At 41.5% G+C, this 46,329-nt stretch carries 45 protein-coding genes, 1 tRNA gene and 1 pseudogene; 7 read left to right on the top strand and 40 right to left on the bottom strand.

Annotation, left to right across the window (positions count from 1 at the left end):
- The first annotated feature begins 28 nt into the window (after window positions 1–28).
- The 4 genes from QVP90_RS13655 to QVP90_RS13640 all read left to right on the top strand — a co-directional run bounded on the left by QVP90_RS13655 (window position 29) and on the right by QVP90_RS13640 (window position 6,756).
- Window positions 29–4,351, top strand: a complete 4,323-nt coding sequence (locus QVP90_RS13655; protein ID WP_021936749.1) for a DUF5113 domain-containing protein — start codon at window positions 29–31, stop codon at window positions 4,349–4,351.
- Window positions 4,352–4,417: 66 nt separating this feature from the next.
- The gene (locus tag QVP90_RS13650) at window positions 4,418–5,146 is read left to right on the top strand and encodes a DUF5932 domain-containing protein (protein ID WP_025819045.1); all 729 of its coding nucleotides are present in this window, start codon (window positions 4,418–4,420) and stop codon (window positions 5,144–5,146) included.
- Window positions 5,136–6,593 carry an AbgT family transporter gene (locus QVP90_RS13645; protein ID WP_044094005.1) on the top strand — a complete coding sequence of 486 codons (1,458 nt, stop codon included), beginning with the start codon at window positions 5,136–5,138 and terminating at the stop codon, window positions 6,591–6,593. Before QVP90_RS13650 ends, QVP90_RS13645 begins: the two co-directional genes overlap by 11 nt.
- Before the next feature lie 89 nt (window positions 6,594–6,682).
- A tRNA-Arg gene (locus QVP90_RS13640) sits at window positions 6,683–6,756 on the top strand.
- Window positions 6,757–7,341: 585 nt separating this feature from the next.
- Here QVP90_RS13640 and QVP90_RS13635 read toward each other — a convergent pair.
- The 8 genes from QVP90_RS13635 to QVP90_RS13600 all read right to left on the bottom strand — a co-directional run bounded on the left by QVP90_RS13635 (window position 7,342) and on the right by QVP90_RS13600 (window position 9,380).
- Window positions 7,342–7,497 (bottom strand): hypothetical protein, encoded by a 156-nt coding sequence (locus QVP90_RS13635; protein WP_021936748.1) that lies wholly within the window; start codon window positions 7,495–7,497, stop codon window positions 7,342–7,344.
- A 46-nt stretch (window positions 7,498–7,543) separates the two neighbouring features.
- Window positions 7,544–7,744: a hypothetical protein gene (locus QVP90_RS13630; protein ID WP_021936747.1), complete on the bottom strand. Its 201-nt coding sequence runs from the start codon at window positions 7,742–7,744 to the stop codon at window positions 7,544–7,546.
- A 43-nt stretch (window positions 7,745–7,787) separates the two neighbouring features.
- The gene (locus QVP90_RS13625; RefSeq protein WP_021936746.1) at window positions 7,788–8,060 is read right to left on the bottom strand and encodes a hypothetical protein; all 273 of its coding nucleotides are present in this window, start codon (window positions 8,058–8,060) and stop codon (window positions 7,788–7,790) included.
- Window positions 8,061–8,183: 123 nt separating this feature from the next.
- Complete coding sequence (locus tag QVP90_RS13620) at window positions 8,184–8,339, bottom strand: hypothetical protein (RefSeq protein WP_021936745.1); 156 nt, start codon at window positions 8,337–8,339, stop codon at window positions 8,184–8,186.
- The gene (locus QVP90_RS13615; RefSeq protein WP_021936744.1) at window positions 8,336–8,551 is read right to left on the bottom strand and encodes a hypothetical protein; all 216 of its coding nucleotides are present in this window, start codon (window positions 8,549–8,551) and stop codon (window positions 8,336–8,338) included. The genes QVP90_RS13620 and QVP90_RS13615 overlap by 4 nt, the downstream gene beginning before the upstream one ends.
- The gene (locus tag QVP90_RS13610) at window positions 8,538–8,822 is read right to left on the bottom strand and encodes a hypothetical protein (RefSeq protein ID WP_021936743.1); all 285 of its coding nucleotides are present in this window, start codon (window positions 8,820–8,822) and stop codon (window positions 8,538–8,540) included. Before QVP90_RS13610 ends, QVP90_RS13615 begins: the two co-directional genes overlap by 14 nt.
- A gap of 49 nt (window positions 8,823–8,871) precedes the next feature.
- Window positions 8,872–9,201, bottom strand: a complete 330-nt coding sequence (locus QVP90_RS13605; protein ID WP_021936742.1) for an SH3 beta-barrel fold-containing protein — start codon at window positions 9,199–9,201, stop codon at window positions 8,872–8,874.
- 14 nt (window positions 9,202–9,215) lie between these two features.
- Window positions 9,216–9,380 (bottom strand): hypothetical protein, encoded by a 165-nt coding sequence (locus QVP90_RS13600; RefSeq protein ID WP_021936741.1) that lies wholly within the window; start codon window positions 9,378–9,380, stop codon window positions 9,216–9,218.
- A 173-nt stretch (window positions 9,381–9,553) separates the two neighbouring features.
- Between QVP90_RS13600 and QVP90_RS13595 the strand changes: the two genes are divergently transcribed.
- Both QVP90_RS13595 and QVP90_RS13590 read left to right on the top strand, forming a co-directional pair.
- Window positions 9,554–9,811 (top strand): helix-turn-helix domain-containing protein, encoded by a 258-nt coding sequence (locus QVP90_RS13595; protein WP_021936740.1) that lies wholly within the window; start codon window positions 9,554–9,556, stop codon window positions 9,809–9,811.
- Window positions 9,812–9,895: 84 nt separating this feature from the next.
- Window positions 9,896–10,528 (top strand): DUF4468 domain-containing protein, encoded by a 633-nt coding sequence (locus QVP90_RS13590; RefSeq protein WP_021936739.1) that lies wholly within the window; start codon window positions 9,896–9,898, stop codon window positions 10,526–10,528.
- A gap of 111 nt (window positions 10,529–10,639) precedes the next feature.
- Here the strand turns inward: QVP90_RS13590 and QVP90_RS13585 are convergent, their stop codons facing one another.
- The 24 genes from QVP90_RS13585 to QVP90_RS13475 form a co-directional block, all read right to left on the bottom strand.
- The gene (locus QVP90_RS13585; protein ID WP_021936738.1) at window positions 10,640–11,035 is read right to left on the bottom strand and encodes a type II toxin-antitoxin system HicB family antitoxin; all 396 of its coding nucleotides are present in this window, start codon (window positions 11,033–11,035) and stop codon (window positions 10,640–10,642) included.
- 97 nt (window positions 11,036–11,132) lie between these two features.
- The gene (locus tag QVP90_RS19890) at window positions 11,133–11,318 is read right to left on the bottom strand and encodes a type II toxin-antitoxin system HicA family toxin (RefSeq protein ID WP_005652458.1); all 186 of its coding nucleotides are present in this window, start codon (window positions 11,316–11,318) and stop codon (window positions 11,133–11,135) included.
- Window positions 11,319–11,781: 463 nt separating this feature from the next.
- Complete coding sequence (locus QVP90_RS13580) at window positions 11,782–15,999, bottom strand: hypothetical protein (protein WP_021936737.1); 4,218 nt, start codon at window positions 15,997–15,999, stop codon at window positions 11,782–11,784.
- 5 nt (window positions 16,000–16,004) lie between these two features.
- A complete protein-coding gene (locus QVP90_RS13575; RefSeq protein WP_021936736.1) occupies window positions 16,005–16,400 on the bottom strand; it encodes a hypothetical protein in 396 nt (131 codons plus the stop codon).
- Window positions 16,397–16,711 (bottom strand): hypothetical protein, encoded by a 315-nt coding sequence (locus tag QVP90_RS13570; RefSeq protein WP_021936735.1) that lies wholly within the window; start codon window positions 16,709–16,711, stop codon window positions 16,397–16,399. Before QVP90_RS13570 ends, QVP90_RS13575 begins: the two co-directional genes overlap by 4 nt.
- 11 nt (window positions 16,712–16,722) lie before the next feature.
- Complete coding sequence (locus QVP90_RS13565) at window positions 16,723–17,013, bottom strand: hypothetical protein (RefSeq protein WP_021936734.1); 291 nt, start codon at window positions 17,011–17,013, stop codon at window positions 16,723–16,725.
- Window positions 16,997–17,254 carry a hypothetical protein gene (locus tag QVP90_RS13560; RefSeq protein WP_021936733.1) on the bottom strand — a complete coding sequence of 86 codons (258 nt, stop codon included), beginning with the start codon at window positions 17,252–17,254 and terminating at the stop codon, window positions 16,997–16,999. The genes QVP90_RS13565 and QVP90_RS13560 overlap by 17 nt, the downstream gene beginning before the upstream one ends.
- A complete protein-coding gene (locus QVP90_RS13555) occupies window positions 17,223–17,579 on the bottom strand; it encodes a hypothetical protein (RefSeq protein WP_021936732.1) in 357 nt (118 codons plus the stop codon). Before QVP90_RS13555 ends, QVP90_RS13560 begins: the two co-directional genes overlap by 32 nt.
- A 68-nt stretch (window positions 17,580–17,647) precedes the next feature.
- A complete protein-coding gene (locus tag QVP90_RS13550) occupies window positions 17,648–18,091 on the bottom strand; it encodes a hypothetical protein (RefSeq protein WP_021936731.1) in 444 nt (147 codons plus the stop codon).
- 132 nt (window positions 18,092–18,223) lie between these two features.
- Complete coding sequence (locus QVP90_RS13545; protein WP_021936730.1) at window positions 18,224–18,466, bottom strand: VRR-NUC domain-containing protein; 243 nt, start codon at window positions 18,464–18,466, stop codon at window positions 18,224–18,226.
- A 2-nt stretch (window positions 18,467–18,468) separates the two neighbouring features.
- Window positions 18,469–19,689, bottom strand: a complete 1,221-nt coding sequence (locus QVP90_RS13540; protein WP_021936729.1) for a DEAD/DEAH box helicase family protein — start codon at window positions 19,687–19,689, stop codon at window positions 18,469–18,471.
- Window positions 19,686–20,735, bottom strand: a complete 1,050-nt coding sequence (locus QVP90_RS13535; RefSeq protein WP_021936728.1) for a DUF6371 domain-containing protein — start codon at window positions 20,733–20,735, stop codon at window positions 19,686–19,688. The genes QVP90_RS13540 and QVP90_RS13535 overlap by 4 nt, the downstream gene beginning before the upstream one ends.
- Window positions 20,736–20,900: 165 nt before the next feature.
- Window positions 20,901–21,977 (bottom strand): AAA family ATPase, encoded by a 1,077-nt coding sequence (locus tag QVP90_RS13530; protein WP_021936727.1) that lies wholly within the window; start codon window positions 21,975–21,977, stop codon window positions 20,901–20,903.
- On the bottom strand, window positions 21,928–22,200 hold the full coding sequence (locus QVP90_RS13525; protein ID WP_021936726.1) for a hypothetical protein: 273 nt from the start codon (window positions 22,198–22,200) through the stop codon (window positions 21,928–21,930). The genes QVP90_RS13530 and QVP90_RS13525 overlap by 50 nt, the downstream gene beginning before the upstream one ends.
- 15 nt (window positions 22,201–22,215) lie before the next feature.
- Window positions 22,216–22,509, bottom strand: a complete 294-nt coding sequence (locus QVP90_RS13520; RefSeq protein WP_264380856.1) for a helix-turn-helix domain-containing protein — start codon at window positions 22,507–22,509, stop codon at window positions 22,216–22,218.
- A gap of 190 nt (window positions 22,510–22,699) precedes the next feature.
- The gene (locus QVP90_RS13515) at window positions 22,700–23,182 is read right to left on the bottom strand and encodes a hypothetical protein (protein ID WP_021936724.1); all 483 of its coding nucleotides are present in this window, start codon (window positions 23,180–23,182) and stop codon (window positions 22,700–22,702) included.
- A gap of 66 nt (window positions 23,183–23,248) precedes the next feature.
- On the bottom strand, window positions 23,249–24,529 hold the full coding sequence (locus QVP90_RS13510) for a phage integrase SAM-like domain-containing protein (protein ID WP_288204518.1): 1,281 nt from the start codon (window positions 24,527–24,529) through the stop codon (window positions 23,249–23,251).
- A gap of 423 nt (window positions 24,530–24,952) precedes the next feature.
- On the bottom strand, window positions 24,953–28,180 hold the full coding sequence (locus QVP90_RS13505) for a hypothetical protein (RefSeq protein WP_021936722.1): 3,228 nt from the start codon (window positions 28,178–28,180) through the stop codon (window positions 24,953–24,955).
- A gap of 35 nt (window positions 28,181–28,215) precedes the next feature.
- Window positions 28,216–29,856: a fimbrillin family protein gene (locus QVP90_RS13500; protein ID WP_021936721.1), complete on the bottom strand. Its 1,641-nt coding sequence runs from the start codon at window positions 29,854–29,856 to the stop codon at window positions 28,216–28,218.
- Window positions 29,857–29,904: 48 nt separating this feature from the next.
- Window positions 29,905–30,948, bottom strand: a complete 1,044-nt coding sequence (locus QVP90_RS13495; protein WP_021936720.1) for a hypothetical protein — start codon at window positions 30,946–30,948, stop codon at window positions 29,905–29,907.
- A 12-nt stretch (window positions 30,949–30,960) separates the two neighbouring features.
- Complete coding sequence (locus tag QVP90_RS13490; RefSeq protein ID WP_021936719.1) at window positions 30,961–31,944, bottom strand: FimB/Mfa2 family fimbrial subunit; 984 nt, start codon at window positions 31,942–31,944, stop codon at window positions 30,961–30,963.
- 317 nt (window positions 31,945–32,261) lie between these two features.
- Window positions 32,262–33,953: an Mfa1 family fimbria major subunit gene (locus QVP90_RS13485; protein WP_021936718.1), complete on the bottom strand. Its 1,692-nt coding sequence runs from the start codon at window positions 33,951–33,953 to the stop codon at window positions 32,262–32,264.
- Between the two features lie 91 nt (window positions 33,954–34,044).
- Window positions 34,045–35,571 carry a DUF3868 domain-containing protein gene (locus tag QVP90_RS13480; protein WP_264380854.1) on the bottom strand — a complete coding sequence of 509 codons (1,527 nt, stop codon included), beginning with the start codon at window positions 35,569–35,571 and terminating at the stop codon, window positions 34,045–34,047.
- Between the two features lie 6 nt (window positions 35,572–35,577).
- Entirely contained in the window at window positions 35,578–36,150 is a 573-nt protein-coding gene (locus tag QVP90_RS13475; protein ID WP_005932020.1) for a DUF3575 domain-containing protein, read from the bottom strand.
- A gap of 1,156 nt (window positions 36,151–37,306) precedes the next feature.
- On the opposite strand from QVP90_RS13475, the gene QVP90_RS13470 reads away from it, so the two are divergent.
- Window positions 37,307–38,041, top strand: coding sequence for a hypothetical protein (locus QVP90_RS13470; RefSeq protein ID WP_005932016.1), 735 nt, complete (start codon window positions 37,307–37,309; stop codon window positions 38,039–38,041).
- A 146-nt stretch (window positions 38,042–38,187) separates the two neighbouring features.
- On the opposite strand, the gene QVP90_RS13465 is transcribed toward QVP90_RS13470, so the two are convergent.
- The 8 genes and pseudogenes from QVP90_RS13465 to QVP90_RS13430 form a co-directional block, all read right to left on the bottom strand.
- Window positions 38,188–40,200 carry an alpha amylase C-terminal domain-containing protein gene (locus QVP90_RS13465; RefSeq protein WP_007480928.1) on the bottom strand — a complete coding sequence of 671 codons (2,013 nt, stop codon included), beginning with the start codon at window positions 40,198–40,200 and terminating at the stop codon, window positions 38,188–38,190.
- A gap of 15 nt (window positions 40,201–40,215) precedes the next feature.
- The gene (locus QVP90_RS13460) at window positions 40,216–40,662 is read right to left on the bottom strand and encodes a YhcH/YjgK/YiaL family protein (RefSeq protein WP_005932010.1); all 447 of its coding nucleotides are present in this window, start codon (window positions 40,660–40,662) and stop codon (window positions 40,216–40,218) included.
- Between the two features lie 37 nt (window positions 40,663–40,699).
- Window positions 40,700–41,365 carry a DUF2461 domain-containing protein gene (locus QVP90_RS13455; RefSeq protein WP_172680686.1) on the bottom strand — a complete coding sequence of 222 codons (666 nt, stop codon included), beginning with the start codon at window positions 41,363–41,365 and terminating at the stop codon, window positions 40,700–40,702.
- 285 nt (window positions 41,366–41,650) lie between these two features.
- Entirely contained in the window at window positions 41,651–42,244 is a 594-nt protein-coding gene (locus QVP90_RS13450) for an aminotransferase class IV family protein (protein WP_021936716.1), read from the bottom strand.
- Window positions 42,228–43,214 carry an aminodeoxychorismate synthase component I gene (locus QVP90_RS13445; protein ID WP_021936715.1) on the bottom strand — a complete coding sequence of 329 codons (987 nt, stop codon included), beginning with the start codon at window positions 43,212–43,214 and terminating at the stop codon, window positions 42,228–42,230. The genes QVP90_RS13450 and QVP90_RS13445 overlap by 17 nt, the downstream gene beginning before the upstream one ends.
- A gap of 67 nt (window positions 43,215–43,281) precedes the next feature.
- The gene (locus tag QVP90_RS13440; protein WP_021936714.1) at window positions 43,282–44,979 is read right to left on the bottom strand and encodes an alpha-amylase family protein; all 1,698 of its coding nucleotides are present in this window, start codon (window positions 44,977–44,979) and stop codon (window positions 43,282–43,284) included.
- A gap of 13 nt (window positions 44,980–44,992) precedes the next feature.
- Complete coding sequence (locus QVP90_RS13435) at window positions 44,993–46,051, bottom strand: Gfo/Idh/MocA family oxidoreductase (RefSeq protein WP_005931998.1); 1,059 nt, start codon at window positions 46,049–46,051, stop codon at window positions 44,993–44,995.
- Window positions 46,033–46,329, bottom strand: a pseudogene (locus QVP90_RS13430) (patatin-like phospholipase family protein); the annotation flags it as partial. The gene QVP90_RS13435 and the pseudogene QVP90_RS13430, both read right to left, overlap by 19 nt.

The raw sequence follows: 46,329 nt of genomic DNA, 5'->3' as shown, positions 1-46,329 counted from the left end.
TTATTGGCACATTGAATAATTATTGATAATGAATCACCGTACTCCTTTGTATATCTTATGCGTGCTGTTGTTGACGGCATTTTTCTCATGCGTCGGCACAGCACCGACCAAAGAGGTGCGCTTTATCGATTCTTTAAACCGGCGGGCATATGCTTACCGTTATAAAAACCTTGATTCGTCTTATCTTCCGGCAGAACAGGCATACGGACAGGCACGCCTTTACCAACAGGGGAAAGCGGAGGCATGCAACAATTTAGGTTTTTGTGCTTTTATGCAAATGGACTTTGAACGTGCCGAAAAAACATATAAGGAGGTGTATGGCCTTACCAAAAACGAGCTGGAACTGCTCATTGCCGATATAGGTCTGATGAAAATCTATCAGCGCACAGGCATGAATAAAGAATATTATGACTACCGTAACAGCGCCGTCCGGCGAATGAAACGTATCCGTGAAGACAGCACCGTGTTCACCGACAAATATGAAATGCTGCGTGTGAATTTCGCTTTTACGGAGTTTTTCATCGTTTCCGCCGTCTATTACTATTATCTCCAACAACGCCCCGAAGCAATGGCTTCGCTCGATAAAATCCCTCAGGACGAATCCTTACGGGCAGATACCAGCCAATACCTGTATTTTCATTACATCAAAGGATCGGCTTCTCTGTGTGATGGAGATACGCCGGACGAACGTAAACTCGGTGAATTCGACGAGCTCTACACCACTTGGCGGTTGGCTTCCCGGAAAGGGTATCTCTATTTTGCCGGAAACGGTATGCAGGGATTGGCCGACCGGCTGACCCCAAAAGATAATTTCGAACTGTTTCTTTCCAGACGTCCGCACGCCCTGAAACAGTTGGGTATGCCCGTCGATTCCCTATTGCCGTTGAGATTGGCAGAGAAAGCGCTGGAAATATTCAGAGAATATGACGATCTGTATCAGATAGCCGGTGCATACGTCTCCATCGGAAAATATCTGAATGCCCACGGCCGCTATTCCGAAGCCCTCGATTCGCTGAGCAAAGCCCTGAAATGTGTCAATCAGCATCATCTTCTATATTACCACCACGCTACGGATACGCTGGACAAGTTGCAGCCTTTTGTAAAGGCAGATACGATTTTCACCGAGATGACGTGGATAGGGCAGGAACGGGTGAAGACCGTGCCCGAATGGATATCCCGTATCCGCGAACAACTCAGCGTCTCTTACGCCGGTTTGGGTATGAAGCCGGAATCCGATTATAACCGGAATATCTATCTGGATATCCTGAACGATACCCGTCAGGACAAAGAACTGGAAAGCCGCTACGCTTATCTGGAAGCGGAATCGAAGCAACTGAATATCGTACTTTTCTTTGTTGCGGTGGGATTGCTGTTGGTTGTCATTTTATTCTGGATCTTCAATAAGCGTTCTAAAGTAAGAAACCGTATCTATACGGAGCGGTTACAACAAACACTGACATTATGCCGGGATATAACGGCTTCCATCCCAATGAATCTTCCCCTTGTTCAGGAAGGGATCGACCGCCTGTTCGGGCCGAACAGGATAATTCTTGAAGTCAATGAAGAGGGCAAAGCAAGTTTCATCCCCAAACACCGGTTAAACCGCGACGAACAGGCCCTGATACATGTACTGACTCCCTATGTGGATTGGGCTATGGACAACGAACAGACCATCGCTTCGCTGAGCGACGAACGCAACCAATTGGAAAAGCAACGGTATGTCTACGAACAACACATTGCTGCCAACAAACGCCAGAACCTGATAAAAAAGGCATGCCTTGCCATTGTCAACGGCATCAATCCCTATATCGACCGCATACTCAACGAGGTACGCAAACTGACGGACAAAGGATTTATCAATGATCCGCTTATCAAAAAAGAAAAATACCAGTACATCGACGAACTGGTAACCACCATCAACGAATACAATGACATCCTCGCCTTGTGGATCAAAATGAAACAAGGTACACTGAGCCTGAACATCGAGACTTTCAGCCTGAACGAGCTTTTCGAACTCCTGTCAAAAGGCCGGAGGGCATTCGAAATGAAAAAACAGACACTCGATATAGAGCCGGCTCCAATTTTAGTGAAAGCCGACAAGGCCCTGACTCTTTTCATGATAAATACACTGGCCGAAAATGCCCGGAAATATACTCCCGAAGGAGGAGTCGTGCGAATCTATGCCCGTCAGACAGAGGAATACGTGGAAATATCGGTGGAAGATAACGGACGCGGCCTTTCGGCCGAAGACGTATCCTGCATCATCGGCGAGAAAGTATACGATTCGCGCGCCATCGGCATGAACGTCACGAAAACCGCCGAAGACGCGGAAGCCCTGCGGTTGAGCAAGGGGAGCGGCTTCGGACTGATGAATTGCAAAGGGATTATTGAGAAATACCGTAAAACAAACGACCTGTTCCGGGTGTGCATGTTCAACGTGGAAAGCGAACCGGGACATGGAAGCCGGTTTTATTTCCGGCTGCCATTGGGAATACGTAAGGCCATAGGTATACTATTGTGCATCCTACTGCCTGCTTGCCTGTTTTCTTCCTGCACCGGAGGGACAGTACAGGCTACCGGTCCGGTGACAGGCGATTCTATCGCAACGGTAACGGATCCGGATTATGAAACTCTGCTCAATGAAGCATCCGACTATGCCAATGCCGCCTATTTTGCCAACGTAGACGGGTATTATGAAGATGCGCTGGTATATGCCGATTCGGCCATCATGATATTGAACAGGCATTATGAAAAATATGCCCGCCATCCGCAGAAATATATGAAACTGGTCGGCGAAGAAATACCCGCCGAACTGACTTGGTGGAACGAAATGTTCGATTCGGACTTCCATGCCATCCTGGATGTGCGGAATGAAGCAGCCGTCGCTTTTCTGGCACTGAAACAGTTGAAAGGATACGACTATAACAATGCAGCTTTCACGGCACTCTACAAATTGCAGAGCGAAGACCAGTCATTGGAAGGATATTGCCGCGAACTGGAGCGTTCCACTACCAATAAGATTGTAGGAGTTATCCTCTGTATTCTGTTATTCGTTATCTCGCTGGCCGGTTACTATCTCATCTATATACGCAAGCGTTTGCTCAACAGGCTCAATCTGGAACAGATTCTCGAAATCAATAAAAAAGTATTTGCCTCTTCCCTGATCCGTGCGCAGGAATCCGCCGAAGCCTTGCAACGCGAAGAGGATACCTTGAAAGAAATCCCCCAACGGCTGGTCAATGAGGCTTTCGACTCCATCAACGAGTTGCTTACAATCGACCGGCTCAGCCTTGCCGTATACAATGAAACGACACACCGGCTCGAATTTGCCTCCAATCCCGGACTTGAAAGGATGCCGGAACTTATGCAGCAATGTTTCAACGGACAGCAATATCTGTCCGACGGGCTTTCACAAGCCATTCCGCTGGTGGTGGATGCCGGTGGAGAACATCAATGTGTAGGCGTACTCTATCTGGAACGCCGGGAAGGGACAACGCAGGAAACAGACCGTCTGCTGTTCGAGTTGGTGGCCCGCTATGTGGCCATCGTGGTGTTTAATGCAGTAGTCAAACTGGCAATAAAGTACCGTGACATCGAATCGGCACACGAAGAAGCGCAACGTGCCTCGTGGGAAGACAGCATGCTGCATGTGCAAAATATGGTGCTCGACAATTGCCTTTCGACGATCAAGCACGAAACGATATACTACCCCAACAAAATCAAACAGATCGTAGGACGCCTGAATACACAAAACCTTTCGGAAGAGGAAGAACGGGAAAATGTAGAAGCCATCAGCGAATTGATAGAATATTACAAAGGCATTTTTACCATACTGAGTTCGTGCGCTGCCCGGCAATTGGAAGAGGTAACCTTCCGCCGCAGCACGATTTCCGTAGCCGACCTGTGCGAATATGCCGTGAAATATTTCCGGAAAGCAAGCAAAGGGAAAACAAGCCGGATCGAATTTCTGACGGAGCCGATAGAAAAAAGAATCATCGGAGACATCAACCAGCTTCGTTTTCTTCTTGAAAATCTGATCGACGAAGCGCTCACCGTCCATGAAGACGGGATATTAAAATTGCATGCTGCAGAAGACGGGAATTACATCCGTTTCCTCTTTACCGATACGCGTCGCGAAAAGAGTGTGGACGAACTCAATAAGTTATTCTATCCCAATCTGGCCCGAATGACCTCCGGTGAGAAAGGGGAACTGAGGGGAACGGAATACCTGATATGCAAACAGATCATCCGGGACCATGATGAATTTGCCGGACGCCGCGGATGCCGTATCAATGCCGAACCGGCACAGGAAGGAGGCTTTACCGTTTACTTCACTCTACCGAAACGGTAATGACAACCGGTGTAAAGCCACATAACAATATATCTAATGAGTCATAACAATATATGTAACGAAACGATGGAAGATAAGAAATTTAAAGTAATTATCGTAGAAGATGTAAAACTCGAATTGAAAGGCACGGAGGAGATATTCCGCCACGAAATACCCAATGCGGAAGTAATCGGAACCGCCATGACCGAAGCCGAATTCTGGCCGTTGATAGAAGCCCGGCTACCGGATCTGGTACTGCTCGATCTCGGTTTGGGAGGCTCGACAACAATCGGAGTCGATATCTGCCGCAATATATTCAAACGATACAAAGGAGTTCGTGTACTTATCTTTACCGGCGAAATATTGAACGAAAAACTCTGGGTCGATGTGTTGGATGCCGGTGCCGACGGCATTATCCTCAAAACAGGTGAGCTATTGACCAAAACAGACGTGCAGGCCGTAATGGATGGCAAAAAGCTGGTGTTCAATTATCCCATACTGGAAAAGATTGTGGACCGCTTCAAAGCGTCTGTTGCCAACGATGCAAAGCGTCAGGAAGCAGTTATCAATTATGATATAGACGAATACGACGAACGTTTCCTGCGCCATCTGGCACTGGGATACACCAAAGAGATGATCGCCAACCTCAAAGGCATGCCTTTTGGAGTAAAATCACTCGAAAAACGACAGAACGACTTGGTAGGCCGGCTGTTTCCGAACGGCGAGCGGGTAGGGGTGAATGCCACCCGTCTGGTAGTGCGTGCGCTCGAACTTCGAATTCTCGATCTTGACAACCTCGAAGCCGATGAAGAGTAGCAAATGGCGCATGCCCCATCCGGCCACTATGTTTTTTGTGCTCACGATGGTGGTCGTACTTCTTTCATGGATATTCGAAATCTATGGATTGAGTGTGACGCTGCCACAGACAGGAGAAGAGATCCGTGTGCAGAGCCTGCTCAGTCCGGAAGGGATTCGCTGGCTGTTACGGCACATGGTCACCAACTTCACCGGTTTTGCCCCTTTGGGGATGGTGATTGTAGCCATGTTCGGAATCGGTGTGGCACAGCATTCCGGATTTATAAATGCATGCATTCGTCATGGAATTCGTGGCAAGCAGGATAAAGACAAGATTATTCTCTGGGTGATCCTCCTCGGATTGCTTTCGAATGTAGTGGGTGATGCCGGTTATATTATTTTGCTTCCCATTGCCGCCACCTTGTTTCATTCCGTCGGTTTGCATCCGGTAGCCGGAATCATAACGGCTTATGCCTCTGTAGCCTGTGGATACAGTGCCAATATCGTATTGAGCACCATGGATCCGCTACTTGCCCGGACTACGGAAGAAGCTGCCGTGGCCGGCGGGATAGAACACGGTGATACAGGGCCGTTGTGCAACTATTATTTTATGTTTGCTTCTACCTTTCTCATAACGGCCGTAGCCTATTGGGTGACCCGCCGGAAGCTGCTTCCGGCAATGGGCACTTATGAAGGTAGCACGCACTTCGACGGTTATAAGCCACTCTCCCGCAAAGAACGCCGTGCTTTGACGATGGCGGTGATCGTGGGGGTGATTTATGTGGCTATCGTACTGTGGTCCACCTTTTCTTCTTATGGCATTTTACGCGGAGTAAGCGGTAACTTGATGCGATCTCCTTTCATTATGGGTATTCTATTCCTCCTGTCATTGGGAGCCGGGTTGATGGGTACGGTTTACGGTTTCAGCTCCGGTCGTTATCGCACGGATGCCGATGTCATAGACGGACTGGCCCAGCCGATGAAATTGTTAGGCGTTTATTTCGTCATCGCCTTCTTTGCGGCACAAATGTTCGCCTGTTTCGAATATTCGCACTTAGACAAATGCCTCGCCATTATGGGGGCCAATCTGCTCTCTTCTGTCGAGTTTGGCAATTTGCCTACCCTTGTTCTGTTTATCCTGTTCAGTGCCATGATAAACCTCATCATGGTATCCGCCACCTCCAAATGGACATTTATGGCTTTCATCTTTGTTCCTATATTTGCCAAAATGGGGGTTACGCCCGATGTGGTGCAATGTGCTTTCCGCATCGGAGACAGTGCCACCAATGCCATTACTCCCTTTTTATTTTATATGCCCTTAGTGTTGACTTATATGCAGCAATACGATAAGCAATCCTCTTATCTCTCTCTTTTGAGGTATACATGGCGGTATTCTGTCTACATATTGATAAGCTGGACTTTGTTGTTTATTCTGTGGTATTTAACAGGCTTACCATTAGGTTTATAGCCTTTTCCCGGACAAATGGATACAAAAAAAGTATAGAAATGTTTTTGATATTTCACAAAAAGCATTACCTTTGCACCGCAATTAAGGATGGTTCCGTAGCTCAGCTGGATAGAGCAACGCCCTTCTAAGGCGTGGGTCAAGCGTTCGAATCGCTTCGGAATCACGAAATAAAACCGCAAACAGCTAATTATAAAGCTCTTGCGGTTTTCTTATTACATGAGTTGCACAACATTTGCACAACTCATGTATTAGGTTAGCATCAAAATTGTAGAAATGTTGGTGAACACCTATGAAATATATTGTTTCGTATCTCATTGGTTGTTATGCTCTCAATAATTACACACTATGTTACGCTGTTACGGTTACGATGGTGTTATAAGTATTGATATTCATTTTATTATGTCAAAATGGAGCGTAATATTTGTTTGTGTGGTATTGGACTTCTTAGAAAATACTAAGATGTTACGGTGTTAGGGTTACGGTATGTACAAAGTCATTTATTTACAGTACTTTATGTTGATTATTGCCGTAATATCGTTCATTATGGTATCGAAAGAGGGAGTCCCATTTCTGAAACTCCCTCTCTTTGCTTACAAGGCTATTTCACCTTTGATAAATAGTTTTCCGCTTGTTCCGCCGCTTCTTTCTCATCAAAGCCCAAGATGAGGTAATGATAGGTTAGGGTTGTCTTTACTCGCTCCAGCAGGAAAGCACGTCTTTCTACGCTTGTTTCCGGTTCGGATGCTTCCTATACCATGTGGTTACATCCTTGCCAAACGGCATCTGCAAGAATGGCGGTGTTCAGTTCCGTACCGTTCACCGTTACCGTGCCTGTCACTACATTGCCGTTCAAATCTCTAATCTCGCCTGTGTTCGGGTCGAATGTTCCTACTACTTTATCCATGATTTAATATTTAGTTCGCCCTCTTATAGCTTCGGGCATTGCTTTGTTATAACCAATCAAGCGACTTTCTTATTTCCTGTATCTTCTCAATCGTGGTTTTGCCCACGTTGCGATACTTCATAAGTTCACCGTCCGGAATTGTGCGCAACAGGCTTACATCTATAATCTCGTGTCCGTTCTCGTAGCGGATGATGTTCGCCTGTTTTAGCGCACTCTTTGCCATTGTCAAAACTCTATCTTCGTTCATATCGTTATTATTTGGTTGCCCTCTTGCAGCTTCGGGCGTTGCTTCATATTTTTGTGTAGTTGCTTTCCAAAGAAGTGACTCCTATAAAACAGCTTAGTGCTTTCATTAATTCACTGTCAAACTTGCTGAAAGCATCCCAAAATCCGGAAAACTCTTTATCTACGTCTGTACCATATTTTAGATATACTACGTTTGAGACAGTTTGATAAATGTCACTCAATCGGGCACGACATAATAGTAATGCTTTGGTTTCTTCGCTTATCTGAATGTTGGCTACGTTATTGGCGCAACTCTCATCTATCAATTTCTTTTCCATGACTGTATGTATTTACATTTTCTAATTTACTATTTGATATGCTTCCAATTTCTTGGTAGTAAATATTCACTATTATGTTTTTTGCAATCGGCTAAACTTTTTATAAAGTCTTTCATCGTCTCTTTATCGCATAAGATTATTTCCATCATAAAAGATATCCAGTTTGCGGCCAGCGGTATACATCATCACCAGCCCAATTATATTACTCAAACAATATTCGCTATTGGTTGCCAGTAGCAGGATAATACCTACTACCAGCAGAAAGATATAGAGTTTCATTTCTCTTTTGATAATGCGGTTATCAATTGGTTGTAGTTGGTCAATATGTCAATAACACCAATCAACAAATCTTTCTCCCTCTCTGTACTTGCGTGTACTTGGTACATTAACATGATAATAGACATCGCATCACAGATAAGTGCCTTATAAGGATCGGCGCCATTGTCCCTTAATTCTTGTATCAGGTGTTTGGCATCTTCATTCAGAAACATGGCTTTCAAGGTTTAGGTTATTACGTGGATTTACTTTTCTCACTTCGTCAAGGGCAATCTCAGTAATCGTATTGCCTATTGTATGCCCTATCTTACACATCATTTCGCAAATATCATCGCTCATCGCTTCATACTCTTTTTTATCATCAGCAATGGGAGTTTTTTCATCAACGCCAACACTTTCTATAATTTTTTCTACTTCTACTTTAAATTCGGCTGCTGCTCTCATAGCACTTGCCAACTGTTCGTTAATCTCTAATGGAAAATACATAGTTTATATTTTAGTGATGGGGTAGATTTAAACTACCCCACTGGGTTAATTATCCTACTTTGATTAAATTCGCTATTTTAAAGCTTCTGAAAGTTACTTTCTCATTATCGTAGTAAGTTATAAGGCTCTCGTTCTTTTTGCGCTCTGTGCCCTTTGTTTCGGGTATTAAGCCCTCTTTCAAAGTACCCCATGCGGTGCGAATTTCACCGTTCAGTTTTTGATAGCAGAACTTTACTATACCTTTCTTCAAAGCCTCTTTCAATTTGAGGACTTTCCAACTTTGTTTCATAGCTTCTGCCATTGAGAAACCGTACACTTTTACGAGCATCCAAGCCTGCTTCATTAACTCTCTCATTTGATTTTTGAAATTCGTTGCCATAATCTTATATGTTATTAGTATTTATACCCAAAATAATTTTCCCAAAGGTCAATCTCTACCTCAAAAGAAGCTACGCACTCAGCTTTGCTTTCTTCGTACATGGCGAATACTTCTGCTTCACTCATTATCAATACCTGTTGGTATTCTCTGCACATCTGGTTTAAATCTTCTTTCGTCATAAGGCTTATATCTTATTGTTTAACTTTGATAATGCAAAGATATAGTATTTACTTTAATAAACCACGAAATAAATAAAGAAAATACTTATATTTAACATCTATTATTAAAGTAAATACTATAACAAACAAACTATTCACTTATATTTGCACTACAAATATTAAAGGATATACTTATGAGGATAAAAGAAGTAATAAAAGAAAAAGGTTATACCCAAAAAGAGTTTGCCGAAAAGTTGGGTATGAGTACTGTGGGGCTTGCTCAGATTGTAGCTGGAAAACCATCATACACTACGTTGGAAAAGATTGCCGACGCTTTAGGTGTAGAAATATGGGAGTTGTTAGTATCAAAAGATGAAATTGTAGGTAAGAAAGACGGTCTTTCTCTCACTTGTCCGCATTGTGGAAAGAATATCAATATCAAAGTAGAATAGACTAAAGTAGAAATAGCATTATAAATTTGCTTTTTGCAATTTGCTTTTGTACGTTTGTGCATTACTAAACTTGAAAAAGTTATCATGCGAAAAATTATATTCTTGCTTTTAATAGCCTTTGGATTATCAGCTAAAGGGCAAATAATAACAGATACAGAATTTAAAAAGTATCAAGGAAAGGAACTTATTTTCAAAAAGAACAAAATAGATTACGTGCAATCAGCTTTAAAGTTGAAAGAATTGTATAGCCTTGATAAAAATAATGCCATAACAAGGTCTATTGTGATAGATTCGGTATCTAAATCCAAAAATGAAATTTATGTTGAAATAAATAATTGGTTTATTCATTCCTTTAATGATGGTAAGTCTGTAATACAGTTAAACGATAAAGATGCAGGATCAGTAATTGGGAAAGGGTATATTCCAGAAATTGCAAGAAATTTTATGGATGGGCAAATAGTAAATTCATGGATAATTATACGTGTTGACATAAAAGATAATAAGTTCCGAATAACAACTACTATACAAGAATATGAATTACCTATAGGCGATACGCTTTATAAATGGCAACCCAATGAATGTTATCCATTCAAAGAAGGTTCTTTCAAAAAAACGACTGCACAAGCTTTTGTTAATAGCCATATTTGGTCGCAAATCGTTATATTAAAGTTGAAAGATGCAATTCTAAAAGGTGTTACCAATGTCGATAATTGGTGAAATCTATAGGCTGAACAGATGAAATAATTATAAAGCCCGTCCCAATAATCACCGGAACGGGCTTTTCATTGTCTTAATTAAACGGTCACGCTTCACAGCGGTACACTATTTTTAGAAAGTAGCTGCGGAAAGTTCTTTAGATATACGTTCCACCGCTACCCTTATCTTATCGTATTGCTTTTGTCCGGCTGCTGTCACACCGGAAGTGTATTGCCTCATCAATGAAGCGTTGATACCTGCCAACTCCGCAACCTTAGTAACATTCAGAAATGAGAAATAGTTGAAAAAGGATTGCATGTCATACTTGTAGGTAAACTCCAGTTCCGGCACCTCCTTGCCTTCTTCTGCCTGCATCTCCTTTATTTCCTCATACGCTTCCATCATATCCTTTTTGGCGGCTTCTGCCGTGTTTCCATATCCAGCCAAACCAAAGCCGGGTAAATCTTCCTCGGCAAAGCATGAGTAATACCCATCGCTCGCCTTTTCCATGATAACAGTTACTTTCATATCCAGTTCTTTTAAAATAGGAGTACGGCACTATTACCGTACCCCATTGCCTCAACAAAAACAATCTTTCCACCATGAAGCGCAAAAGGTAGGGGGATTACTCCCCCAAAAGAACCTTTCTTGCTTTACGTTCCATTCCGGTAGGTACTTCTTGTTTGCCATGCCTTGACAAAGCGAACTTGTTTCCCGTCTTAGGACTGTACCAAATATCGTGGTTAGCCCCATGCCTAAGAACGTAACAACCTGCTGCGGTAAGTTCCGCAAAAAATTGATTGTACTTCATAATGTAAAAGACCGTTTATTTATTAAGACAGTGCAAATATAGCGTTTTTGCTATAAACCACCAAATAAAAACATAACTATTTTGCTATATTTAGAAAAGGGGCAAATGCTGCTCCATTGAAAAGCAGAACAGGCTACAGCATATCAAGAAGTATTTTCCGAAGTCATACGCGCGTACTCCAAAGTAATCCACTTCAGCTCGTTTTCAGCCGTTCCTTGTCTTTTTTTATAGCATCGGCAAATTCGGCATTTTCTAACCGTTTTTCCGCGCGTATGACCCGTAGAATAATCTTGAAACAACGCTTGTTTTTCGCTTGATTTCACGCATACGCATCATTACTTGCTATAACCCTACCAAATAAAAATATAACTATTTTGCTATATTCATAAAAGCCTTATATCCCAATTGATACAAGGTCTTTTATAACTAATTGATTTTCACCAATGGTCATTTTGACCTATGGCTATCTTAGACTCCGCTTCATATCGTCCGTATTGGCAAGTATTTTCGGGCTGTTCTTTGCCATTTTCCTGACGTCTTCACTGATTACCATCCTTTCGAGATTTCCACTCGCTTGCAAGTCCCTCATATCGTCCACTATCATTTTTAACTCGGAAACTTCCTTTGTTAAGGAATCCAGCTTTGCGTCAGGGAATACAATATTTACCGATTGGTGGCTATTGGATGCCACTTCTTTTGCTTGCCCTGCAATGTCCGGCAAATTAACGGTCGGGCTTGTTTCTCCTGTTATCAGTGGCATTTTTTCATTAATCATTGAAAGTAAATCTGTTTGCATGATGCTTTGATTCTTTATTTCCTCCCCGGCAATTTGTAAAGCTGTAAACCTCCCGTTCAGTTCTTCGCCTGTATCTTGCGACATGGTTTGGAAACCCTTTGATGTGGAAGATTGCGAAGAACCTTCCGGCTTAAATATGTCAAACCCCTGCTCTTTGGCTGTCTGCTGGTATTCTTCCAATAATCTATTGGCCAGTTCCTGTTGGTTTATCGCATCCCCTACAAGATTATTGAGAATCCCCGTCCACTTGTCGAACTTCTGTTCATCGGACAACCCGGTATTCTGCATCACGTCCATCATCTTATTTTGCGCTTTCTCCAGCAAGGGGGCAAGGGTGGCAAAGTAAACCATCTGTTTCGCCAACTTCTCCAGCATATCAGAGACTGAATCCGTGAATGCTTGTGCCGCATCCGTATCATTGGAGAAAGCATCTACGAGCGCATCCGTCATTATACCGCCCAACTCACCGAAAATATCAGTAAAATAATCGTTGAGATGATTATAAGCTTCTTCCGCTTGTTGTGCTAAATCTATCATGTTCTGCAAGGCGGATTTACTTTCATCTGACATTTCACGGATGTTTATTATAGTTTCTGCCAAACTCTTATCAAACTTGCCATTGGCATCCACTAACTGAGGGTACACGTCAAGGATAGAAGAATAGATGTCTTTCCCTTTTCCCCAGCCGAACAGTCCGGTTTTCTTGTGTCCGGTTTTTATCTCAATGTTGGCAAGTCCGGCATACGCCTTTTTGAGTTCCGCTTGTGGGTTGGAAACACCGAAGAACTTTTTAAATAAAGCGTCTTTAGATTGGCTTTGCTTCTGATCTGTTGTTCCGGTCAATTCCTCTTTTAAGTCTGCTACGGTTTCTTTCATCACCTTAACGGCATTTGCCGCCTTTCCGTAGGCATCCGTTCCGAATATCGTAGTAGCTTTCTCGTATTCCAAATTCTGCTGCATCAAAAGAAGATTGTATTCTCTTTGTTGGGCTATGGTCTCGTTCATAATCGCCCTTAAAGCCGCTTTGTGCCGGGCGTTGGCTGCAAAAGCTTGGCCAATGAAATTTGCCGCTTCGCCAATCGCTGCGCCTATGCCACCGATAAGACCTCCTTTGGCAAATCCTTGTCCGATGTTGGAGACTGCACCCATCACCTGTTGTATTCCGTTTAGGGCATCCGCTACTTCGGTATTCCCCATTTGGTCGAACATATCGGCCAGTTCTCCGGCTGCATTCTCTGCCGCACCGCTTATTGTTCCTATCGCGCCGGATATTTCCTTGAAACCTTTAGCTCCTTGAAGCCCTGCGAATCCCTTTTTGAATGTGTCAAAGATACTTTCCCATTTATTGCCGCTTCCCTCACTGGAACTTCCCAACAATTTATCAAGAGCCTTTTTTAGCTTATCCAATTCAGCCGGACTTTTCTCTATAGCTTCAAGCTGATCTTTTGAAATGAAGGTGATACCTTTTGAGTCACCATTGCCGGAAAGGTATTCTTTGAGTTGTTTAGCCTGATCAATGAGGTTTTGAAGCGTACCGAAGGACATAGAAGAAACATCACCAAATAACAATTTAAAGAAACTATTATCCTTGGTGGCCGCTGCCGCCTGCGCATCATTGACTTGTTGAATGCCTTCTTTCATTTTGTCCTTGGCCACATTTATAGCACGGTCTATCTCTTCCGCATTGGCATCCGTGCGCTGTGCTTGCAAAGCCGCTATATCCTCATTCCCCTGCCGTTCTACCTCCGTTCTCTGTGCATCATAGTCTCGGTATTTGGCAAGCAGGTTATTAAGTAGTGTTTGGGTGTCCTTTTCCTGCTTTTGATAGGCTAAGGAGTATTCCTTGTCAAATCGTGCCCTATCTTCGGGTGATAAGGAAGTTATCGAAGTGGTAAACTGCAAGTTCTTCTTTTTGAAGTCCGGGTTTTCTTTCTCCCATTGCTTGCGCTCCTCATCCTGCAACTTTTGTAAAAGCTCCCGTTCTTCCTTTTGGATTTCATTATATCTCTTGTCATAATCCAGTCGTATTTGCGCAAGTTGCTTTTCCGAACCGTCTGCCATCAGGTCTATTTGCTTTTGCCTGATACTGATTTCGGATTTAGTAATAATATCTTTGATTTCCTGAGAGGCTTTTTCTATCTCTTTGGATTGCGCATAGGAATCAATATAGTTAGAGGTGGCAATCTTATCCTTTTCGCCTGTAATCGCTTTTAACTTGGCTTGTTCCGCCTTTATTTCAGCCTCTATTCGCTTATAATCCTTTGGGTTAGTGACTTTCTTCAAGGATTGCTGTTTAAGGCTTATGACAGCTTCTATAGCTTCAATAGAGCCATCTATCATTGTTTTAGTGGTCTTTGCTCCCATAGATTCCAAAATCTTCCGTTCCTCCTCGGAGAATTGGGCATATTTCATCACGAGTTCAGTACCGGACTTTATGAAATCATCTGCCTGTTCCTGTGCTTTCTTTTTTTCCGGGTTGTCATAGCTTCTTGTTTCCCATCTACCATGAAATAATGTTCCTGTATAATGCTTGTATGTTTTCTTATCCGGCATGGCATCCGCTTCCATCATCTTTTGTACAGCTTTCTTGTATTCTTCCGCTGCAAGTTCCATCGTGGCCGCAGCTTTGGCTCGTTGCAAAAGTCCCATGATGAAAGTGTCTTTGTCTGTATTGAAAAGCCTTTCCGCTTCTGCTGCATCGTTTACAGAAACGCCCATGCTGTCAATGGCATTCTTGTTTTCTAAGATGAATTTCTTCTGTGCATCAATATCACCGCCTAATCGCTTCCATCCTTGCGATAAGCGTTCCAGCGTGGATATGACAGTACCGGAAGTTTCACCTACTTTCTTCTGATAATCTTCCAGTGATTGATAAGTTTCTGACAATGCTTTCTTGGCAGTAAATAAAGAGCCTACCCAGGATATGATTTCTTTTCCATAAAGAGAAAGTACCGTCACTCCGGCAACTAAAGCTGTCTGCCACGAAAACAAGGAAGAAACAAGCTGTTTCCATACCGGAGTAGCGTTCTTTCCTTCCGCTATGAGGTTTTTATATTCAGTTCTTGCACGTTTCAGTTCATCGGCCAGCATGGGTAAGTTGTTGCTTATCGCTAAAAAGAAAGTATTCGCACCAACAGCCAAAGATGGCAGTTCCCTTGCCACCTGCTGCACCTGCATACTTAGGCCATTCCAGCCGGAAGCATAGTTGCCAACATTCCTTTGGAATCTCATAGAGGCCTGCTCCGCTTCGGAAAGTTCCTTTGTGACAGCCTGAATACTTGCTATCAGTTCTTTGCCGTAAGCCCCGTTACGCTGGCTTCTCCCCAAAGAATCGTACAAGGCGTTAAGATTGCTCAGTTGTGCTCTTAGAGCCTTTATAGAGCCTTCCTGCAAGTCCTGTACCTTTTTCGTGTTTACATACTCCTTTTGCAAGGCTCTCAACCCGTCAAGTTCTATCTTTCTTTGGGCATTGATGGTTGCAATCTCGTTCGCCTTTCCCTGCCCGGTGGAAGATTTCCTTTGAGCCTCGGACATGGCTAACCACTCTTTCGTTAATTTCTTCGACTGTTTTTCAAGTTCTGCCAAAGAATCGGCTTCCGCTTTGAAGTTGTCCGTAGCTTTCCCGGTTTCCTCCGTTTGTTTTTTGGTCTGCGTGATAAGGTCGTCAGCTTTTGCTGCTTCTTTTGCCATCAACTGCACTTTGGAAAGAATGGATTCCAATTTGGAATATTCTTCTTTCAACTTTTCAAGCCGATTTTGTAATACTTTTATCTGTGGGGAATCAGAGGGCATCTTTTCTATCTCCTTCCTCAATTTCCCTATCTCTTTGCGGGTCTGTACAAGTTTCTGCACGTCCGCTTCAAATGTAAATTTTAATCCTGCCATAACAATCAATTACCTAATTTCGTTTCTAATTCCCTACCAGCGTGTTGAGCGGCACCACTCAAAACATCAAACCCCTTAGATTCCACGAATGAAGCATAAGGCATTCCATCAGCCAATATCAACCCGTTCTGTGGCTTTTCTCCATTGTTGATGAAATCCTCAGTTTCTTTTCTGGCTTCCGCATGATTTCCGTCTGCCGGAACTTCCATCTTTATAATTTCCCCATCTTTAACCACCGCATAACCCGGAGCGTTCCGAAGGTTATGCGTATGGTTTTTATATTCTCCGTTTTCTTTGGCGAACCGCACCGCATCGAGTCCGACATCGGCAACGGTATCCCAAAGTTCGTCCTCCCATTTATCCACCTCGTCAAAACCGGATAAGTCTTTATCTATCTTCATTTGGGTTTGGCGGTTAAGATAGAAAGATTTTCGGACATTGTTTGCAATTTCTTCAAAGAGGAAAAAATGTCTCCATAGAGTGTTACCAATACTTCTATGAGTTCTTCCTTACTGCCTTTGGTAAACGAAAGTTTCTCTCCACAAAGAGCGGACAATCCTTTTGAAAGCGTACATTCACCTTTCTTGCTGAACGCATCTTCAAGGTTATTACTTGCCAATTCTCCAAGTATTTCATTGGCTTTGATAATGTTATTCACGCTTGGCGACTGCATCTCATAGACACGTCCACCGATAATAAATGTTCTAAGCATATTCTTAAATATTATTCAATATTACTATCTTTATCTGTTTCCCAATATTTACGCCATAGAGCCGCTTTTTCTTCGTTTACACCGTCTTTTTCATACTTGGCTATAACTTCCCTCTCCGGTCGGAGTTCTGCCATTGCATCGCCCCAAATCATATTAGGATGTTCCTTGCCATCAACCGGAAATGTCTTACGAGCTTCGAGTATCACTATCTCGCCATCCTCAACGGTGTACTGTATGAAGTAAGACGGCTTAACGCCCTTGATATGGGCTAATAACTCTTTAACCTTATCTTTCATACTCATGCCTCCCGTATTTTCTCACGTATTCAGCAAACGAGGAATCCGTATCACGTTTTCCTGTTTCCTTATAGTAAGCATCTACATATTGTGTGCATATCTGCAACCATTTCTCAAATGCAGGCTCACCCGGTTGGCCGTTCTGCGCATCTATCCACAATTCTATAGGAATGTCCGGGTAATCTACTTGTCCCTTGATTGCGCCTAATATGGTATCAATCTTTTGTTGTCTCTCTTCTTCTGTCATTGGTTAGCCTTTTAATTCGTTCTACAATCTCGTTTACTACTTCATCCGGTGCAGCGTCCAGCAATTCAGTTAGCTTTTGATATTCAGCCTCCAATAGTTCTTCCGGGCTTACAGATTGCATCTTTGGCGTGACGTACTGCAAAAGGTTTGATATAACCCGAACACGTTCACCCGGTTCTAAATCATCTAAATCGTCCTCGAACTTTTGGCGGTTGTCGTCAATAACTTTTTGAATCCACTCTTTTACCGTACCCGAAATTCTGTTGGGCGTTCCTTTGGTTCTACCGCCCAGCCTCCCTTTTCCGTCACCTTTCTTTCTACCCATATTTTACTACTTTAGTTGAATTTAGAAAACCGGGTAGATCATCCGAAGCAGACCTACCCGGAATTGTGTTATACAATCTTGGCTAATATTGGTATCAGTTCTTTGATTGAATAGTTGGCCACACATGCACTCAACGTTCCACCATCTTCATGTTGAAAATCTGTATCCGGATCTATTCCATCAATACAGATAATAGCCTCTTCGGTAAGTGTATGGTCTGGATTTTGTGCATGATGAACTGTTATTTCCAAACTGCTGTTAAAGGTATCAAGGGTAATCCCTCCTTCCGGGACTGGCCCACTTGCCATTTTCAAAAGTTGAATGGCGAAATCAATAGTATCCTCCTTAGTCATGTCAATTGATAACACCTCGTTGTTTTCTACTCGGATACTCCCATGTTCGGAGAGCATAAGACACACGTGTTCGTCTACCGTACCTTGAATACTACTTTTGTCTACATAACCTACTTCAATTTGATGTTTCCCTGTTCCAAATACTGTTTTTTGTTTCATAATTCTGTTCTTTTAAAAATTAATATTGTTTTTACTCTAAAATATCGCTGTACTCTTATCTTGTTTGAGATTTTAGCCACTTTCTCCACAAAGACGAGCATCTATTACCTCGCATGAAAAAGTGGCTTAAATCTATTCTTTCCACACTTCACATATAAAACCTAACTCTCTTAACTCATTCATCCGGTATTCTTGTAATGGTCGAGGCTTTTCACCCGGCCGCTTGACTTCCACGAAGAAGGCTTTACCATCCTTCAGTACCAATAAATCAGGAATCCCGTTTTTATTCGTGAGAATCAGCTTTACTACGTAATAGCCTTGCGCCTCCAGTCGCTTTATGATACGAGCTTGTATTTTACTTTCCAGTTCTGCCATGACTATCTCGCTTTCTTATTGAACCATGAAAGGGTAAAGTCCTGCTTTCCGTGTACCGCATCCAATATCTTGCTTTCAATACCACAGTCAGAGCAAAGGAAGTAAACCTCTGCCGGTGCAGTACGTTCTTTCGATACAAGCCTGTTTCGTCCCTGCTCGTATGACAGGAAACTGAACTCCAGATTGAAGAATATCAAAGCATCGGCTGTATCAAGTCGAACTCCTTCACGTGCCCGGCGAACCTGTGAGATAAAAACCTTATCCGTTGATAATTGAAACACTTCCGGGCTATCCGTCCAGTTCTGGAAAACAGACTGCAATAACTCCGCTTCCGATTGGTACACATAGAAAAGTGCAACCTTTTTCCCTGCGAACTGCTTACAGACAAATTCAGCTTTGCTTTTGTCAAACGTCAAATGAAGCCCGTTTTCAGCAATTACCGTACCGGATGATAACTGATGTAGTTTGGTGAGTAACTTAGCCGGAGTGTCGCCTAAAATGGCATTTCCATCTATTTCTACCATCAAGTTGTCTCGCAAAGAAGAAATATACTTCCCGGTACATTCATTCATTGGTACTGATAACATATGCTCGTTTATGTTCACCTCAAATCCGGCTTGTTCCTGTGAGTAGCCGATGAACAAGTCTTTTGTGTCCCGGTCTATCTTCGCTTTGTCCGCATGGCTGTAGTCGTTGATGAAATAACCGTTCACTTTCTTCTGCTTCACGTTCACATAGACCTTTGCCCACTTGTAGAAAGTCTTGTACTCTTTCCACGGAGAGGATGAACATACCCAGAATTGGTGATATAATTGGCTGTAACTTTCTGGTGATGGTGTGCCGGACAAATACAAGACGGGCAACCCTTCGCAAATGGATTTTATTTCCTGAGTTCGTTTGCTTGGTTTGGGGTATGCACCCAGCGAGTGAGCCTCATCAATAATCACAAGGTCGTACTTTCCTTTTGCTTTATGGCAACTTTCATAGTTGACAACATCCAACTTGAAAGACGGTTTCAATGCTTCATAATCAGTTTTAATACTTGGTATAGCCTTTAACTTGGTGATGAATAATACACTCTCAGCATCGAAGTTATCAGCGGTAGACAATGCCGTGATAGTCTTTCCCGTCCGGCATTCCATTGACAGGTAACAGCAGCCGAATGCCACCAGTTTATAGGCGGCTTGTGTGGCTATATTGTTTTGATATTCTCTTAATTTCATACGTTTACGTGAATTTGGTTAATAACTCCTATTTCAGTTGCATAAGCGAGAACTTCGCCTACTGTCATTCCTCTTTTTGCGTGACGTTCTCTAAGAAGTACATCGGCGACATCCCAGTTGTCCGGTAAACCTTCACACGCCCGACTTACGGTTACATCTATGCCATTACTTCGTAAGATTACTGCTTTTTCTTCCCATTTTGCCAACATCCCGGCATCAGGGTATAAGACTACTCTTTTACCGGATAACGGTTGATTAACGCTTGTTTCTGTCCATTTACACCCATTACATCCACCTGTTGCTATCCAAGTTATTTCAGGCATCAAAACAAAGCATATAAGGGCTGATTTTTCACTTTCGACAATTCCCACACGAGAAGCCTTTTTAACCAAATGGCAACCAAAGAAAGTTTGCTGCAGGTTGGCTTCATAGTTTCCAAGAAGCGTTTTTCCGGCAAACCAAATCTTATCCATCGGTCGGGTATCGGAAATGTACTTTTGAGCCTTGTCGCTCCATAACTCCGCTTGATCCTGTTTCTTCATTCGTTTTCCGGTGAAAGGATTATACGCCATTACTTTCAATTGACACAGCCGGCCTTTATCATCAATCTGGGGAAAGGTAGTTGCTAACCCATCGTTATTTCTCCAGTGCCGGGATGTTCCTACACGATAAGCATCAAAGACACGGTTTGCCTCAGCATTACCGAACTCTTTAGCCATGAACCGGAATAGATTGTTCTTGGCCCGGTGAGTATCAGTTGCCAATAATGAGGATGGCAAGTAAGATACAGGAATCACTTTTATAGGTTCTGGTTGTTTCCAAGTTGCGAAGTCGGCCCGGTCATTCTCCGGGTGTGTCTTGAAATATTCCGAAGGTGTCAGGTGATAGCCACAACGTTCACGATTGCAACGTCCGCACGATTCATCAATAGGAACATTTCTTTCATCAACATAAAGAGTGAACTCTTTCTTGTGTCCACATTGAGGGCATGTGTGCCGGGTACTCATTCCGGCGTATCTTTGAAGATGATATTTAGATTCGTTCATATATCAAAAAGTTAGTGTAAATCACCCATTTTTTCAGTAAGTATAAAATACACTATAAAACAGGTGTATATTTGGTGTAAATTCAGTGGATATACGGTGTATTTGGTGTAAGTGTATGGGGCTATATATATAGATAGCCCCGTACACCTCCGTATATTACACTACCTAAAAAGGTAACTCCGAAGGTCTATTATCTGTCGTTGGGAGGTGATACATGCCTACCTCATTTTTGATAATCAGATTCTTTTCAGTAGCGGCAGACACCCTCTTTTTGGCAGCATCAATTTTGATATTAGCTATCTCCATTATCTTGCCGCACAAATCCGTATAGGAAATCGTATTGGGGAGTTTAGGCATAGCATCGGTGATAACCTGCTTTAACTTATCCGTCTTGGATTGTTTGCCAACATATTCGGTTGCTATCGGCAACCCTTCCGCAATAGCAAAAGCAAATTCAGGTGGTCGCATATCCCTTGTTTTCGCCCATTTACATACGGTTACATCTCCGTCTGCCTCTGCAAAGATTGCCGTTTCACACTTTCGTAGAGCTTCCGCCCCGAGATGTCCCCGGGCTTTCTCACTACCAACATTAGCGTGAATGACGGTCAGAATATGGCAATCGTATTCTTTGGTTAGTGCCATCAAATCATTAATCACCGATGTGGATTGTTCGGAACTGTTCGGGTCGGCTATAAGGTCACTCACTCCATCGAGAACTACAAAATCGGGATGATATACTTTCATGCACGCATCAAAAATCTTATGTCTCATTGGCGGTTGAAATTCCCTTAACATGTGAATGATAATATTCTCCGAGTTGATGTTGGTCGCAAGCCCGGCAATGCGGTGTAGTCTCCTGCCAATCTTAGCAACGTGTCCCGCCGCTTGTTCTGTATCAATCCAAAGTAGTTTTCCGCTCCCGTTGGGATTATCCAACCCCATACAACCATCTTCATTTAAAAATGAACCGGCAATACCCGAACAAAGAAAACTCTTTCTTGCACCCGGTAGACCAATAACAAACGAAAAGTTTCCTCGTGTACATACGGGCAAATCTCCTTTTGATACAAGCATTTGAGGGTCAGGGATATTCTGTGATAAGTCCAAACGGCTATTTTTGATTGCAGCCATGATATCGGATGGAATTTCACTAACAGGTTTTTCAAATTCGCTCACAATCTGTTTTATAGCCTCACTCATTATAACCTCCTTTCCCAGCCAACCAATAAAGCTTACAGCCATTAGGTAAACGGTAATCTACTATGTTCCAACCTTCATTATTACGAAGAACGGAGATAAGCTTTCGGGCATCATTTGTCCCTGCCAAAGAATTGAGTTCCTTAGCGGTAAACTTGCCACCGGATAAAAATAACTTTCTGACTGATTGGATAAGTCGTGCGGAATCAGTACCTTTGTCTCTATAATCGTGCCCAAGATATTTGGAGTTGTTCTGTTGATTTTTCATAGGGCAACTCCTTTCTTATTTGCTGAGTATAATGTCAATATCAGACTGTTTGTACAGTCGTTTACCTCCGACCTCTACGGGTGTCAGATAGCCGGTTTTACTCCATCTCCATAAGGTCGAGCGGCCAACATGTAACTGCTTACTTGCTTCATCTGGAGTGATATAGGTTTCTTTTTTCTTGGCAAGAATAGTGTTTTCTAATTCTTCTTTAGTAGTACGAATTAGATGATTCGCAAATTGCAATAGGTCATTTGCACCAATCGTTATTGATACATTTGTACCACTTTGAATGATTTCGTTTAAACTCATAATTTTGCTTTTGAAATTCGTCTTTCCCCGATAGGTAGCTACTGCTATCGGTTGTTTGACGTAAGCAAAATTATGACGTATGTGTTTTGTGTGCAACGTATTGCAACGATGTTTTGCGTGCCCAAATCTGCGAATATATTTGTACTTTTGCGGTACTTGTACAAATATATTCGCACAAGTAGACACGCATTCATGTGTTAAAGTTCTCTAATATGGCTTTTAACCTGCAATAATCTGAACTATTTTCCAATCGTTTTATATCCGATTGGGCTAAATTTATGGGAGTATAACGCTTATTTACGAACATCAATGGAACTAATATTTTAGCGTAAAACCACATCATTTCGCTTGAAAATAGATATTGTATGAAATATCTTAATAGCTGTCCGTTCTTCTTCCACATTATTGGTTTATATGGCACATCTTCTTTATACAGAGGTATACCGAATAGAACTCTAAAATATGCTAAGTTAGTATCATTGGCAACAAAACCATACCTCTTTAATTCATTCAATAAAGCTGCTGTTTTATCGTTGTTTGATAGTCTTGCAAAACTGAACGTAGTCCCTGATGTTATTAAATTGAAATATGATTGTATATCATGCAATGGTTTTTCTCTTTCTCTTTGTAATAAATCCCTATAATAAAACAAATCTACCTCTATATCATTCATATTTACAAGTTCTTTTTTATAATATTTTATTTCTCTATTTTGAGTTCTGAATCAACTCTATATTCTTCACAGCTCTATTTTGAGTTCTGAATCAACTCTATATTCTTCACATCCAAAAGCTGCACACATGAGTATAAAGCGTTCTTTAATACCCATATTGGTGTACCTTTCTACTGCACCGCTATTTTTAGCATGAAGCCCAGCAGCATATTTATTAACTTGCACCTTGTTCATCAAATCAACATGAGTTTTGCGAGCGAGTTTGCTGCTTGCGACTTCATAGATAGATTTATATTCGTTAGTTCCCAATGCCGTACTGAACATTGCTACTTTCCGGCTTATCTCACAGTATTCAAGTAGCTTTTTTATCTGATAATTGTACCCAGTCTCACCATTACCATCAGGGTAATAGGGTAGCAAAGCACTGTCTGACAGTTCACCTTTATATTTCATAATAATATCATAAGCAATGCGAATAATAGGAGTTTTTATCTCAGTACGTATAAGTCCATCCTTGTGTGTTTTTTGAGGTAAGTAATGAATGTAAGGTATTCCTTCTTCAATGCCAATATTATCAAAAGTAAACCGTCTAAAGTCTCCAACACGACATCCGAAACAGCATTGCACTATAAATAAGTCTTTTACTCGTTGCAATGATTCCGGACAATCTTTAGTCAAGACTGCATTAAATTCTGCTTTAGTCAGGAAAATCGGTTCATCGTATTGCTGCTTCATTATGGCCTCTTTCTCCTTTCCAATTTTGCGAAATGGAGACACAGGGATAATATCATTACTCTCAAGCTCTACCATGAATGCTTGAAGTAATAGGAGTTTTTCAGCTATTGTATTTTGACTTCTCTTTTTTGATGGTCTATTTCTGCTGTTCATGTCCACATATAACCCCGGATATTTATCCACTAATTTATATTCAGTGCGCAGGAACTCACGAAATTTAAGAATAGTATCTTTATTAAAATCTTCCACTGAACAACCATCAATGCCATTAATGATAAAGAATCGTGTTAGTTCCCGGATAATTACATCATAGTGCTTCTTTCTGCCAGCACCTATAACGCCAGTATCTAACCAACCATTAACATAACGCTGGAACATTTCGCATAGTGATTCTTTTTCGTGCGTGATATTATACTTTTCTGGATGGAGATGTTTATCAATTAGTTCCTCTAACTTCTCACTTGTTAATTCTTTATTTCCCCCATATAGTGACAGGACAAGATTCTTTCTTTCATTGATGGAAGCATTGAATTGAGTTCTTTCCTCTAATTTAATGACACTTTTTGCTTTGTATTGTTCGTTCTTTGCGTCCCAAATATTTGGTAATACCATTATTTCGGATTTATGGAACAATTGTACATTGCGCCCATCGGACAAACGGAATCTTACGTTTACTTCTTTGTCTTTTTTTCAGTTCTAATAAAGGCTTTTACAGTGGTCATATATTTGCAATTATCGGTTGTGCAAATATACTAATATTGCACAACATATCTGCAATATTGCACAACTAAATAAAATGATATGCAACACTAATTTATTATTTCATGCTGATTATCAGTTGTATTAGTTAGAATATTATTTTTTTATATTTCAAAAATCGAATCGCTTCGGAATCACGAAATAAAACCGCAAACAGCTAATTATAAAGCTCTTGCGGTTTTATTTTTTATGATTACACAACATTAAGGTCGGCTCAGTTGAGATTTAAAATCACTATAAAACAGGATTTACGTAACACATTTGCACAACCTTAGGTCAGTTCACTGTTCTGACACATCTATAATTCATCCAGTCCGGACCCGTTGCTACATCCCAAGCGTTTTGTTCATATCCATTAGCACCATTACTGGGATTAATTGCATAATAATTACTACCACTGTGGAGAGTTTGCGTCCAATGAAATCCAGTAATTGCCTGAAATCCACTCGACCAAGTTGTCTTATTAGTAAACCCCGTCCCTTGTGTAAGAGGAATCGTTCCACCGCCCATACTGAGAATGAGCAACATTTCCCGTTGAGTGGGCAGACGCCAGCCTTTTGCTGTACAAACGCTATTAGCCGTCGTCCAATTACCAACACTACTGGTAAGATCTACTTCCAATTTAGGGGCAACTTTATTACTTTGCGACGGACTTTCTGAGCCTAACAATACTGAAGACTGAACTCCCCCTGCCGCATCACGAGATATAATTGTTTTTCCACTCAGATAAGGATACTTCGTTCCACTGGCAGGTCCGTTTCGAACACAACGAAAATTAGCCTTATCACCGGTGCTCTTTTTCCCAGAAGCAGCACTTGCTAAATTTAAAGGAAAACCCGAACCATCTGAATAAGTCGATGCAGACCAATAGTAATCGTAACTCGCCGGAGTTTCACTGATATACCATCCTTCTATATTTTGACTCGTATAGCTGTCCTCACCGGCAGCAACTCCTCCTAAGACATCGCGATAAATATACGATAATATCAACTCATTGGCATTAGGCAACCGCCATCCATCACCAACCTCTGCGCACGTAGCGGCCGCATTGGCGGCACTCAACTGAAGTCCTTTATTAGTTTCAGACGACTTCCGTTCCTCAAACCGAAGCGGATAAAGATAAAATTGAGGTTGTGAAGAAGCATCCGTATAAGACAATTTCCTGCTCACCATATTCAGGTACATAATGAGACGGAACGGATACTTACTTAAAACACCCGATCCTGCATAGAATACGTTATCGAAATCAATCTTGATCATTCCTGTTTTTCCCTCTGCCCATTTTCCGGGGATAATCTTTAATCTAAAGTCGTATCCACGGCCATTCACAGCATTTCCTTTGCCGTCATCTTCATCCGAACCGACAACGGATGACTGATACATCTTAGAATCTGCATTACTTCTACCTACAAATATATCATTGTCATTTGTATCAGCAGTAGAACGTATCAATTCAGTTCCACTCACTTCTTCTATACCTGCAATCTTCCAATTATGATTCACAAATAACTGCAGATATTGTTCTGCACCCAAATCAACGTCAAATGTACGGGTTGCCGTATTTGCAAGAAAACGGAATGAAAAAGTCCGTTCCTGCTGGATAATTGGCAAAGGTCTGTTACCGAGGTATTTGTCTGCTTCATCATACAGGTCAAAATTCAATGCATCCGTACGCCAATACAGATTTCCTCCATCACCGGCCCTCAACGGATCCGGCTGGATACTGAATGCTTGTACCCTGTCTACAAAAAACTGGGAAGTCGAGGTATTCAAAGCCGGGATTAAACCTCCGTTAGGATAAAAAATAGTGCCACCCCCACGACGTACGGCAATCTTAGGCGTAGAGAACACGGCGTACAAAACCTGCGGTTCAAGAGCTTCTTCCGGATTATTGGGGTTGTCACTCCTGAGTGGAAAAACATATCCATCCACTATTTCATTCCCGTAGCCGTCTACAAAACGAATTACTCCCGGCTCTATCATTGTCTGTGTCAAAGTGATAACATGAGTCAGTCTCCCTGCCTGCAACGTAATAGTGGCCGTGCGCGCATCTCCGGTTATTCCATGATACCAATAGGGTATACGCAGTGCAAAACTGGTATCGCCATTCGCTCCACCTGTCGTTGTAATGACATCGGTACTGGTATTCCCACCACCATTAAATTTAAGCCAATCGCCATCAGAAGCGACGGTAGCTTTCCATCCCGAAGGAACATCGGTAAAAACATCTATCACATATTTATCAATCTGGTATTGAGTCAGTTGTACATCAGATTCACTCACTCCGAGCATATACTGCCCGTCGTATACCACGTCTTTTATCTTATCACGGTCATAGGTGATCAGTCTCATCTTAAGATTGGACATTACCGTATAAGATTCCAGTGCTTTCTGTTTATCATCATAACCGGGGCCCGACACTTCTGTAATACTGATGATATATTTATGATTTCGCAACAAAGGCAGGTATTCTACATCTTCTCCCGTCTTTCCTGTTTGGGTGAAATCCACCCGATAATAAGTTGTAGACGTTTCTCCGGTACGCTGTCCTCCTACAATCAGACACACAGCGTCTTTACGGCTCGCAGCTCCGTCATTGCCACCGGCATCATCTACGGCGGCAGAGGCTTCGAAAGTATAGATGTTGCCGACATAGGGCGTATTGCCTGCTACAAGATGATAATTGGCAGGATCGATGCCCACTTTCTTATCATTGGCAACAGGAATATTAAGATCACCTGATGCAATATCTACCACTCCGTTCGCATCCCATACCGGAGACAAATATCCGGCATTATTATAATTGACAAGATATACTTCTTCCACTGTGAAATTCGATACGGAATTGGCAATGTCAATACGTGCCAACATCCGTTTCATATTGATATCGGGTATAGAGACAGCATATGCAAGTTTCGACACCTTTACCTCTCCATACATGGGAATCGGCAGATATTTACCGTTGTCATTCGGTCCGTCGGCCGGCCATTGCGTAGGATCACCGCTATGAATCATCTGCGCCATTGCAGCAGCTTTCGTTGTTGATCCTTTCACAAAACCTTTCAAGATATTTTCATATGCTGCAGTGCCGAGTGGTCTGTTAGCAAGTAGCACAACGTAAGTGGGCCTGGAAGTAGGAGTAAGCGCAACAGAAAATTCTGCCGCAGAGGTACCACCATCCAATGTTTGTGTAATATTAGTGCTGACGGGCTTCCATTCCATAAACAAATACTGTCCGGGGGTGTTTTCCGACTCTTCGAACACCAGAACGTCTACATTCTTTATCTCGTCTTCTCTGTATCCTCCGGCCGCTCCCGTCATTGAACGGGAAATGGGAGAGGGGATATCTACGTCGGGAATCGTTAGAGCAAACGGGATATTGACGCCGGTCCCTTTAGGAGAATTCGTATACTCTTCTTCTACACAACCGGTGAGCCAAATTGCTGCTACCAAAGTGTATAGAAGAAAACTTCTATTGAGTACTAAAGATATATATTTCATCATAATTCGTCTCCTTTTCTTAAAGCGTAACCTATCATTTACCACTGCGGAACGGTCAATGTCACCGTTATATCCGGGTTGTCGCCATTCGTATTACTCACTGTCAGCGTAGCAGTTGTGCCTTCCTTGGTACCGGCATTGTAATAAAAATAGATTACTCCGCCATTTCCACCTTTTGATCCGAACATCGTATCCCAATTGAGCAGAATCTTATCAGGATCTTGTACGCCGGTTACTTCCCAAGTCCAATTTCCCGGATTGCCCGAAGTAAAGGTAAGTACACGCCGTTTCGTCAGTCCGATTCCCAAATCATTGGTATCCAAAGTTTCACTTGAAGTGAGCCATACCCCGGTGCCACCCCACTGTTCCAGCAGTATCTTGTGGTGTAGATTACCTGCATCAATATAAAATTGTGTCTCCCGTTTTTCCGTAGCAACTGCTGTGTATGAAGGAATTACAACCGTAATGTCATAAGTACGCACTGTCCCCGAGAGTGTAGGAGTACCCATCGTTACCGTAGCCCACGTAGCCATCCCCGTCTTATTGAGTAATGCACCTACCGGATATCCGGTATTCGGATCCGCATCATAATTTGTTTCAGCAGTTATATTTACTGTGGCTCCATTGGCTCCCAACCGTACTTTGCCTTGTGAAAGCTTAAGGTAATACTGCCCGTCGAAAATCACATTTACCGAGTTTTCATCCCATTCCCATGGTAAGGGGGTAGCGGTTATCGTATATTCTTCATTAGACATTGTCATATTATAGTTAATGTGTTCGCCCGACTGCCAGGAATGTTTGCTGCCAACAGCTTCGGCAATATCCTTAAGCAGAAATTCCCGAATACCATGATTGGTGGTGACTATCATTTTAGCAGCATCCGAAAAGGTAACGGCAGGCAACATAAAGAACGTGTCACCTATTTGAGTAGCAACTGTACCCACCGTTTTTTGAGCCGTAGGGGTAGAAGCCAGATCGGAAGTTACAGTCCCCGTAGTGATATTGTTCCAGACAAAAGCAGGTTTGCCACTCTCTGTTGTTGCAGTCGGTATGCTGGGTACGATCAGTTTCCCTTCTGCTCCCACACCTTGGAACTGGATCTTTTCGATTATTAACTCTTCGGGTGCCGGATCTTTCTTTTTGAATGTAAAGGAGACTTTAGTCAGTGTATGATAGAAATGTACATTTATACCGGCACCCCATTGAGATGTCTGTGTCACACCCGCCATCACATCCTTGTGGGCAGCAGCATCAGTAGAAGCACTATATGTCAACACCATCTCTGCAGGATTGTCGAAGTTGGCAATCGGGTGGTTGCCGCCATCAAAAGGATACCACGAAAAGAATTTCATGGAGCTCTGCACGGTTGGCCAAAACTGTCCCGGCGATATCGTAGCCGTCAAATTATCATTTACTGTGGCACTCGCGTTGAAGTATGTTTCCGTAACGAGAGAAGCCGGCGTCAAAGAAGCAAACAAACCGAATTTAGTCCCTTTCAGATCGTCTGCCGAAGAAATTTCCGTACCTCTGGTCACGACACTTCCGCCAGCGCCCACATAATGCACTGCCATTGGCACCCTTTCACACGTCATTTCCTCTTCGATGCACGAAAAGAAAATAACCGGAAAGAGGATTACCATCATCATCGTTTTGATACTATCATTTCTTAACTTTATCATCTTTTTTCTTTTTCCGAATGAAAACTTTACCTATCAGCAGCCAGTATGTTACAGTTCCACATCCACGTCTATATTTTTCGGATCACCCCATGGCTCCACCGATACTCTCACTATTTGTATGCCCAGTTTACCTACCTTAGCCGTTATCTGGTATACATTGTTCCGTTGAAATCCCTCAAAATCTTGTGACTGCCCACCACCGGTAGGTGTAATCTGTCCCAACTCCTGCCGGGTCACTCCGATGACATCCGTAGGCCGTGCACCTTTCCGGATATTCGTCATGCTGATAGTAGGTTTATTGGAGTCGGTGAAAGCACGCTCGGAGGTATAGAATGAACAAAGCAATCTCCGGTTTTTCGCATCAGCAGCAGATGAGTATATCCATGTATCGCTCGAACCTGCTGTCCATGTCTTATCCAACAGAAGTGCATTTGCTTTCATATTTCCGAATCCATTCACCAAAACACTCTCATGAGAAAGGTTGTGCATAGTGACTGTAGTACTGCCATTAATATATCCCGTCTGCGCTCCGCCATCCGTGACTTGAAGATAGACATCCACTCGTGATACGGCACGTTCCACGGTCATGCTTACCGGATTAACCGCCTCGCCGGGCTTTACATATATACCTTGTTTTATTCCCGTCATAGGCATTAAAGCAATTTCTTCTTTACTATTGTTCAGTAATTGAGCAATAGTAAACTCTATATTTTTCAGATCAGATAAACTGCCAATATTATCAAGATCGCTTTTAAGCCCGGCCGGTTCGTTCACAATAACAATTGCCATGATATCACTGTTGCCTTTCACTTCGATAACGGCTTTAATATCCGTAGTCTCGAGTGGAGTGGCTTCTTCGTGAAACTCATTGACATCCAAATACGGAATGCTACTCGACGCATTGCCGAATATGACAAACCGTACAGTCTTAATAGCAACCTGTTCTTCGCCTGCATTCTGTGTCAAGTCGATGCTAAGCAAAGCCCGGGTATTGGACAACTGCTCATCAAACTCAACTGCATTTTTGCTACACGAAAACAAGAAAGCTACCAACAACAGACAAATAATACTATACAATGGTTTACATCTCATTATCACCATTCCTTATATTTCCATGTCATGAAGCCAGTATATCCAAGGACCGACTACAAGCCCTATCTGGAGGAATCCTCCTTCGGGCTTTTCGGTCACAGTAAACACCAGATTCCAATCACTCTGCCTGTCAAGGTATTCCTGAAAAGGAAGTGACGTATTGTCAGGGCGGAGAGTAGGACGGGCGATGTTCAGTAAACTCATCAGATTGTAGTCCCAAACTTCGACACCTGTTTCTTCATTTTTTATAATAAACCGATAACCCGCCATATTAAACAGACGCATGGTATTCAGACGCGAGACCATCTCCACATCAGTGGATCTTGTCCAATCAGTATGGTAGGCTCTGTACGTAACAGGGCCTTCTCCCATAGGCGCATCCTGCATCCAAGAATAAACGGCATCGTCCGGTGTTTCTATTTCAAAAGAGTATCGCGTATCCCCAGTTCCATTGGTACGCATCAAAGCGATATTGAACCGGTTCGTATAACGCATCAGATTCACACGACATACGGCATCGTTAGTGCCGAAATGGTCTAATTGCACTACCGGAGCAAAGTAAAAATGTGGAAATTGAAAATCTATCATGTCTACTTCACGATAAAGAGCGGCAACCATCTCTTGAAGAGTGGTAGTTCCCACAATCGGCGATTGTCCGGTATGAATCGCCACCCGGTGGCTATCGGACAAACTGCCCACGGTAAGTATTTTGTAGCTTCCAAAAGAAAGCTCATCAGCCAATGACATACGGTTTCCACCCACCAATGCAGTCGGTTCGGCTCTTTTAGTCAAAAGTAGCTTATCGTCATCACCAAACACAAATACGTCCACTGAATTAACCTGTGGATCAAATGCATCTGCATATTCCATGTTGTGGTCGAAAGTAAATTCCAACCAAAGTTCGCAACGGGGCAAATCTTCGTATATACTGTCGCACGAGGCCATAAAGAACATCGAAACAACGACAAGGAACTGCATTCTGGTTTTTCCGAACATCTCTCTTTTGTTTTAGGGGTATCCTTATTGCCGGATTACCGGTTATATAGTCAGAGCCTCTCTGTTTTGAGCGGTCTCCGGTTATTTCAGTTTTAGGGGCGCTGCTTTATCACTCATTTCTTTCTCGAAAAGGTACGCCAGTGTATCTTCGTGCTGTTTTTGAAAAGCCTGTCACACGGCTTGGTTTATTTTGAGTGGTCGATATCGACCAGAACATCTTACATAAATAAAAAGTTGAAGGAGCTGATCAAAAAGCATTTTATACTTGCTTTTTAGTCAGCTCCCAAAACTGACTTTTTAGTCAAACAAACTGTTTATTAGATTTCGAAATCAGTACCCCAAGAGATCCACGGAGCCACCTCAATTTCAAAGTGAAGGTACGCACCTTTTTTATCGATTTCTTCCTCCGGCTCCTCTACATCGGGATACCACGGTGTACCTGCACCATTAACTTTTGTCAAGTTGAGTGTGTAATAGTTATTACGTACGACTCCATACTTTCCATATGCCATATGTCCGATGTCAGTAGTGTTATCATGACGAATTTGATAGTAATAGTAGTTCAAGCTTTTCTGGAACCAGCGAATACCTGTTTCTTTAGCAACTTCACCACCATTGGTAATAGTAAGATCGTCAAGCGATTGTTGGGTAAGATCTTTAAAATCAGCAGCAAGTCCAGCTGTCGGGAACGCACTATTTAACTTATTAATAAATTTGTCACAGGATTCCACCAATAACTTTTCTACAGCATCTCTATCCGCTTCATCGATACCAGTAGCATCATTATAAGCAGTTTGCAATTCACCAAGATTTTTGTAATTGATATAAGTACCATTGAAAAAAGTCTGATACCAATCGTCATCAAAATCAGTGTAAGGTGTGTACACAGCTTTAAGAACCAAACGGGTAGCAGCACCAAAATCCTGGTCAGCCGCCGCCATTGTATTCTCCGTACAATAAGCAACATTCTTGTCCTCTTCTTTTGCTACAGTTAACAGGTTGTGCTTATACCATTTCGCCTTAGGGTTATAGTCCACAATTTTGTTACTGATAATACCAACAAGATGTTTACCAGTACCATCAGCATCAAAGTTTGGATCTTCGGTATAGAAATTAGACTTATACGCAGCACCAGTATGAGTCGCTGTCAGCTTTGTTTTCGTAGCAAATGGGAAGAATCTGGAGTTCACATAATCAATTGTCCATTCTTTGAATTCAAATTTGGCAGTAGAAGGTACTATTTCTATGGTAAGACCATCACCTTTAAGTGTAACTGCCAGTTTGGATGCAAGACGTTCTATCTGAATCGTTGCCTTCTTTCCTTTTGCTGCTTCTTTTGCCTCGGTATCAGTTTTATAATCACTCGCTTTAACTACAGAAGCTGCAACATCAACTAAACAATCAGCATTCCATTCATCAGAAATAAGATCATCAAATGCACCGGCATTAATCATTGTGCAGCCATGTCCTTTATCAGCAAGGTCTGCAACCTCCGCAATGAGGTAAGAATTATCATCTTCAGCAAGATCTTCTGCTACAGAAAATTCTTTGTTAATATCCGCATATCCATTACCTGCTACTATACCATTTAAAAGAGCTTTCAACTTAGCGCCCGGATTAGCAATAGTAAGTAAGTATGCAGACTCCGTAGATACCTTAATTGGTTCTAAAGGACTAACAGGAGCATTATCAACTTGTGAAAGCTGCGATTCGCCCAATATAGTATAATACGCAGTTGCACCATCAGCCTTTACCACCTTTTTTTGGTCATCAAACAGAACCAAATAAAGCTCCTTGATCTTAGTTTCAGAGTCCAGTGCGTCTGTTTCACCAGATGAACCGGCAGCACGTGTTCTCGTTCCCTGAGGAACGGCTATGCTAACCGACATGTAAGCCACATCGTAGTCTCTTTTTTCGCCGCCATCAGTGATGTCGTCATTCTCGTTCGAGCAACTCGCCAATGCCGCCACAGCTAACAATGACATTAAAATTGATTTAATTTTCAACATAACACAAAATAATTATTAGTAATTAATATAGATTAGTCATTCACTTTCATAGAATCTTTTATCTGAAAAAGTTCTTCTATACGTTGTCATTTTATTTAATTCTCATTCTATTCGCTTTCTCTATTTCGTTCATATTCGCTTTTTTCTTCGCTAACTCTTCCAGATTATCCGTAGCTACATCCAGCCCCAACTCCCGGGCTTTATTCAAGTATTCTTCTGCTAATTCATAATCTCCCTTCAACAAGGTCAATATTCCCATCGCATTATTATATTCCGGCCAATACTCTTGAGATTCCATCTTTTTCAAATATCGTTCTGCAGAAATCAGATCATTACGCGAAAGTGCAGCAGTAGCAGCATTCATATTGGCTATTTCACTGTCGGGATACATCCGGACAGCCGTTTCAAACACATCGATAAATTCTTGCGAACCTTTCGGATAAGTATTAGCCACCAAAAACATCTCATTCAAACTCAGATTTTGCGGACGTCTTTTTATCACCTCCTTCGCTTCGTCCACATTAAAATTCTTAATATCATAGTTCACTTTACAAATAGCAACACGAAGACTCGGGAAAACATTTTTCAGCAAATATCTGTATGGCACTCCTCCACGAAGCTGCATCAGTTTTGTTTCCCGTCCTTTCTCAATGGGAATATCCTGAATAATGTCAAGCATTTCATTCTTATAGTCCATATCGAGTGTCTCAAGAGCGTCTATCAGGCCATCCCAGTTTTCACCACCAAATATGATATGATATTGGTTACGCGGAAAATCATAACGAGATGCCAGATAATCGCGAAGAGCCATAGCACGTCCTTCAGAAAGACGTTTATTTGTAGCCAAAGTTCCTTCCGGAGAGGCATACCCGATGATATCCAGTCTATTTACTTTTATGCTGGGATCCAATTTCAAATCATCGATCATTACACGGATTTTTGCTAATTCCCGGGGATTGTTCATATATTCCGGACGAATATTGATTTTATTCACCTCAAAATCCAAAAAGCATTCAGCCTGTATCTCACGGCTCTTCACTACCTCTACCTTCGGCTCAACATAAGCAAAATGAGGATTCACAATGTAAGGAGATAAAATACGTTCGAGTGTCACTTGGTCAATCACAGGCTGCACGCTCATCAATGTACTTTCCCCACAGCCACATTCATCACGCTGCACATTAAGTTTCGCATCGGCCATCCAGGATTCGTACGGTAATACATACCGGTAACGTATCGTATCATTTGTCCGCTTATTACTCTTCTTAACCAGATAAGGTGCTACATGCTTTCTCTTCTCTTTCGCGCTCATCAATGAAAGCCGGCGTTCATAAGCCAGATATTCATCTTTTCCTTTAACCGATACTTTGGGAAGATTATATGTATTCGCCGGGGCAACCAATTGAGGAATAAAATCTACCCCATGTGCCGTCCTTACTTTCACATCTTTCAGAATAAAATTCATATCTATATAAAGAAAGTCTCCACTTTGCTCCAACCGTACAGGTTCAATCCCAATATCTCCACTATAAGAGCGGTTTTGAGCAAATGCATCCTCTGTATTCAGGCATAAAGCAGCCAGTACCAATACGATGAATTGTATATTTCTTTTCATCATTCTATTTTATTTAATTACGTAAATAAGTGATACACTTGCTTTTGTAGGGCCAAAATAGTTCTTATTATCTTCTTTCTCCTTTGTCCCACATTGCGTACATGGATATTTATCATAAACAATACGTGCATAACCCACTCCGACAGATGCTTCAAGGCTCCAGCGTTTCTTCAATATCCACGAATGTCCAATAGAAACACCACCACCATATAGATGTCCCTGATAACGGTTATTCTGCATATTTTTACTGATAAACGACCAGTCCGGCCATCCTCCTACGTTGAATTCGGCATAATGTCCGTGCAATCCCATGAAGGTACGGTTAAAACGCTCACAAAACCAATATCGAACTTCCGGTTGTACTCCCCAATGGCGTAAACGTTTACCATCCGCCGGTTTCCATGGATGATAATTCACCGGAATGTCCAATGTCCATTTACGTGCCAATCCAAACTCCAAACCAAGATTCATGGTAGCAGTAGCATCATACAGAAGATTACTTTTAAGTGCCACCTTCTGGGCTTTCGTTTCGGAAACAGAACATCCGACTATAATAAGTATAAGCATCAATACTTTTTTCATCTATACCGCTTTTATATTTATGAAGTTATGTCCGTGATCAGATCCTTTCCCATCAAACATAACTGTAACTCTATTGCTATAAGCATCTTCTATTATCATTGAAATAAACTAAATTTCTTAATTAGATAAATATTACAAATTTTCACTACCTTTGCCGAGATATACATCTAAGTAAATGTTAGTGTAGTGTATTCAAACTTGTCCAATCATCGAACATAAAACTGCAATCTCTAACAAAAAGTTATATGCACTATTTATACTCGTTTTTTCCCTTTGACATGACATCTAAAATTACACTAATTCGACATTACAAAGATCGGAGTATTAAAAGATAAGATAAAACATATCAATTTCTGAAATGGATAATAAAAAAATAATGAAGCAACTAATAACGGGGCTACACAAAATAAACATTACTTTATACACAAAAGAAACAGCATATCAAATCGCACTTTACAATATTCAAACAAATCAGTAGGGAATATTTTCAATAATCGAAAATACTCAAACAGAAAATCTAAAATTAACCGTCAAATAACGTAATAACACAACCATTCTTTTATCCGTATCATTTTCTTACCCATTACGCTCGTCATTCCAGTATTCATCCCGAAATAATTCCATGACAGAATATCACATTATAATACATATAAGGCAAAAAGACTTTCTACTTCATACAAATTACATCAGAATATAATTCAATTTATCATAAAGCACCTAATGCAATTTTGTATTCATTTCAAAAAGCATTACGAAAACAGTGAAAAAGACCGATATCTGTTTCTTAATCTGCCCCAATTATAAAAGAGATTTTCAGATATTCAAAAAGTATTTTAGAAACGGCAAAACCCTACATCACCTGTTTACCATTTACCAATACCTCCATTCAGGTAAAATCCAACCTCTTTATTACCCATGTATCTATCTGTATAAAAAGCTGGATGAAATTTCATTTGAAATTCCATGAGAAAGTTTTCAATTTATGGAAAAGGTTATCTCATTGTTGGAAGATAAAATAAACAATGTCATATTGAATATACAGTAAATTGTATGTTTCGTAGTGTGAAAGAGCCTATAAAAAATTAAATAGCTTTGCTGTTTATTTCATTTCTTGTTACATTTGAACGATAAACAATTAAAAAGACACATAAAAACCATGAGAAAATTTATTTTATTAGTTGCCATGTGCTGTGCCACTGGCAGTATTTTTGCTCAAACCGATCCTAACCAATTGAAAAAAGAAGGAAATGATGCTTTAAATGCAAAGAATTATCAAGTTGCTTTCACTAAGTATGATGCGTATCTGAAACAGACGAACAATTCGGACTCCGTAATGGCATACAACTGTGGTGTATGTGCAGATCAAATAAAGAAATATGCCGATGCTGTGAAGTACTTTGATGTTGCCATTCAGAAAAACTATAATGTAGCCAATGCGTATGCACGCAAAGCCGGTGCCTTGAAGGATTTAAAAAAAAATGCAGAAATGGTAGAAACACTGGAAGCTGGATTAAAAATAGCTCCGGGTAATAAGACTATGGAAAAATTATATGCAATCCATTATCTGAAAGAAGGACAAAAATTCCAGAAAGCGAATGATATCGCAAAAGCCGAAGAAAGTTATAAGAAGGTGACTACATTAAGCGGAAAAAAATGGAAGACGGATGCTCTTTACAGTTTAGGTGTATTATTTTATAATAATGGTGCTACTGTATTAAAAAAAGCTGCTCCTTTAGCCAACTCGGATGCAGATAAATACGCAACAGAAAAAGCTGCTGCCGATGCTGATTTTAAAAAGGCAGCCGATTATCTTCAAGAAGCCGCAACCTTGTCTCCGGAAAGAGCAGAAATCAAAAAAATGTTGACGCAAGTTCAGGAGAGCTTGAATTAAAAATAGCATTAATCGAAATACAGAAACCGCTTTCTTTAATGGAAGGCGGTTTTTTTATACTATAGCACTTACATTAAGATAAAAAATATGGCAATAGAAAAATCTCCTACTGCCATACTTCCTAATTGTTACCAACTATGTTTTTTTTATTTCTTCTTCCGCAACACCATTGCTGTACGTGCCGGAATATAAAGTTTCAACCACTCTTTCTTCTCTTTCTCATACAAAGGATCCGATATAGTAAAATGAGTGATTGTATCGTCTGTAAGTCCGTTACCGCCATATAAAACGTCATCTGTATTCAAAATAACCTCATATGCCCCCGGTGCAACCAAAAAACCGTAATCCGTAAATGATTGTTTAGGATTGAAATTGAACACAAAAATAAGGTCTTTACGCTGATATGCTAATATCTGGTCACCATCGTTGTGCCAAATTTCCTGTATCGGGGTAGCTTGGAAATCTTTTACAGTTTTGATAACTTTCAACATACTTTCGTCGAAGTCAGCCATATAATGATAAGTCAGATTCTTATTATCTACCAAATCCCACTGACGACGGGCATATTTACATGACCAGCCATTACCTTCACGCGGGAAGTCAATCCATTCGGGATGCCCGAATTCATTTCCCATAAAGTTCAGATAACCGCCATTGATAGTGGTAGCAGTAAGCATACGAATCATTTTATGAAGAGCAATACCGCGATTTACCGTATAATTCTCATCTCCTTTCTGCATATGCCAATACATGTCGGCATCAATCAAACGGAAAATGATCGTCTTATCTCCGACCAATGCCTGATCGTGACTCTCGGCATAAGAGATCGTTTTCTCATCCCGACGACGATTTGTTACTTCCCAGAACATACTGGATGGTTTCCAATCTTCGTCAATTTTCTCCTTTATCGTCTTAATCCAATAGTCTGGAATGTTCATGGCCATACGATAATCAAAGCCATAACCGCCATCTTCTACCTTTGCAGCCAATCCCGGCATCCCGGATACCTCTTCCGCAATGGTAATTGCTTTGGGATTCACCTGATGAATCAGATCGTTAGCCAACGTCAGATAACAAATAGCATTATCATCCTCATGACCATTGAAATAGTCACCGTAATTCATAAAAGCTTCACCCAGCCCATGGCTATAATACAACATGGAAGTTACGCCGTCGAAACGGAAACCGTCAAACTGATATTCTTCCAGCCAATACTTACAGTTGGATAACAAAAAATGTATCACTTCATTCTTGCCATAATCAAAGCATAAAGAATCCCAAGCCGGATGTTCCCGGCGTGCTCCTGGATAGAAATATTGATTAGGATCACCGGCAAAATTCCCTAAACCCTCTACCTCATTTTTCACTGCGTGAGAATGGACAATATCCATGATAACGGCAATCCCCAAACCATGAGCTGTATCGATAAGTTGCTTAAGCTCGTCGGGTGTACCGAAACGGGAAGAAGCGGCAAAAAAGCTGGAAACATGATAACCGAAACTTCCATAGTACGGATGCTCTTGGATAGCCATGATCTGAATACAGTTATAACCGGCTTTGGCTATACGGGGAAGTATCTTTTCACGAAACTCATTATAAGTACCAACCTTCTCTTCTTGCTGGGCCATGCCGATATGACATTCGTAAATCAACAAAGGATTAGTAGAAGGTTTAAATGTTTTTTTCTTAAACTTAAAAGGCTTTTCCGGATTCCAAACCTGTGCACTGAAGATCTTTGTGTTTTCATCTTGAACCACTCGCGTAGCCCAAGCAGGAATACGTTCTCCTTGTCCGCCTTCCCAATATACAACCAATTTATAAAGATCACCGTGCTGAATGGCATCTGCAGGCAAATTGATTTCCCAATTGCCATTTTCCAGACGTTTCAGGCTATACTTCTCTTTTTCTTCCCAATTATTAAATGTACCAACCATATAAATATGGGTTGCATTGGGTGCCCATTCGCGGAAAGTCCATCCTTTATCTGTACGATGCAAACCGAAATACAAATATCCCGAAGCAAAGTCCGATAAAGTCTGTTTTCCACCATTTGTCAGTTCGGCCTCTTTATACATGGCATATTCATGCCTTCCTGTGATGGCCTCTGCATAAGGTTCCAGCCAAGGGTCATTTTTAATAAGATTCAGTGTCTTTTCCATATCAGGATCATTTGATTATGCTTTCACTTTAACAATCACTTTCTTTACACCGTCGGGACTGATACCCGGAGCATGTCCGTCCTGCGGAAAGAAGATGGCAAACATACCCGGTTTGACAGCAATGTATGTTTCGGCCAGCCCTTCAAAGAAAGTAATATCTTTCTCGGCACTATAGGGAGCATCAGCCGGCACACAATCTTTACCCGGTGTATATCCCATTATCTCTGTTCCTGAAAGAGGAACCTGAATATCGATAAATTCATTATGAGTTTCCAATTTGGCTTGTTCCTTTGTTTTCGGAGTAGTCTGGGCTATATTAATAACCAGATCTTTACCATTCAATTCCGTTTTACCTACCTCCATTGCATGAAGATCATGAGATTTTAAAAACTCGATAGCTTGTGCAAACAAAGGATTCAGTGACGCGTATTTTTCTAAGTTTTCTAATGTATCTACTACCATAATTGAAAAAGTTTTAGTTATTATTTATGATTAAGTACTATTCGAAATCGTCTATTGTGTAGTTAATAAAATCAGCAAAACGTTTGAACTGTCGAAATACATCTTCTGTCTTATCCAAAAAATCAGGCTTCAGAAAGAAATCATCAGAAACGTTATAAGAGCAGGTATATTCTTTACACTTCAGGTAATCGATATACTTAAAATCTTTTGGAAAACCTTTGGGAGCGGTTTTCAAAAAGTCTTCTCCCACAACAGGAAAATATTTTTTAAATTCAGGATCTTCCACAATAGAAACGTACTCATCTACATTGTCATAAATAGACTGACGTACTGCTTTCAAGATATTGGAAGGCAGGCAAAGGCTTCCACCTGCCAACATACATGCATCGTTCTGAATGTGCACATAATATCCACAATGATCAGACTTTTTCCCCTTGGCATTGATATATCCGCCAAAATGAACTTTGTACGGAGTTTTATCCAATGAAAAACGGGTATCCCTATAAATGCGGTAGGTACAATCTTTGGGTTGTATACCTCTGATACTTTCATCAAAAAGGGCAATACGGGAAATTACAGCAGCCAAAAGTTTGTCGAACTCCAAACGGGCGGTTTCATACTCATCACGGTGCTCATTAAACCACTCCCGGTTGTTGTTAGCAGCAAGATCTTTTAAAAATTGAAAGATAACAGGTATATTCATTGTCATTCTTTTCTATTTTTTATTCTACAAACGTACGAATTTTATTTGTAACTAACTAAAGAATGCAACAAAAACACAGCAAAAAAGCACCGACTTCTCAAAGTCGATGCTTTTACACATTTATCAAAAAAACAGACTCTTCTGTTTCTGACGTACTTACTTATCACAAGCCGGTACAATCTCTTTTAATTAATCTTATATCTAATACTATGAAAAACACATCTATATAACACGCCTTCCGAGACTTTTGTTCGGGTACGGAATCTATTTTGTTGTTAATAATAGTTATACAATAATGTGCTTCTTCACAGGAAATTCAATCTGCCCAAACTCAATCATAGCATTGAACAGGGTAATTCTCGAATAGGTAAAAAGTTGTTTCAACGTTATCTCTTTTTCCTTTATAATTTGTCTGTCCAATAAAAAAGCTCTTTGAGTCCCTTTGAGCAATGGTGCCTGAGGAGTATGCCACTCACACCCATCATAAAAAGCGACATTAGCGATGGAAGTATCGGTAATGAGTTCGTTTCTGACAATCAGAACGTCATCGGCATCTCCTCTTCCCACATATAGCCGATTCAGTTCTTCACGATCAGTACTTTTATAAGTATAGTTTATCCCATCAGAGTAAACAATACGGAGTGTATCAATCTCACGCATAGAGTAGGGGGTATACACAATTTCCTTAATCTCTTTCTCGTATACGATTCTGCACTTCACTATCCCTTTCTCATGCGGCATCCGGATGTAATCGATAAGATTTATCGGTGCACAATCTTTCCAAAAGACATTTCTGGTACGGTTTAGCCTTTCATTGTGATAAGGCAGATTATATATTACTCCGTTCTCTATCCGTATACTTTCAATAAATGGGCACATAAATTTTCTGTTTCATTTCATTATATTCACTTTCCGGATTACTTCTACAAGTTATTCCTCCACCACTTTTAAAATAAAGTTTGTCTCCTTGCTGTTCGATAAAGCGTATCATTACAGTACTGTCGAGATTATTACCATCAAAATATCCGGAAATTCCTGTATAAAAACCTCTTTTATAGTTCTCGGCATGAGCTATAATATCCATTGTTTTCAACTTAGGAGCACCTGTGATAGAACCGGCCGGCAACAATTTAAAGATAATATCCCCTAACCGCGTCCGATAATCATCGGGAAGGATACCGCAGATTTCCGAACTGGTCTGCAAAATAGAACCGGAGTTGGTTTGCAGGATATCAGCATAACGATAACGCGTCACGGAAACTTGTTCCGCCACCATGCTCAGATCATTTCGTATCAGATCTACAATCGTAGCGTGTTCCGCCGTTTCTTTCGGATCGTTCATCAATTGATTGTATGCAGACGGAAGAGAAGCATCTATAGTGCCTTTCATCGGATAAGAATAGATTTTCCGCCCTTTTATCCGCACAAAAATTTCCGGAGAAAATACCACAAAAGCATCTTTCAACCATAGCTTATACATCGCTTTTGAGTGATAAAAAATCTCCTTCAAACTTAGATTGGTCGTGACCGGAGTCCGGCAAGTCAGATTAGTGAGAAAGCTGTTGCCACCCCGGATATTTTCCAGAACATAATCGAAAGATGGCTTATATTGGTCGAAAGGTGGGAAATCGATATTCCATTGCACGGCAGTTTTACGAAGAGGGAAAATAGAATCCTGATTGGTAAATCCATTCAGATTATACAAGACAAACGAAGAATCCAATCGGTTTGTTTCTTCTATGTACGAACAATCTTGTAAATAATCAATGATAAAGACAAACTCTTTGCCTTGTTCCGATAATCGGTTTATTCGTAGAATGGCTTGTTCCTTATTATATGATTGTAACATAAGATATCAAAAACAAAAGTACGTATTTAACGATGGCGCCAAATACGTACTCTTTGAACACTTGATTTTATAAAGTTATTTTCAGAATCTTTCCACTATGCGCACTTAATGACACTTCAGTAGCTTTATAAGGAAGCAAACAAATATTTTCTTTCTTTCCGGTCAGTATATCCGTAGCCTCATAAACATCCATCTGAGGGATTTGCAGAAAGTCGAATGCATGTGACGGTACATTGATTGCAATATCTACCGGTTGATTGTCGAAATTGACAATTATAAAAAGCAGTTCTTTCTCATGTTTGCGTAAGAAAGTGTATTGCTTGTGTTCATTGAAACGCCATCCGTTTTCATTAGCATACATCAAATCAAAAAAGGCTCCTTGAGCTATAGCCTGTTCTTCATTGCATAAAGTGAGCACTTTCCGGTAAACGGCATACAATTGTTTCTGTTCTTCCGTCAACATTCTGCCGTCAAATTTCCCACCATTCCGCCAACGCCGTATAGTGTCAACACTCCAGTAGTCAAAAATGGTAGTACGTCCGTCGCGGCCGCTAAAGCCCTCGGTATCCATACCCAGTTCTCCAAACTCCTGCCCGAAATAGATCATCATCGGATTCGTATTCATGCAGGCAGATACGATCAAAGCAGGAATACCTTTGCGCGGGTTACTTGCAAAGAAATCCGAAGCGATACGTTGTTCGTCGTGATTTTCAAGGAAATTAAGCATACGCTTCTCAATACCCCCCAATCGCTGCCAACTGCGGGTTATGGCAGTAGCCGAATCATAACCGCACGCTACATTACGCAAGGTATCATATAATCCCACTTTATCATATAAATAATCGAATTTCCCACGGAACAGGTAATTCTGATATTCGGCCGGATTATAAACTTCCGCTATAAACAACAAGTCGGGATATTTTTCCTTTACCTGCGGAATCACCCATTCCCAAAATTCCACCGGCACCATTTCTGCCATATCACAGCGAAATCCGTCTATACGTTTTGAAGCCCAGAAAAGAAGGATGTCGAGCATCTTCATCCAAGTATCCGGGATGGGAGAGAAACAACAAGTACCACCATTCTGATAGTCCACTCCATAATTTAACTTTATCGTTTCATACCAATCGTTTATATTGGGATAGGCATCAAAACGATTATTCCCGGTAGCTTTGGCCGGTGATTCCCGATAAGGCTCTGCAGCACTTCCTTTCATGTCGAACTGGCCGTGAAGTTCCGATTGCGGAATATAGTAGAAGTTATTGTATGGACTGAAAGCGTAGTTGGGATCATCATTCGCTCCCAATTCCACAGTACCGTCCGGCTGCATGTCCGAATGATACTGACGGGCTACGTGATTCGGGACAAAATCGATAATGACCTTTAGCCCGGCACGATGTGTCCGGCTCACCAGATTCTCAAATTCCTTCATTCGCCCGGGGACATCCGTAGCAAGATCGGGATCCACATCATAATAATCTTTAATGGCATAAGGTGATCCGGCTTTCCCCTTTACGATAGCCGGATGATCCGGACTGATGTTATACCGGCGATAATCAGTTTGCGTAGCATGCTCGATGATACCGGTATACCAAATATGAGTAGTCCCCAGTTTTTTAATCTCTTCCAATGTTTTGGCTGTAAAATCAGCCATTTTCCCACAGCCATTTACAGTGATATCACCGTTATAGACACAGTGGTTATTATTGTTTCCAAACAGGCGGGGGAGCACCTGATAGATTATCATTTTCTTTTCGTCGCTCATATGTATATAAAATTTATTTCAACTCTATTATTTTTCTTTCCTGCTGGCTCCGGTAAGCGGCTTCAATCACGCGAATCACATTTAATATATCATGTGCACCGGTCTGCAATGGCTTTCCAAGACGAAGATGCTCATAAATATTTTGGTAAAATCCACCATAATTACCGGGGATACCGGGATATCTCCGGCTGATCTCCTGTCTGTCGATCTCCGTATGTATCCATCCTAATTCAGCCTCCGTTTCTTCTCCCCAACAGGGTTGGTCAGGCATCTCGCCGCGAAGTAAAGCCGCTTCCTGCTTGTCGGTCCCGCATTTTACAAAAGAACCGAGAGTACCATGAAGCACAAATCGTGGTTCGGCTTCCCGCATCAAGTAACTGGCTTTCAATGTCACCTTTACATCCGGCGCTAATGACGGACGAATAAAGCGGATCATAAAATAGTCATCCACTTTTCCATCGGTACGCAAAATATCTATATCGGCAAAAACAGCTTCCGGCATACCGAACAACAGGACAGCCTGATCTATCAGATGAGAGCCGAGATTATAAGTCAGGCCTCCGCCGGAGTTACCCGTTTCCTTCCACGTATCGGGCTTGATAAAATTACGGTAGCGTGCAAAAGTCGATTCATATTCCACCAACCTGCCCAACAGCCCATTGGAGATTATTTCCCGTACTGTCAGAAAATCTGCATCCCAACGGCGATTCTGATATACACTGAGCATTAATCCTTTTGCGGCCGCCAATGCAATCAATTCTTCACCTTGTGCTGTAGTAGATGTAAACGGTTTCTCCACAATCACATGCTTTCCGGCCTCAAGAGCCATGCGGGCGTACTCATAATGCGTAGCATCCGGAGTGTTCACTACAACAAGTTCGATAGCAGGATCTTGTATCAATTCTTCAAAGCTTCGCACAATCATAGCATACGGATAACGCTCTTTTGAGAGCTCCTTGCTACGTTCCACTATCTTTGATAATTCGAAATGAGGATTTGTATGAATAAACGGAGCATGAAATACTTGCCCCGACATGCCATATGCTGCCAACCCTACTTTAATTCTTTCCATACGTTTCCTTTTTCCTGCAACAGATTATCCAGTATTTCATTCGCCGTTTTATATCCCTGGTCGAATATCTCTTCCGCCTTTTCCAGTTCCCGGTTACTATATCCGTTCAGATTATAGGGTTCTATCAGTAAATCACATATCTCACGTTCCGGAAATGTGTTCGCACGGAACATAAAATGATAAGAACGCATAGCGATACTTACAATATTCATCTTGTATTTTTCTGCTTCCAAAGGACTCACATTGATTGCAACAACCTTCTCACACTCTTTCCGCAG

Origin of the sequence: Bacteroides sp. CAG:189 (assembly GCF_000432295.1) — a bacterium.
GTDB classification, from domain to species: Bacteria; Bacteroidota; Bacteroidia; order Bacteroidales; family Bacteroidaceae; genus Bacteroides; species Bacteroides salyersiae.
The sequence above is the reverse complement of the archived record's forward strand: the minus strand, read 5'-3'. Positions and strand labels throughout refer to the sequence as shown.

Coding starts and splice junctions, on each gene's coding strand:
- QVP90_RS13655 (WP_021936749.1), top strand. CDS start 29: ATGAATCACCGTACTCCTTTGTATATCTTATGCGTGCTGTTGTTGACG.
- QVP90_RS13650 (WP_025819045.1), top strand. CDS start 4,418: ATGGAAGATAAGAAATTTAAAGTAATTATCGTAGAAGATGTAAAACTC.
- QVP90_RS13645 (WP_044094005.1), top strand. CDS start 5,136: ATGAAGAGTAGCAAATGGCGCATGCCCCATCCGGCCACTATGTTTTTT.
- QVP90_RS13635 (WP_021936748.1), bottom strand. CDS start 7,497: ATGGATAAAGTAGTAGGAACATTCGACCCGAACACAGGCGAGATTAGA.
- QVP90_RS13630 (WP_021936747.1), bottom strand. CDS start 7,744: ATGAACGAAGATAGAGTTTTGACAATGGCAAAGAGTGCGCTAAAACAG.
- QVP90_RS13625 (WP_021936746.1), bottom strand. CDS start 8,060: ATGGAAAAGAAATTGATAGATGAGAGTTGCGCCAATAACGTAGCCAAC.
- QVP90_RS13620 (WP_021936745.1), bottom strand. CDS start 8,339: ATGAAACTCTATATCTTTCTGCTGGTAGTAGGTATTATCCTGCTACTG.
- QVP90_RS13615 (WP_021936744.1), bottom strand. CDS start 8,551: ATGTTTCTGAATGAAGATGCCAAACACCTGATACAAGAATTAAGGGAC.
- QVP90_RS13610 (WP_021936743.1), bottom strand. CDS start 8,822: ATGTATTTTCCATTAGAGATTAACGAACAGTTGGCAAGTGCTATGAGA.
- QVP90_RS13605 (WP_021936742.1), bottom strand. CDS start 9,201: ATGGCAACGAATTTCAAAAATCAAATGAGAGAGTTAATGAAGCAGGCT.
- QVP90_RS13600 (WP_021936741.1), bottom strand. CDS start 9,380: ATGACGAAAGAAGATTTAAACCAGATGTGCAGAGAATACCAACAGGTA.
- QVP90_RS13595 (WP_021936740.1), top strand. CDS start 9,554: ATGAGGATAAAAGAAGTAATAAAAGAAAAAGGTTATACCCAAAAAGAG.
- QVP90_RS13590 (WP_021936739.1), top strand. CDS start 9,896: ATGCGAAAAATTATATTCTTGCTTTTAATAGCCTTTGGATTATCAGCT.
- QVP90_RS13585 (WP_021936738.1), bottom strand. CDS start 11,035: ATGAAAGTAACTGTTATCATGGAAAAGGCGAGCGATGGGTATTACTCA.
- QVP90_RS19890 (WP_005652458.1), bottom strand. CDS start 11,318: ATGAAGTACAATCAATTTTTTGCGGAACTTACCGCAGCAGGTTGTTAC.
- QVP90_RS13580 (WP_021936737.1), bottom strand. CDS start 15,999: ATGGCAGGATTAAAATTTACATTTGAAGCGGACGTGCAGAAACTTGTA.
- QVP90_RS13575 (WP_021936736.1), bottom strand. CDS start 16,400: ATGAAGATAGATAAAGACTTATCCGGTTTTGACGAGGTGGATAAATGG.
- QVP90_RS13570 (WP_021936735.1), bottom strand. CDS start 16,711: ATGCTTAGAACATTTATTATCGGTGGACGTGTCTATGAGATGCAGTCG.
- QVP90_RS13565 (WP_021936734.1), bottom strand. CDS start 17,013: ATGAGTATGAAAGATAAGGTTAAAGAGTTATTAGCCCATATCAAGGGC.
- QVP90_RS13560 (WP_021936733.1), bottom strand. CDS start 17,254: ATGACAGAAGAAGAGAGACAACAAAAGATTGATACCATATTAGGCGCA.
- QVP90_RS13555 (WP_021936732.1), bottom strand. CDS start 17,579: ATGGGTAGAAAGAAAGGTGACGGAAAAGGGAGGCTGGGCGGTAGAACC.
- QVP90_RS13550 (WP_021936731.1), bottom strand. CDS start 18,091: ATGAAACAAAAAACAGTATTTGGAACAGGGAAACATCAAATTGAAGTA.
- QVP90_RS13545 (WP_021936730.1), bottom strand. CDS start 18,466: ATGGCAGAACTGGAAAGTAAAATACAAGCTCGTATCATAAAGCGACTG.
- QVP90_RS13540 (WP_021936729.1), bottom strand. CDS start 19,689: ATGAAATTAAGAGAATATCAAAACAATATAGCCACACAAGCCGCCTAT.
- QVP90_RS13535 (WP_021936728.1), bottom strand. CDS start 20,735: ATGAACGAATCTAAATATCATCTTCAAAGATACGCCGGAATGAGTACC.
- QVP90_RS13530 (WP_021936727.1), bottom strand. CDS start 21,977: ATGGCTGTAAGCTTTATTGGTTGGCTGGGAAAGGAGGTTATAATGAGT.
- QVP90_RS13525 (WP_021936726.1), bottom strand. CDS start 22,200: ATGAAAAATCAACAGAACAACTCCAAATATCTTGGGCACGATTATAGA.
- QVP90_RS13520 (WP_264380856.1), bottom strand. CDS start 22,509: ATGAGTTTAAACGAAATCATTCAAAGTGGTACAAATGTATCAATAACG.
- QVP90_RS13515 (WP_021936724.1), bottom strand. CDS start 23,182: ATGAATGATATAGAGGTAGATTTGTTTTATTATAGGGATTTATTACAA.
- QVP90_RS13510 (WP_288204518.1), bottom strand. CDS start 24,529: ATGGTATTACCAAATATTTGGGACGCAAAGAACGAACAATACAAAGCA.
- QVP90_RS13505 (WP_021936722.1), bottom strand. CDS start 28,180: ATGATGAAATATATATCTTTAGTACTCAATAGAAGTTTTCTTCTATAC.
- QVP90_RS13500 (WP_021936721.1), bottom strand. CDS start 29,856: ATGATAAAGTTAAGAAATGATAGTATCAAAACGATGATGATGGTAATC.
- QVP90_RS13495 (WP_021936720.1), bottom strand. CDS start 30,948: ATGAGATGTAAACCATTGTATAGTATTATTTGTCTGTTGTTGGTAGCT.
- QVP90_RS13490 (WP_021936719.1), bottom strand. CDS start 31,944: ATGTTCGGAAAAACCAGAATGCAGTTCCTTGTCGTTGTTTCGATGTTC.
- QVP90_RS13485 (WP_021936718.1), bottom strand. CDS start 33,953: ATGTTGAAAATTAAATCAATTTTAATGTCATTGTTAGCTGTGGCGGCA.
- QVP90_RS13480 (WP_264380854.1), bottom strand. CDS start 35,571: ATGATGAAAAGAAATATACAATTCATCGTATTGGTACTGGCTGCTTTA.
- QVP90_RS13475 (WP_005932020.1), bottom strand. CDS start 36,150: ATGAAAAAAGTATTGATGCTTATACTTATTATAGTCGGATGTTCTGTT.
- QVP90_RS13470 (WP_005932016.1), top strand. CDS start 37,307: ATGAGAAAATTTATTTTATTAGTTGCCATGTGCTGTGCCACTGGCAGT.
- QVP90_RS13465 (WP_007480928.1), bottom strand. CDS start 40,200: ATGGAAAAGACACTGAATCTTATTAAAAATGACCCTTGGCTGGAACCT.
- QVP90_RS13460 (WP_005932010.1), bottom strand. CDS start 40,662: ATGGTAGTAGATACATTAGAAAACTTAGAAAAATACGCGTCACTGAAT.
- QVP90_RS13455 (WP_172680686.1), bottom strand. CDS start 41,365: ATGAATATACCTGTTATCTTTCAATTTTTAAAAGATCTTGCTGCTAAC.
- QVP90_RS13450 (WP_021936716.1), bottom strand. CDS start 42,244: ATGTGCCCATTTATTGAAAGTATACGGATAGAGAACGGAGTAATATAT.
- QVP90_RS13445 (WP_021936715.1), bottom strand. CDS start 43,214: ATGTTACAATCATATAATAAGGAACAAGCCATTCTACGAATAAACCGA.
- QVP90_RS13440 (WP_021936714.1), bottom strand. CDS start 44,979: ATGAGCGACGAAAAGAAAATGATAATCTATCAGGTGCTCCCCCGCCTG.
- QVP90_RS13435 (WP_005931998.1), bottom strand. CDS start 46,051: ATGGAAAGAATTAAAGTAGGGTTGGCAGCATATGGCATGTCGGGGCAA.